42 protein-coding genes and 12 pseudogenes (1 of these 54 running past the window's edge) are annotated in these 57,671 nt (G+C 69.7%); 26 read left to right on the top strand and 28 right to left on the bottom strand.

What is annotated here, in order from left to right:
• Positions 1 to 323, top strand: the final stretch of a protein-coding gene (locus ABZ899_RS24320; protein WP_361349859.1) for a xanthine dehydrogenase family protein subunit M. 661 nt of this gene lie to the left of the window's left edge; only the last 323 of its 984 coding nucleotides appear in the window; its start codon lies beyond the left edge, outside the window; the stop codon is at positions 321 to 323.
• Positions 324 to 332: 9 nt separating this feature from the next.
• Positions 333 to 2,561 carry a xanthine dehydrogenase family protein molybdopterin-binding subunit gene (locus ABZ899_RS24315; RefSeq protein ID WP_361349857.1) on the top strand — a complete coding sequence of 743 codons (2,229 nt, stop codon included), beginning with the start codon at positions 333 to 335 and terminating at the stop codon, positions 2,559 to 2,561.
• A gap of 399 nt (positions 2,562 to 2,960) precedes the next feature.
• Here the strand turns inward: ABZ899_RS24315 and ABZ899_RS24310 are convergent, their stop codons facing one another.
• Positions 2,961 to 3,347 (bottom strand): hypothetical protein, encoded by a 387-nt coding sequence (locus ABZ899_RS24310; protein WP_361349855.1) that lies wholly within the window; start codon positions 3,345 to 3,347, stop codon positions 2,961 to 2,963.
• Between the two features lie 284 nt (positions 3,348 to 3,631).
• Between ABZ899_RS24310 and ABZ899_RS24305 the strand changes: the two genes are divergently transcribed.
• From ABZ899_RS24305 to ABZ899_RS24290, 4 genes and pseudogenes are all read left to right on the top strand, one after another.
• A complete protein-coding gene (locus ABZ899_RS24305; protein WP_361349852.1) occupies positions 3,632 to 3,895 on the top strand; it encodes a hypothetical protein in 264 nt (87 codons plus the stop codon).
• Positions 3,892 to 4,278 carry a hypothetical protein gene (locus ABZ899_RS24300; RefSeq protein ID WP_361349849.1) on the top strand — a complete coding sequence of 129 codons (387 nt, stop codon included), beginning with the start codon at positions 3,892 to 3,894 and terminating at the stop codon, positions 4,276 to 4,278. Before ABZ899_RS24305 ends, ABZ899_RS24300 begins: the two co-directional genes overlap by 4 nt.
• A 180-nt stretch (positions 4,279 to 4,458) precedes the next feature.
• Positions 4,459 to 5,273, top strand: a protein-coding gene (locus tag ABZ899_RS24295; RefSeq protein WP_361350041.1) for an IS5 family transposase whose coding sequence is annotated in 2 segments (ribosomal slippage) — positions 4,459 to 4,801 and positions 4,801 to 5,273 — 816 coding nt in all. Because the reading frame shifts where the segments join, the coding sequence is not laid out codon by codon here.
• 106 nt (positions 5,274 to 5,379) lie between these two features.
• A pseudogene (locus ABZ899_RS24290) lies at positions 5,380 to 8,438 on the top strand (Tn3 family transposase).
• 209 nt (positions 8,439 to 8,647) lie between these two features.
• On the opposite strand, the gene ABZ899_RS24285 reads toward ABZ899_RS24290, so the two are convergent.
• Together ABZ899_RS24285 and ABZ899_RS24280 are read right to left on the bottom strand one after the other, a co-directional pair.
• Entirely contained in the window at positions 8,648 to 9,247 is a 600-nt protein-coding gene (locus ABZ899_RS24285) for a cysteine hydrolase (protein ID WP_361349846.1), read from the bottom strand.
• Positions 9,248 to 9,343: 96 nt separating this feature from the next.
• Positions 9,344 to 10,588, bottom strand: a complete 1,245-nt coding sequence (locus ABZ899_RS24280) for an MFS transporter (RefSeq protein ID WP_361350039.1) — start codon at positions 10,586 to 10,588, stop codon at positions 9,344 to 9,346.
• A 140-nt stretch (positions 10,589 to 10,728) separates the two neighbouring features.
• Here ABZ899_RS24280 and ABZ899_RS24275 point away from each other — a divergent pair, with 140 nt between their 5' ends.
• The gene (locus tag ABZ899_RS24275) at positions 10,729 to 11,664 is read left to right on the top strand and encodes a LysR family transcriptional regulator (RefSeq protein ID WP_361349843.1); all 936 of its coding nucleotides are present in this window, start codon (positions 10,729 to 10,731) and stop codon (positions 11,662 to 11,664) included.
• Positions 11,665 to 11,706: 42 nt separating this feature from the next.
• Here ABZ899_RS24275 and ABZ899_RS24270 read toward each other — a convergent pair.
• The 3 pseudogenes from ABZ899_RS24270 to ABZ899_RS24260 form a co-directional block, all read right to left on the bottom strand.
• A pseudogene (locus tag ABZ899_RS24270) lies at positions 11,707 to 12,680 on the bottom strand (site-specific integrase).
• A 265-nt stretch (positions 12,681 to 12,945) separates the two neighbouring features.
• Positions 12,946 to 13,104, bottom strand: a pseudogene (locus tag ABZ899_RS24265) (transposase); the annotation flags it as partial.
• A 55-nt stretch (positions 13,105 to 13,159) separates the two neighbouring features.
• Positions 13,160 to 13,450: pseudogene (locus ABZ899_RS24260) on the bottom strand (transposase family protein); the annotation flags it as partial.
• 230 nt (positions 13,451 to 13,680) lie between these two features.
• Here ABZ899_RS24260 and ABZ899_RS24255 point away from each other — a divergent pair.
• Positions 13,681 to 13,893, top strand: coding sequence for a hypothetical protein (locus tag ABZ899_RS24255; RefSeq protein ID WP_361349840.1), 213 nt, complete (start codon positions 13,681 to 13,683; stop codon positions 13,891 to 13,893).
• 90 nt (positions 13,894 to 13,983) lie between these two features.
• Here ABZ899_RS24255 and ABZ899_RS24250 read toward each other — a convergent pair whose 3' ends face one another.
• The 4 genes and pseudogenes from ABZ899_RS24250 to ABZ899_RS24235 all read right to left on the bottom strand — a co-directional run bounded on the left by ABZ899_RS24250 (position 13,984) and on the right by ABZ899_RS24235 (position 17,853).
• A complete protein-coding gene (locus ABZ899_RS24250) occupies positions 13,984 to 15,816 on the bottom strand; it encodes an AMP-dependent synthetase/ligase (RefSeq protein ID WP_361349837.1) in 1,833 nt (610 codons plus the stop codon).
• A gap of 372 nt (positions 15,817 to 16,188) precedes the next feature.
• Positions 16,189 to 16,368, bottom strand: a pseudogene (locus ABZ899_RS24245) (transposase); the annotation flags it as partial.
• Positions 16,369 to 16,392: 24 nt separating this feature from the next.
• The gene (locus ABZ899_RS24240; protein ID WP_361349834.1) at positions 16,393 to 17,460 is read right to left on the bottom strand and encodes an IS110 family transposase; all 1,068 of its coding nucleotides are present in this window, start codon (positions 17,458 to 17,460) and stop codon (positions 16,393 to 16,395) included.
• Between the two features lie 222 nt (positions 17,461 to 17,682).
• Positions 17,683 to 17,853 (bottom strand): hypothetical protein, encoded by a 171-nt coding sequence (locus ABZ899_RS24235; RefSeq protein ID WP_361349831.1) that lies wholly within the window; start codon positions 17,851 to 17,853, stop codon positions 17,683 to 17,685.
• A gap of 77 nt (positions 17,854 to 17,930) precedes the next feature.
• Between ABZ899_RS24235 and ABZ899_RS24230 the strand changes: the two genes are divergently transcribed.
• Positions 17,931 to 18,134 (top strand): hypothetical protein, encoded by a 204-nt coding sequence (locus tag ABZ899_RS24230; protein WP_361349828.1) that lies wholly within the window; start codon positions 17,931 to 17,933, stop codon positions 18,132 to 18,134.
• 50 nt (positions 18,135 to 18,184) lie between these two features.
• Here ABZ899_RS24230 and ABZ899_RS24225 read toward each other — a convergent pair whose 3' ends face one another.
• Together ABZ899_RS24225 and ABZ899_RS24220 are read right to left on the bottom strand one after the other, a co-directional pair.
• Entirely contained in the window at positions 18,185 to 18,427 is a 243-nt protein-coding gene (locus tag ABZ899_RS24225) for a hypothetical protein (protein WP_361349826.1), read from the bottom strand.
• A 167-nt stretch (positions 18,428 to 18,594) separates the two neighbouring features.
• Positions 18,595 to 18,840 (bottom strand): WhiB family transcriptional regulator, encoded by a 246-nt coding sequence (locus tag ABZ899_RS24220; protein WP_361349823.1) that lies wholly within the window; start codon positions 18,838 to 18,840, stop codon positions 18,595 to 18,597.
• A gap of 207 nt (positions 18,841 to 19,047) precedes the next feature.
• On the opposite strand from ABZ899_RS24220, the gene ABZ899_RS24215 reads away from it, so the two are divergent.
• Entirely contained in the window at positions 19,048 to 19,974 is a 927-nt protein-coding gene (locus tag ABZ899_RS24215) for a restriction endonuclease (RefSeq protein WP_361349820.1), read from the top strand.
• Between the two features lie 402 nt (positions 19,975 to 20,376).
• Positions 20,377 to 21,324 carry a YcxB family protein gene (locus ABZ899_RS24210; RefSeq protein WP_361349817.1) on the top strand — a complete coding sequence of 316 codons (948 nt, stop codon included), beginning with the start codon at positions 20,377 to 20,379 and terminating at the stop codon, positions 21,322 to 21,324.
• 777 nt (positions 21,325 to 22,101) lie between these two features.
• On the opposite strand, the pseudogene ABZ899_RS24205 reads toward ABZ899_RS24210, so the two are convergent.
• Together ABZ899_RS24205 and ABZ899_RS24200 are read right to left on the bottom strand one after the other, a co-directional pair.
• Positions 22,102 to 22,946, bottom strand: a pseudogene (locus ABZ899_RS24205) (IS5 family transposase).
• Positions 22,947 to 23,118: 172 nt separating this feature from the next.
• On the bottom strand, positions 23,119 to 24,006 hold the full coding sequence (locus ABZ899_RS24200; RefSeq protein ID WP_361349815.1) for a neutral zinc metallopeptidase: 888 nt from the start codon (positions 24,004 to 24,006) through the stop codon (positions 23,119 to 23,121).
• Between the two features lie 677 nt (positions 24,007 to 24,683).
• On the opposite strand from ABZ899_RS24200, the gene ABZ899_RS24195 reads away from it, so the two are divergent.
• Positions 24,684 to 25,790 (top strand): DUF6183 family protein, encoded by a 1,107-nt coding sequence (locus ABZ899_RS24195; protein ID WP_361349812.1) that lies wholly within the window; start codon positions 24,684 to 24,686, stop codon positions 25,788 to 25,790.
• 227 nt (positions 25,791 to 26,017) lie between these two features.
• Here ABZ899_RS24195 and ABZ899_RS24190 read toward each other — a convergent pair whose 3' ends face one another.
• Entirely contained in the window at positions 26,018 to 26,614 is a 597-nt protein-coding gene (locus ABZ899_RS24190; protein ID WP_361349809.1) for a TetR family transcriptional regulator, read from the bottom strand.
• Between the two features lie 94 nt (positions 26,615 to 26,708).
• On the opposite strand from ABZ899_RS24190, the gene ABZ899_RS24185 reads away from it, so the two are divergent.
• On the top strand, positions 26,709 to 27,752 hold the full coding sequence (locus ABZ899_RS24185; RefSeq protein WP_361349806.1) for an NAD(P)-dependent alcohol dehydrogenase: 1,044 nt from the start codon (positions 26,709 to 26,711) through the stop codon (positions 27,750 to 27,752).
• Between the two features lie 435 nt (positions 27,753 to 28,187).
• On the opposite strand, the gene ABZ899_RS24180 is transcribed toward ABZ899_RS24185, so the two are convergent.
• From ABZ899_RS24180 to ABZ899_RS24165, 4 genes are all read right to left on the bottom strand, one after another.
• Positions 28,188 to 31,520, bottom strand: a complete 3,333-nt coding sequence (locus tag ABZ899_RS24180; protein ID WP_361349803.1) for an SAV_2336 N-terminal domain-related protein — start codon at positions 31,518 to 31,520, stop codon at positions 28,188 to 28,190.
• A gap of 202 nt (positions 31,521 to 31,722) precedes the next feature.
• Positions 31,723 to 32,673, bottom strand: a complete 951-nt coding sequence (locus tag ABZ899_RS24175) for a MoxR family ATPase (protein WP_361349800.1) — start codon at positions 32,671 to 32,673, stop codon at positions 31,723 to 31,725.
• Complete coding sequence (locus ABZ899_RS24170) at positions 32,670 to 34,820, bottom strand: trypsin-like peptidase domain-containing protein (protein ID WP_361349797.1); 2,151 nt, start codon at positions 34,818 to 34,820, stop codon at positions 32,670 to 32,672. Before ABZ899_RS24170 ends, ABZ899_RS24175 begins: the two co-directional genes overlap by 4 nt.
• Positions 34,821 to 34,822: 2 nt before the next feature.
• Complete coding sequence (locus ABZ899_RS24165; RefSeq protein WP_361350037.1) at positions 34,823 to 35,155, bottom strand: CU044_2847 family protein; 333 nt, start codon at positions 35,153 to 35,155, stop codon at positions 34,823 to 34,825.
• A 685-nt stretch (positions 35,156 to 35,840) separates the two neighbouring features.
• On the opposite strand from ABZ899_RS24165, the gene ABZ899_RS24160 reads away from it, so the two are divergent.
• On the top strand, positions 35,841 to 36,068 hold the full coding sequence (locus ABZ899_RS24160; protein ID WP_361349794.1) for a hypothetical protein: 228 nt from the start codon (positions 35,841 to 35,843) through the stop codon (positions 36,066 to 36,068).
• A gap of 547 nt (positions 36,069 to 36,615) precedes the next feature.
• Positions 36,616 to 36,879: a hypothetical protein gene (locus ABZ899_RS24155; protein WP_361350050.1), complete on the top strand. Its 264-nt coding sequence runs from the start codon at positions 36,616 to 36,618 to the stop codon at positions 36,877 to 36,879.
• 8 nt (positions 36,880 to 36,887) lie between these two features.
• On the opposite strand, the pseudogene ABZ899_RS24150 reads toward ABZ899_RS24155, so the two are convergent.
• Positions 36,888 to 37,240 (bottom strand): annotated as a pseudogene (locus ABZ899_RS24150) (transposase family protein); the annotation flags it as partial.
• Between ABZ899_RS24150 and ABZ899_RS24145 the strand changes: the two are divergent.
• Positions 37,241 to 37,342: pseudogene (locus ABZ899_RS24145) on the top strand (IS982 family transposase); the annotation flags it as partial.
• A 236-nt stretch (positions 37,343 to 37,578) separates the two neighbouring features.
• Here ABZ899_RS24145 and ABZ899_RS24140 read toward each other — a convergent pair.
• Positions 37,579 to 38,184, bottom strand: a complete 606-nt coding sequence (locus tag ABZ899_RS24140) for a hypothetical protein (protein WP_361349792.1) — start codon at positions 38,182 to 38,184, stop codon at positions 37,579 to 37,581.
• A gap of 565 nt (positions 38,185 to 38,749) precedes the next feature.
• Here ABZ899_RS24140 and ABZ899_RS24135 point away from each other — a divergent pair.
• Positions 38,750 to 39,220 carry a hypothetical protein gene (locus ABZ899_RS24135; protein WP_361349789.1) on the top strand — a complete coding sequence of 157 codons (471 nt, stop codon included), beginning with the start codon at positions 38,750 to 38,752 and terminating at the stop codon, positions 39,218 to 39,220.
• A 511-nt stretch (positions 39,221 to 39,731) separates the two neighbouring features.
• On the opposite strand, the gene ABZ899_RS24130 is transcribed toward ABZ899_RS24135, so the two are convergent.
• From ABZ899_RS24130 to ABZ899_RS24120, 3 genes and pseudogenes are all read right to left on the bottom strand, one after another.
• Entirely contained in the window at positions 39,732 to 39,980 is a 249-nt protein-coding gene (locus ABZ899_RS24130) for a hypothetical protein (protein WP_361349786.1), read from the bottom strand.
• Positions 39,977 to 41,311 (bottom strand): S8 family serine peptidase, encoded by a 1,335-nt coding sequence (locus ABZ899_RS24125; protein WP_361349783.1) that lies wholly within the window; start codon positions 41,309 to 41,311, stop codon positions 39,977 to 39,979. The genes ABZ899_RS24130 and ABZ899_RS24125 overlap by 4 nt, the downstream gene beginning before the upstream one ends.
• A gap of 518 nt (positions 41,312 to 41,829) precedes the next feature.
• Positions 41,830 to 42,195 (bottom strand): annotated as a pseudogene (locus ABZ899_RS24120) (IS701 family transposase); the annotation flags it as partial.
• A gap of 95 nt (positions 42,196 to 42,290) precedes the next feature.
• On the opposite strand from ABZ899_RS24120, the pseudogene ABZ899_RS24115 reads away from it, so the two are divergent.
• Positions 42,291 to 42,467 (top strand): annotated as a pseudogene (locus ABZ899_RS24115) (transposase); the annotation flags it as partial.
• A 38-nt stretch (positions 42,468 to 42,505) separates the two neighbouring features.
• Here ABZ899_RS24115 and ABZ899_RS24110 read toward each other — a convergent pair.
• A pseudogene (locus tag ABZ899_RS24110) lies at positions 42,506 to 42,945 on the bottom strand (transposase); the annotation flags it as partial.
• A 422-nt stretch (positions 42,946 to 43,367) separates the two neighbouring features.
• Between ABZ899_RS24110 and ABZ899_RS24105 the strand changes: the two are divergent.
• The 7 genes from ABZ899_RS24105 to ABZ899_RS24075 are packed head-to-tail and all read left to right on the top strand — an operon-like array spanning position 43,368 to position 52,045.
• Positions 43,368 to 45,881 (top strand): GMC oxidoreductase, encoded by a 2,514-nt coding sequence (locus ABZ899_RS24105; protein ID WP_361349780.1) that lies wholly within the window; start codon positions 43,368 to 43,370, stop codon positions 45,879 to 45,881.
• Positions 45,878 to 47,794: a metallophosphoesterase gene (locus ABZ899_RS24100; RefSeq protein WP_361349777.1), complete on the top strand. Its 1,917-nt coding sequence runs from the start codon at positions 45,878 to 45,880 to the stop codon at positions 47,792 to 47,794. Before ABZ899_RS24105 ends, ABZ899_RS24100 begins: the two co-directional genes overlap by 4 nt.
• A complete protein-coding gene (locus ABZ899_RS24095) occupies positions 47,757 to 48,812 on the top strand; it encodes an alpha/beta fold hydrolase (protein WP_361349774.1) in 1,056 nt (351 codons plus the stop codon). The genes ABZ899_RS24100 and ABZ899_RS24095 overlap by 38 nt, the downstream gene beginning before the upstream one ends.
• The gene (locus tag ABZ899_RS24090; protein WP_361349772.1) at positions 48,809 to 49,738 is read left to right on the top strand and encodes an acetoacetate decarboxylase family protein; all 930 of its coding nucleotides are present in this window, start codon (positions 48,809 to 48,811) and stop codon (positions 49,736 to 49,738) included. Before ABZ899_RS24095 ends, ABZ899_RS24090 begins: the two co-directional genes overlap by 4 nt.
• A complete protein-coding gene (locus ABZ899_RS24085) occupies positions 49,735 to 50,217 on the top strand; it encodes an anthrone oxygenase family protein (RefSeq protein WP_361349769.1) in 483 nt (160 codons plus the stop codon). The genes ABZ899_RS24090 and ABZ899_RS24085 overlap by 4 nt, the downstream gene beginning before the upstream one ends.
• Positions 50,214 to 50,675 carry a hypothetical protein gene (locus ABZ899_RS24080; protein WP_361349766.1) on the top strand — a complete coding sequence of 154 codons (462 nt, stop codon included), beginning with the start codon at positions 50,214 to 50,216 and terminating at the stop codon, positions 50,673 to 50,675. The genes ABZ899_RS24085 and ABZ899_RS24080 overlap by 4 nt, the downstream gene beginning before the upstream one ends.
• 14 nt (positions 50,676 to 50,689) lie before the next feature.
• Positions 50,690 to 52,045 carry a patatin-like phospholipase family protein gene (locus ABZ899_RS24075; RefSeq protein ID WP_361349763.1) on the top strand — a complete coding sequence of 452 codons (1,356 nt, stop codon included), beginning with the start codon at positions 50,690 to 50,692 and terminating at the stop codon, positions 52,043 to 52,045.
• Between the two features lie 57 nt (positions 52,046 to 52,102).
• Here the strand turns inward: ABZ899_RS24075 and ABZ899_RS24070 are convergent, their stop codons facing one another.
• Together ABZ899_RS24070 and ABZ899_RS24065 are read right to left on the bottom strand one after the other, a co-directional pair.
• A complete protein-coding gene (locus ABZ899_RS24070; RefSeq protein WP_361349760.1) occupies positions 52,103 to 55,423 on the bottom strand; it encodes an NACHT domain-containing protein in 3,321 nt (1,106 codons plus the stop codon).
• Between the two features lie 597 nt (positions 55,424 to 56,020).
• Positions 56,021 to 56,338 carry a S1 RNA-binding domain-containing protein gene (locus ABZ899_RS24065; protein ID WP_361349757.1) on the bottom strand — a complete coding sequence of 106 codons (318 nt, stop codon included), beginning with the start codon at positions 56,336 to 56,338 and terminating at the stop codon, positions 56,021 to 56,023.
• A gap of 266 nt (positions 56,339 to 56,604) precedes the next feature.
• On the opposite strand from ABZ899_RS24065, the gene ABZ899_RS24060 reads away from it, so the two are divergent.
• On the top strand, positions 56,605 to 57,030 hold the full coding sequence (locus ABZ899_RS24060) for a hypothetical protein (RefSeq protein WP_361349754.1): 426 nt from the start codon (positions 56,605 to 56,607) through the stop codon (positions 57,028 to 57,030).
• 85 nt (positions 57,031 to 57,115) lie between these two features.
• Here ABZ899_RS24060 and ABZ899_RS24055 read toward each other — a convergent pair.
• Positions 57,116 to 57,559, bottom strand: a pseudogene (locus ABZ899_RS24055) (IS5 family transposase); the annotation flags it as partial.
• Between the last annotated feature and the right edge of the window lie 112 nt (positions 57,560 to 57,671).

Genomic DNA, 57,671 nt, shown 5'->3' with positions numbered 1-57,671 from the left:
CGCCGGGCCGACAGAAGTACCGCAAGGTGCGCGACCGGGCGTCCTACGAGTTCGCACTGGTCTCCGTGGCGGCCGTCGTCTCGGTCGACCAGGGCACGATCCATGAGGCGCGCGTGGCGTTCGGCGGTGTGGCGCACAAGCCGTGGCGGTCCGCCGAGGCGGAGGCAGCGCTGAGGGGTCGTCCGGCCACGATGGCCACCTATCGCGCGGCGGCCGAGGAGGCCATGCGCGACGCGGTCGGGCAGGGGCACAACGACTTCAAGATCGACCTGGCCAAGCGCACGCTGTGCCGCACGCTGGCGCAGGTGGCCGGCGCGAGCTGAGGAGGCCACATGATCGGGCAAGCTGTGAACCGGGTCGACGGCCCGCTGAAGGCCACCGGCCGGGCAGCCTACGCCTACGAGCACTGGGAGGCCGGTCAACCGCTCTACGGTTTCATCGTCGGCGCGACGATCGGCAAAGGCCGCATCACCCGGATCGACACCGACGATGCCGAACGCGCACCGGGCGTGCACTGGGTGATGACTCATCTCAACGCCCCGGAGCAAGGCCCGCGCGACGAGTCCATTTCCTTCGAATACTGGCGCGCCCAGCCGCAGATGACCAGCGCCGAGATTCACTACTACGGCGAACCGGTCGCCCTCGTCGTCGCCACGACCTTGGAACAGGCCCGCGCCGCGGCCGGGCTCGTCGAGGTCGAATACACCACAGGCCGGGGTCGTTTCGACTTCGGTGAGTACGAAGATGACGTATACATCCCGAAAGCGGTCAATGCCGGCCTGCCCACCGACACCGCGGTGGGCGATTTCGATGCCGGGTTCGCCGGTGCGGACGTCCAGATCGACCAGCAGTACTCGACGCCGTACGAGTTCTCACTGCCGATCGAACCCAACGCGTGCCTGGCGGAGCCGCGTGGCGAGGACTTGATCGTCTACCTCAGCGCGCAGATCGTCGACGCGGCGCAGGCCTCGGTCGCCGGCACGCTGCGGATGGACCCGGAGCGGGTTCATGTCGTCGCCCCGTTCGTCGGCGGCGGGTTCGGCTCCAAGCTGGGCATCCATGCCGAGACGATCCTGGCGGCGCTCGCCGCCCGAACGTTGCGGCGGCCGGTCAAGGTCGCGCTGACCCGGCAGCAGGTCTTCCAACTCGTCGGTATGCGCCCCATATCGAGCCAGCGGGTCCGGCTGGGCGCGGGGCGCGACGGACGGCTGACCGCGATCGCCCACGACGTCACCATGCACACCAACCCCGACATCGAGTTCGCCGAGCAGACCGCCGCCACCGTCCGCAGCCTCTACGCCGCGCCCCACCGGTTGACCAGCCACCGGCTGACGGCCCTCGACCTGCCGCGGGGGACGGACGTCCGCGCGCCGGGCGAGGCGCCGGGCATGCTGGCGATCGAGTCGGCGATGGACGAACTGGCCGACGCCCTCCGGATGGACCCGGTCGAGCTGCGGATCCGCAACGAACCCACCGTCGATCCCGAGCGCGACGTGCCGTACAGCGACCGGCATCTGGTCGAGTGCCTGCGCGAGGGCGCGCGCCGGTTCGGCTGGGAGAACCGCCCGGACACCCCGGCGAGCGCTCGCGAGGGACGATGGCTGGTCGGCTACGGCATGTCGTCCGCCATCCGGGGACACTTCCAGGGACCGACGACCGTACGTGTACGCCTCGACGCCGACGGCACCGCCGTCGTCCTGACGGACATGACCGACATCGGCACAGGCACGTACACCATCCTGTCCCAGGTCGCGGCCGAGGGGCTCGGACTCCCGCTCGAAAGGGTACGGGTCGAGCTCGGGCGTTCCGACAATCCCACCAGCTGGGGGTCCGGAGGGTCGTGGGGTGCCACCAACTCGTGCACCGCCGCGCATCGGGCGTGCGCGGCCCTGCGCGAGAAGCTGCTGAACGCGGCCCGCGGCGACGCAGGCTCTCCGCTGCACGGCCTGGACCCGGCCGACGCCGTGTTCTCCGATGGCAACGTGGCCATCGGGGGCGTCTCCGAGGCGCTGAGCGAGATCGTCGCGCGCAGCCATCCCGAAGGCGTGGAGGCGGAGGGCCGGGTCCGCTACATGGGCGACGATCCGAACTACACGGACTACTCGATCAACACCTACGGGGCCCATTTCGCCGAAGTGGGAGTCGACGCGGACACCGCCGAGATCCGGCTGCGGCGCATGCTCGGCGTGTTCTCGGTGGGCCGCGTCTTCAACCCGAAGACGACCCGCTCGCAGCTGATCGGCGGCATGATCTGGGGAGTCGGCGCGGCACTCGAGGAGGAGGCCGTCGTCGACCTGCGATCCGGCGCCTTCGTCAACCGCGATCTGGCGGGGTATCTGGTGCCGGTCCACGCCGACATCCCCGCCGTGGAAGCTGTCGTCCTCGACGGGTACGACGACAAGGCCAACCCCCTGGGCGCGAAGGGCGCCGGCGAGGTCGGCATCTGCGGGGCCGGTGCGGCTGTCGCGAACGCGGTGTTCAACGCCACCGGAGTGCGGGTCCGCGACTTCCCGATCACCATCGAGAAGGTGTTGCCCGGTCTGCCCCTGCTGGAGGCCTGAAACCGGCGCCGCGACGCCACCACCGCGGACAGCGAGCGCACCGACCCGTCGCCGGCCCTCCGCGCTGGTCGCGCACGAAGGTCGTGACCTGGTTGGAGTTCTTGTAGCCGAGATATCTCGAGGCCTCCGCTGCGTTCAGCAGCGTCTCTGCCGGGAGGGAGGGCGGTACGTGCTCGGCGAGCCGTGCCGGCGCTCGGTGGGTGAACCACTCGGTGACCTCCGCGTGGTCCCACAGCCGGGCGCGGCCGCGCTTGCCGACAGGCTCGGGGAACGCCTTGCCGACCGCGTTCTGTGCGCGCCCGGTGTGGAGGCCGGTGATCCGTGCAGGCGTGAGACCCTGCTCAGCCGCAATCTCGGCAGCGTCGGCCAGCTGTTTCTCCGACGCTCCCGGCTTACGGCCTACTCCTGCGGGATCAGGCAGACCCCGGGGCGCGCGGCGGCCTCGGCCATCTCCACGTAGGCCATGGCCGCCGGCGTCCTCTCCCACTCGGCCGGGGCCAGCAGCAGGATCACCTCGTCGCGGTCCTGCGAGGCATCGCACGGCATGCCAGCCGTTTCCGTAGCGGACACCAGGGCGGCGGTCGCCAGTCCATCGACGCGCGCTGTCACCTCCCGGAGCAGAAGTTGCAGGCCCTGCTGGTACAGCTCGTTCGCCTCGCTCAGGAGCAGCACCAGGTCCTCGCCGTGGCTGGCCGGGGCTGCCGCAGCGAGGTCGAGGATGCGCAGGGTCGCCGTCATCATGAGCAGTATCCCCGCGTAAGAGGGGTAGCGGTCAGCTGCAGTCATCGCAGCCGGCTGTGCTGTGCACGAGCTCGCCGTGGCCAGAGCGAGCCCTGGAGTCAGAATCTTGCACTTCAGCGACCGGGAACCCGCGCGCCAGCCACCACAAGCATTCTTCCGGTTCGGCGACGGGTACGACGGAGCCGGCGCAGACCGGGGTTGCCATGTGCCGCCGCGTCAAGGCAGTCAACGGCGTGGGCGACCAGGAGGCGAGCATCTGCGCCGTACGGAACTATCGCTCCAGATACGCGCGGCGGGCCCCTGCGTATACATGTGCGTATACTTAGGTTATGTCTGATGCGATGATTCGAGTGCCGGCCGAGGTTCGTGACCGGCTGGCAGTGCTCGCGGAGTCCCGCGGCACGTCGATCCGGACCCTGGTGCAGGAGTTCGCGGAGTCCACACTGACGGACGAAGAGCGCCGCGATCGGGCCGAACGTACCCGTGCCTATCTTGCGGAGCAATTCGGTGTCGAGGTGTCCGACGAGGAAAGCGTGGCAATGGGTGCCCGTCTGCGCGAGGCATTCGGGCCTGCGAACGGCGCGACCGCGTGATCCTTCACCATCTGGTGCTTGATGCGCCGACCCTGCTGGCGCTCGCTGGGAACCGGCAGGTCTCTGCGCTGGTCCATCGGGCGCACTTCGAGACGGAGACCCGATTGTGGGTGCCGGTGCTGTCGGTCCTGGAGGCCGACCGGGAACACCGGGGGATGGTCGACCACGTTGGGCAGCTGGAGGTCCTGCACACTGTCGATCTCGACTATCCTGCGGCACTCGCGACGGCGGACCTGTTCCACGACGGCGTCCCGGTTGGCATTGGCGCGGCGATCCACGCAGCGCGACACCTGCCCGAGTGGGGAACGGACGCGCTGATCGCAACGGTGGAGCCGAAGGTCTATGCCGGGCACGGCGTTCGTGTACTCGATCTCAACCGGTGATGCCCCTCCGCCTCGGCCAGCACCCCCACGTCCCGGGCGCACCCCCACCGATGGCCTGTCCCGTCTCCCGGTAAGCACCATGGTGAATGCCTGCTTGTGGTAGACGGGGATTGAGGAACATCGGAACGAAAGCCGGCGCTAAGACCGTGTCCTACATGGCAGTTGGTCGTTGCGCTGGACATGGGGAGTGGACGGTGGGGATGGATCGTTCCGGACGGCTTGTGGGAGATCGCGAGGCCGCTGCTGCCGCCGGCCCGGGTGCGTCCGCAAGGGGGCGGGGTCGCGAACATCGATGATGAGGCGGTGTTTGCCGCGATCATCTATGTTCTGGTCAGCGGGTGTGCATGGCGGGCGTTACCGCCGTGCTTTGGGGCGTCGAAGTCGACCGTGCATCGCCGCTTCGTCATCTGGTCTCGCGCCGGAGTATGGGGGCAGCTGCATCAGAAGGTTCTCCAGCTTCTGGACGAGCGAGACCTGGTCGACCTCTCCCGCGCGGTTCTCGATTCAGCCCACGTGAGGGCTAAAAGGGGGGCGAACTTGCAGGTCCGAGCCCCGTGGACCGGGGTAAGCCCGGTTCCAAGATGCACGTCCTGTCCGACGCGAACGGACTGCCCCTACGCGTCGGAGTCTCCGCCGCCAACACCCACGACAGCCTCGCCCTGAAGCCGATGCTGTCCCATTTCCACATGGGACACGAATCCCACGCGACCGATTCCAAGCCCCAACGCCTCCATGCGGACAAGGCGTACGACGTGCCTCATCTGCGGCGATGGCTATGGGGCAAGCACATCGGCGTCCGCATCGCCCGCAAGGGAGTCGAGTCCAGCGAGCGACTCGGCCGTCGAAGGTGGGTCATCGAACGCACCATGTCCTGGCTGACCGGCTACCGCCGGCTCAACCACCGCTACGAGCGGAAACCAGGCAACTACCTGGCCTTTCTCGGACTGGCCGCAGCCCTCTGCTGCTACAAACGGCTCCTCACGCTGACCATGTAGGACACGGTTTAAGCCCCTGGAGGGCTTGGGAGCGCTTTGACCTGGGGTTCGGCGGGGGCGGAGCCTTCGGCAGTCGTGTTGATCACTGACTGTCTGGAGGCCCGGGGTGCCGGTCGAGTTTCTGACGGATGAGCAAGCCGCGAAGTATGCGGCGTACGACGGGGCGCCGTCGTCCCGTACGGAGTTGGAGCGGTTCTTTTTCCTGGACGACGCGGACCGGGCGCTGATCGAACCGAAGCGGCGGGCCCACAACCGGCTCGGGTTCGCGGTGCAGATGACCACGGTGCGGTTCCTCGGGGTGTTCCTGGACGATCCGACCGACGTGCCGGCGGAGGTGGTCGACTACCTCGCCGAGCAGCTCGGTATCGGGGACGCGTCGGCGCTGAAGGCGTACGGCGAGCGGGAGAACACCCGGCTCGACCACGTCCGTGAGCTGCGGCGGGTCCTGGAGTACACGGAGTTCGCCGAGGCGGAGGCGGAGCTGCGGGCGTGGGTGGACGCGCGGGCCTGGACGACCGGGGAGGGGCCGAAGGCGCTGTTCGACGCGGCGGCGGGGTGGCTGCGTGAGCGGCGTGTGCTGCTGCCCGGGGTGACGACGCTGGCCCGGCTGGTGGCCGCGGTGAGGGAGGCGGCGAACCAGCGGCTGTGGGACACCCTCTACGGGGTGCTGAGCACCGGTCAGCGTGCGGTGCTGGACTCCCTGCTGACGGTGCCGCCGGGCGCCCGGGTGTCGGAGCTGGACCGGCTGCGCCGGGGTCCGGTGCGGATCTCCGGGCCACAGATGAAGTGGGCCTTGGAGCGGGCCGAGGAGATCGCGGCCTTCGGGATGGGCGAGGTGGACGTGTCCGCGATACCGCCGCGGCGGCTGGCTGAGCTGTCGCGGTACGGGGTCGACGGCAAGGCGTCGCTGCTGCGGCGGCACGGTGACTCCCGGCGCCTGGCCACGCTGCTGGCCACGGCGGTCTACCTGACGTCCCGGGCGGTCGATGACGCCCGGGACCTGCTGGAGGTGCTCATCGCGACGAAGCTGCTGGCCAGGGCGGAGCGGGAGACGGCGAAGGAGAAGCTGAAGACCCTGCCGCGCGTGGAGCGGGCGTCGGCGAAGCTGGCCGCCGCGTTCCAGATCGTGTTCGACACCACCAGCGAGCAGGTCGACACCGACACCGGGGAGATCAGCCCGCCCGAGGTGGAGACGCTGGAGGCGATGTGGGAGCGGATCGAGCAGGTGGTGCCCCGGCACGAGCTGGCGGCGGCGATTGCCGCGCTGTTCGAGCTGACTCCGCCGCTCGACTCGGACGCGGACGAGGCATGGCGGGCCCAGTTGGTCACCCGGTTCGGCACCGTGCGGCCGTTCCTGAAGCTCCTGGTGACGGTGGTCGACTTTGGTGCCACGCCGGAGGGCCTGCCGGTCCTGAAGGCGTTGAAGTCGCCGCCGGACCTGATGGGACGCAAGAAGGTCGGCCCGGCGGAGATCGACACCGGCCTGCTCGCCGGATCGTGGCGGCGCCTGGTGCTCTCCGCGCCGCACCTGGAGCCGGGCACGGTCGACTGGAAGGCGTACGCGTTCTGCGTGCTGGAGCAACTGCACCGGATGCTGCGGAGCAAGCAGGTGTTCGCCAAGAACTCCTTCAAGTGGGGCGACCCCCGCGCGAAGCTGCTGGACGGAGACGCATGGGAGCAGGCCAAGCCCACCGTGCTCGCCTCGCTCAACCTGCCCGCCGAGGCGGGTGAGCACCTGGCGGCGCGGGCCGCGCTGCTGGACGGCACCTACCGCGAGGTCGCCGCACGAGTGCCGGCGAACTCACAGATCGTGTTCGACGACGACGGCCGCCTGCACTTCGCCGCCCTCGAGCCGGAGCCCGAACCCGCCTCCCTGCGTCAGCTGCGCGAGGCAGTGGAGGCGATGCTGCCCCGGGTCGACCTGCCGGAGGCCCTGCTGGAGGTGTTCTCCTGGACCGGCGCCGACCAGGCATTCACCTCGGTCACCGGCGGCGAGGCCCGGCTGAAGGACCTGCACGTGACGATCGCCGCCCTCCTTGTCGCGCACAGCTGCAACGTCGGCTACACCCGGGTCATCGGGGCTGCGGACGCGTTGAAGTACGGGCGCCTGTCCCATGTCGACCAGACGTATCTGCGGCTGTCGACGTACCGGGCCGCGAACGCCACACTGATCGACTACCAGGCAGCCATCCCGCTCGCGCAGACGTGGGGCGGCGGCCTGGTCGCCTCCGTGGACGGCATGCGGTTCGTCGTCCCCGTGCCGTCGGTGTACGCGCGGCCGAACCCGAAGTACTTCGGGCGCCGGGGCGGGGCGACCTGGCTGAACATGATCAACGACCAGGCGGCGGGGCTGGGCGGGAAGGTGGTGGCAGGCACCCCGCGCGACTCGCTGTACGTGCTGGACGTCCTCTACGACCGCGACGGCGGCAAACGCCCGGAGATGATCGTCACAGATACCGCGAGCTACAGCGACATTGTCTTCGGGCTGCTCACCTTGGCGGGGTTCACGTATGCGCCGCAGCTCGCTGACCTGCCTGACCAGAAGATGTGGCGCATCGACCGCGCCGCTGACTACGGCGCTTTCCAGGATGCGGCCCGCGGCCGGATCGATCTCGCCAGGATCGAACGGCACTGGGAGGACATTCTTCGGATCATCGGCTCCATCCACACCGGCGCCGTGCGCGCGTACGACGTGATCCGGATGCTGTCCCGCGACGGCCGACCCACCCCGCTCGGCGACGCGATCGCCACTACGGGCGGATCGCCAAGACCCTGCACATCCTGCGCCTGGCCGACGAGCCCGGCTACCGGCGGCAGATCAAGAGCCAGGCGAACCTACAGGAGGGCCGCCACTCTCTCGCCCGGAAAATCTTCCATGGTCGATCCGGGCAGCTCTACCAGCGCTACCAGGACGGTATGGAAGACTAGATCGGCGCCCTGGGCCTGGTCCTCAACGCTCTCGTGCTGTTCAACACGCGGTACATGGACGCCGCGGTGAACCAGCTGCGTGCGGATGGCTTCGACGTCCGTGACGAGGACGTGGCCCGCCTCTCGCCGTTCGTCAGGCATCACATCAACATGCTCGGCCGGTACTCCTTCCAGCTTCCCGACCTGCCCGGCGGCCTGCGTCCGCTGCGCGATCCGGACGCGGCCGAAGAGGCGTGAATCTGGTGCGGGTGGCATTCACCGCCGGGGCTATCCCGGCGGTGACGTTTGCACTGGTCACCGGCTCGGAGTGCTGGGAGCCGTAACGCAACTGGGGTCGCGGCGGCTATGAAGTTCCGGGCTGCTGTTGGGTCGGCACTGGGGGCGTGAGCGGCCGCCAACACCGGGTGGGTGCGGCGGCCGTGGGTGGGATCGGCTCCTGGTTCGAGTCAGTCAGCCCGGAGTAGGGCGCGCAGCTCGGAGGTGTCGATGATGTGGGCGCGTGAGGGAAAGACATGGTGGAGCAGGACGTTGTGGACTTCGGTGTCTGGGTCGGCCACGCCGTCGGACAGGACGTAGAGCTGGTAGTCGCGGTCGGCCGCGTCGATGACGGTGGACAGGACGGCGCCGCTGGTGCTGACGCCGGAGACGACCAGAGTGGTGATGTCGCGCTCGCGTAGCTGCTGGTCGAGGTCGGTGGTGGACATGCCGCCGTAGCGGATCTTGCGCACGACGATGTCGCCGTCCTGGGGAGCCAGGCGCTCGTGGATGGCAGCGGCAGGGTCCTCGTGGTGCATGACGCGGTGTTGGGCCAGCGGGGCGAAGGACTTGTTGGAGGCCGGGATCGCGTCCCAGTCGGCATCGGTGAAGCCGACGCGTACGTAGGCGATGGTGCCGCCGTTTGCGCGAACGTCGGCGATGGCCCCTTCCACACGACCGAGCAGGGCGTTTCGATCCTGGCCTTCGGGCACGAAGGCCAGGATCGCGGGCTGGTAGTCCATGACGAGAAGAGCGGTGTGGGTGGGGTCAAGTGCGGGGGCAGTGCTCACGCGAGTGTTCTCCTTGCTGGTGGTGTGCCTGTCGACGCGGACGCGCACCGGTGGACCGGTTGAGGGCTGCGGACTTCAGTGGTGAGTTGCGGTGTCTCATGAGTGGCTGCGGGACAGTTCCGGCTCGTGCTGCGACGTCTGGTCCTGTCGGGGAAGCAGGAGCGGTGTGGTCAGGATGAGCAGTCCTGCGACTGTGAGAGCGGTGCGTGGGCTGGTGACGTCGGCGAGCAGCCCGGCGAGTGCGGTGAGGACGGCGATGGACGCCTGCTGGCCGATCGACCAGGCCGACAGGGTTCGGGCGACGAGATGCTTGGGGGTGTGTTCGAGCCGGTAGGTGGCGAGCACCGGGCTGTACAGGCTCATGTTGATGATGATCGCCAGCTCGACGGCCATCACGGTGACGAGGCCGACGACGCCGGGACGGACAAAGGCCAGGCCGATCAGCCAGATGGCGCGCAGAGTGCCGACGGTCCGGAAGACCCAGTGCCGGCCGAATCGGGCCACGACACGGCGGGCCAGCCGGGAGCCGATGAGGCCGCCGAGGCAGGGAGCGGCGAAGGCAAGGGCGTACTGCCAGGGTGGGAACCCAAGCTCGCGAAGCAGGAGCACGGCCAGCAGCGGCTCGGTGGCCATGATCAGACCGGCGACGAGCACTTGGTTGAGGTAGAGCGGCCGCAGACCGGGGTGGCCCATGATGTGTCGCCAGCCGTCGAGCAGTGCGCCCGCCCGGACCGGGCTCTTGTCGGCCGTTCGCGGCGCTTCTTCCTGGCCGCGGAGCGCGGTGATGCCCAGCGCCGAGAGCAGGTAGCTGAGCGCGTCGGCCACCACGGTAGTGACCGGCCCGAACAGGCCGATCGCCGCCCCGCCGAGCGGTGGTCCGACCGCGATGGAGCTCCAGTTCGTGGACTCGAACCGCGCGTTGGCGACGAGAAGGTCGTCCGGGCGGACGAAGGTTTTGAGGTAGGCGCCGCTGGCCGCGTTGAAGGCGATCTTGGCTGCGGCGACCACGGCCGAGACTACGAGCAGTTGGACGAAACTGAGCCATCCGAAGGCGTAGGCGACCGGGATCGTCGCCGTGGCCGCAAACCGGGTCAGGTCCATCATGATCATGACCGGGCGCTTACGCCGGAACTCCACCCACGGTGCGAGTGGCACCGCGATCAGCGCGCCCACCGCAGGGCCGACCGCGGACAGCGCGGACACCTCGGCGGGTCCGGCATGCAACACCAGCACGGCGATCAGCGGCAACGCCCCGAATCCCAGCCCGGACCCGTACGCGCTCACCGCATATGACGCCCACAGCCAGCCGAACTGCCGACCCAACCGTCTCCTGCCCACCATGCTCAGCGCACTCCCCTTGAGGTCCCACCCGAACAAACTGACGTTGACCGATGAGAGGTAAGCGGGCAGGACAACGGCAGGTCAAACAACTGACCTGCCAGCAATCCACAACTATCAGTTGTTCGCTAAGGTGAGTCGGCGTGGACCTCGAAGCAGTACGTACCTTTGTCGCCGTCGCGGAAGCGGGCCAGTTCCAGAAAGCCGCCACCGATCTGTCGATCACCCAGCAGGCTGTCTCCAAACGCATCGCCACACTGGAGCACGACCTCGGTGTGCGGCTGTTCACCCGTGCCCCCCGCGGCGCCGAGCTCACCATCGACGGGCAGGCGTTCCTGGCCCACGCACGCGAGCTGCTGCGCGTCGCCGAGCGCGCGGGTGCGTCCGTACGCCCGGGCCACCGTCCGCTGCGTGTCGACGTGATCGCCTCGCGCAGCGCGCAGTCGAGCCTGATGCGCGGTTTCCATCGCGCACACCCCGAGATCGACCTCGACGTGATGATGCTGTTCGACATCGAGACGGCCGTCACCGCAATTCGCTCCGGTGAGATCGACGCGTCCTTCCGCGCCGTCGCCGCGCCCGGCAGGCCACTTCCCGGGGACATCGCGTCCGTCCGGGTGCTCGACGAGCCGCTCCAACTCCTCACCGGCCCCGCCCATGCACTGGCAGGCGCCCGGTCGGTGACCGTCGCCCAGCTCACCGGGCACCGGATCTGGATGCCCGGCATCGCCCCCGGTACCGAGTGGGGCGCCTACTACGACGACCTCGTCGCCGAGTTCGACCTCACCATCGAAGTGACCGGCCCCAACTTCGGCTCCGACGCACTCCTCGACACCATCGCCGACACCCCGGCCCTGGCCACCTTCATGGGCGAACACACCCGCCTCATCTGGCCCACCGACCACGGCCTGCGCCGTATCCCGGTGACCGACCCGACGCCCGTCTACCCGCACTCGCTCCTCTGGCACCGAGATAACCCCCACCCAGCGCTGACCACCCTCCGCACCTATCTCGCCGCCACGACGGCCGGCCAAGACGCCGCCGGGACCTGGGCACCGGGCTGGGTGATTCCTCGCTGAACGGCTCCTGCCCGTGCGGCCAGCCCCACCCAGAGCAGGCGGTCAACGGCGGGCGTCGCCGGGGGCGAGCAGGCTGGTCAGCTCGGCGATTGCCTCCGGGGAGGGCTTGAAGTAGCGGCGGACGTTCTCCGGCTTCTTGTGCCGGGACTTCGCCATCAGCATCAACAGCGAGGCACCCTGCTCGCCGAGATGGGTCAGGGCGGAGTGGCGGTACTCGTGCAGGTCCCAGCCCGTACCCGCTCCGCGCAGGGCGTGTGCTCGTCGAGCAGGGCGCGGGCCTGCCCGTACGACAGCCTGGCCAGCCCAGTGTCCGGGCATACGTCGCGGAGGCTGACGACCTTGCCCGGCCCTGGGCGGCGATGGGTGACGAACACCGGCCCGCGGGTTCGTCCCTTGAGTAGCCGGGGCAGCAGCCGGGCGGTGCCGGCATCCCAGTACACGGGCTCCAGCACGTAGTCCTCGCGCGACTGGCCCCGGCGGCGGGCCTTGGTCCGGGCGCCCTTGGCCTTGACCAGGCAACGGCGCCCTGCGAGGTCCAGCTCCTCGATGTTGACGCCCAGGATCTCCTCGGACCGCCCGGCGGTCTCGTAGAGCATCCGCCACAGCGTCTTCTCCCGCAGGTGCACCTCGCGCCGTGCGATCAGCCGGTCGACCGCCATCTTCGAGCGGGCCGGGGTCTCGGAGTCCGGCACCGCCAGCCGCTTCGCCCAGGCCGGGACCATCGGTCCCTCGTAGCCTCGCTCTCGGCACCAGCCGAGCCAGGACAGCACCCCCGCCCGGCGGGAGTTCCAGGTGTTGACCGCCGCGGTGCCCCAGAGCAGTTCCAGGGCCTCACCGATCTCCTCGTCCGCGACCGACGTCAGCGGCCGGGCCTCGCCGAGCCGTTCGGCGGTCTTGCCCACCCCGATCCCGTAGTTTCGAACCGTGTTCGAGTTACCAAGCGAGTCGAGAAACACGTCCGCCGCCGCCCGGACGGTCAACGCCTTCCCGGCCGGCAGCTGTACGACGGTGGGCACCACTTCCCCCTTGCCACAGATAACAGGGCCGCTTCACGTAGCGGCCGGAGAGCGTCACCACAGGTGACGGATCAAGTTACCGCAGATATCGGGGTGTTATCCGTGGGACGACTTCAGACAGGCCCGGCAACCGATGAACCGTCAGCCGCCCACCAGGGCCGACGGAGGCTTAGCGCCGGTTTTCGTTCCGATGTTCCTCAACCCCCTAGACGCCCGGGCAAGCCCAACCAGGTTTCGGCGTGACCCACCGTGGTCCGCCCTCTCGCCAGGACATCGTCCGCTCGATCCCCCAACGACGGCGCCCCAGGCGTTCGCTGGACTCGATGCCTTTGCGGGCGATGCGCACGCCGATGCGTTTGCCGCGTAACCATTTCCGCAGGTGGGGGACGTCATACGCCTTGTCGGCGTGCAGGCGCTGAGGCTTGAAGTGGCGGCCGCGGTGGGGGTCGTGTCTCCTTACGTTGTTCCTGGGTCTGATTCAGGACATGCTCGGGACCGGACTCCCTCAGGACTCGCAGCAGGCCGGGCGCCCGCCGGGCGACGTGGTCGACGACGGCAGTGACGTAGGCGTGGGCGGTGCCGACGGATATGCCGAACCCGGCGGCGATCTGCGTAAGCGGGTCGTGCCGGCGCAGGTAGACCAGGGCGACGAGAGCACGCTGGTGAGGCGGGAGCTTGCAGCGTCGGTCACCCTCACGGGTGACGATGAGCATGGTTACCCACTCGACGAGGGCGTGAGGCAGGTCGAGTGCGGCAGGATAGGGCACCAACGAGGCTCCTGCGCTGACGAGTTGAGACGTCGAACACCTCACTCAACGGCACGCGAGCCTCGTGCGTTGCGGGACACCGACCCGTCACCCGACCAGTGGCCACGCCGAAAGAGCTCAGTGAGCCAGCCCGAGGGCGGCAAGGAGCACTGCGAGCCCGTGCCCACCGACACCCTGGACGCTACGGCTGCAGACCGAGCACCTGGGGTCGAGTCAACAAGTCAGGGAGCACTGTGAACAGCCGGGACCGCACCCCGTACTTCCGCTGGCAGCGCCACTTGCCGCGCCTCTTCACCGCGTCGCTGATCAATCGGGCTGCGGCCCGCTACGGTTTGCCGACCGCTGGTGTGCTGCGGCAGTGGACGTGCCGCAACTCCCCGGCCCGGCTGGACGGCGGCGGCGTGCGGGCCGACGCGGAGATCGTGCTCAACGAAGCGCGGGGTTGAGCCGGCGGCGCTGGCCCGGGCCCTGCCCGCTTTCACCGTGGATGATCCCAAGAGCAGCAGCGGGGCCGTCCGACCGCCGGTGAGGGGGCCTCAGGAGCCGTACAACGCTTCAATGTCGGCCGCGTACGCCTGCACGATCGCGGCGCGGCGCAGCTTCAGCGACGGTGTCATGAGGCCGTTGGCCGTGCTGAACTCGTGCGGGATGATCCGGAACGCGCGGATCGCCTCGGCCTGGGAGACCGCCGCGTTCGCCATCGTCACGGCCCGCTGGATCTCCCCACGCAGTTCCTCGTCGATCGTCGCCTCCCGGGGCCGGGCGTGCTGCTGTGCGCGGAGCCGGCACCAGTGCTGGGACGCCTCGGGATCCAGGGTGATCAGCGCCGCGATGAAGGGACGGTTGTCGCCGACGACGAGGCACTGGGAGATCAGGGGATGTCTCAGCAGCCGCTCCTCCAGCACCCGGGGATTGACGCTCTTGCCGCCACTGGTGATGAGGATGTCCTTCTTGCGCCCGGTGATGACCAGGAAGCCGTCGTCGTCCAGCCGGCCCACGTCGCCCGTCGCGAACCACCCGTCTCGCAGCACCGACCCGGTGGCCGCCGGATCGCCGAGATAGCCGGAGAAGACGACGTCCCCGCGGACCCAGATCTCCCCGTCCCGTGCCACGTGGACGGAGCAGCCGGGCAGGGGTCTGCCGACGGTCCCGTAGCGGGGCCGGCCCGGTGGCTGGCTGGTCACGGCGGCGGTCGTCTCGGTGAGCCCGTACCCGTCGTGGATGGTGACCCCGGCTCCGGCGAAGAACAGGCAGAGTTCCCGGTCGAGACTCGACCCGCCGGAGGTGGCGTACCGGACCCGGCCGCCGAGGACGGCCCGCAGCCGCCCGTACACCAGACGGTCGAAGACGGCGTGCGAGGCCTTCAGCAGCGGTCCGGGCCCCGAGCCCTCGCCCCTGTCCCGGCGCTCCACTTCCTCGGCGTAGCGCACCGCGACGTCCACGGCCCGGTCGAAGAACGCCTCCCGGCTGGCTGCTTCGGCCGAACGCCTGGCCGAATGAAAGATCTTCTCGAAGATGTACGGCACGGCGAAGACGTACGTCGGCCGGAACGACGCCAGGGCGGGCAGCAGCGCGGCGGGGGACAGGTCCGGCTGATGCCCCAGCCGGATGCCGCCGCGCATGCAGACGACCTGCACCATCAGACCGTAGATGTGCGAGAGGGGCAGGAAGGCCAGAACGGCCGGCTGCTCACCGGGCTCGGCGAGGACCTCCCGCCAGCCCGCGTTCAGGGTGTCGCATTCGGCCGCGAGACCGGCGTGGGTGATCAGGCAGCCCTTGGGGTGAGGGCCGGTGGTGCCGGAAGTGTAGGCGATGGTGGCGACCGAGCCCGGCTGCACAGCCCTGCGGTGCTGGTGCACCACGTGGTCGGGGATGCCCCGGCCCGCGTCCGCCAGCCATTGGACGCAGTTCGCGTCCAGTTGCCATATCGCCCGCAGCAGCGGCAGCTGGTCGCAGACCGCCCCCACGGTCATGGCATGGTCCTCGTGTTCCACCACGACGGCCACCACCTGCGCGTCCGACAGGATCCAGCGGACCTGGTCCGCCGAGGAGGTCGGGTAGACGGGCACCACCTGGGCGCCGATGGACCATAACGCGTAGCTGAACAGCGTCCACTCGTAACGCGTCCGGGACATCACGGCGACGCGGTGACCGAACTGGATCCCGCCGGCCAGCAGCCCCTTGGCCAGCGCCAGCACCTCGTCACGGAACTCGGCCGCGGTGACCGCACACCACCTCTGCTCGTCCAGGGGGTCGCGCCGGGCCAACTGCTCGAGCTTCGGGTCGCGTTCCGCCACGTCGTACACCGAGTCCGCAAGGCCTCCCGCCGACAGGGTTTCCACCAGTGCCGGAAGGCTGAAGTCACGCACGCTACCCCCAGGATGAGCCGTCCACCGTGCCGCGCCTCGCGGCGGGCAGGGGCGCAACATACCGGCAGGCATCCCGGGTGCCTAGGTGCTGTCGGCCAATTCTCGTTGCATTGGTGCGCGGTGTCCGGTGCCGGGGTTCTCCCACACCGTTCAGGCCTCCCCACCACTGGTGCTGTGATCCCGGGCAAAGTGGCAGCACCTGCAGGCCGCTTGCCGGGAGGGGGTGTGTCAACTTATCGGCTGATCGCGGTTGCTGAGGTGTCAGTTGTTGCTCGGGGTCAGGCTGCCCTCGAAGGCGATCTAGAAGGCGTTCAGGGGTGCCTTCCAGCGCATGGTCCACCGCTTGCGGCCCTTCCCGGTCGGGTCCAGGCTCATGGCCTCGAAGGTGCCGGCGGTGTCTCGGGGCACCCTCACCTCCACCGGACCGACGTCGGTAAGTACGGTCTTGGCCCGGGTGCCGTTGCGGCTGTTGCCGTTGTTCTTCCCGGCCGGGTCGTGCTTGTCATAGCCGACGTGGTCGGTGATCTCGCCCTCCAGGGCGGACTCCAGCAGCCGCCTGGAAGCTCCTATAGATCGTCAAGTGGTCGGCTGAAGCTGTTGGGGCGTGATGTGTGGGCGAGGCAGGTGTCTGTAGACCTCCCGAGCGACGAACCGTTTCAGACAGCGGATGATGTCCTTCTTCGACATGCCTTGGGCGGTGCGGCGGGCAACGTACTCCTGTGTTCGGCGATCGTGTCGCATGCGGACGATGACGATGGTGTGCAGAGCCCGGTTGGCCTGGCGGTCGCCTCCGCGGTTGAGCCGGTGGCGGTCCGTTCGGCCGGAGGATGCTGGGATGGGTGCAGCCGCGCACAGGTGCGCGAAGGATGCCTCGGATCTCAGCCGCTCGGGGTTGTCACCAGCGGTGATCAGGAGCTGGCCGACGCTCTCAGGACCGACACCCGGCAGGGCAACCAGCTGAGGGGCGGCCCTCGTCACTAGGGGCTTCAGCTCAGCGTCCGCATCGGCGATCTCCTGGCTGAGCGCCCGGTATCGGCGGGCGAGACGCCGCAGAGCGGTCCTGACGGCGCAGGCCGGGTCCGCCAGACCGCCAGCGGGACGAGAGCGGGCCAGGTGGTCGACCAGCTCCACCGTGGGCATTCCCCGGAACTGCTCGCGCACCTCGGCAGGGGCGGTGATGATCAGGGTGCGGATCTGGTTGATGGCCTGGGTGCGGGCCTTGATAGCTGAGCTGCGGGCTACCCGCAGGGCGCGCATGGCCTCGGCGATGCCGTCGCGGGACTTCGGCGTCCCCTTTGCACGGCCCGAGAGTACGGCCATTGCTGCGGCGTAGGCGTCGACGGGATCGGACTTGCCATTGTCTCTTCGGGCCTTGCGGTCGGGCCGGTCCACCTCCATGACGGTGATGCCGTTCGCCATCAGGAACCGAGCCAGCTCGGCTCCGTAGGCGCCGGTTCCCTCCACTCCGACAGCGAGGACCTCGCCGTGCGAGCGCAGCCAGTCCAGTAGCTGCTGGTAGTCGGCCGGGCTGGGGGGGAACGGCTGCGTGGCCAGGTGACGCCCGACCGTGTCGATGACTGCGGCCTGGTGGATGTCTGTGTGGGTGTCGATCCCGCCGATGACGGCTATCTCATCCGCTGCCATGCTGGTGTCTGCTGTCCTTCCGTACGGCACGTGAGGGGCGGCACGCGCGCCGGTCGGGCAGACGGACAAGACAGTGATGGGACCTTTGGCCGGGCTCCTATGAAGTCACGGATGCCCGATCGGCCGCGCGCAGCGGCACCGCTTGGTAGATCGACAATTCCAAGCAAGGACAACCCAAGTGCCGATGGGCTGCCGGGTCAGACCTCCAAGCGGTGCCGCGGGCTACATCATCACTGTCAGCTGCTGCAACAACCCGCCCTCGCCGGTCAGCTGCAGTCCCTCGCTTCGGACTCGGTCAACCAGCATCGCGACGAGCTCCTCGTCAGACACCGCACTCGACGGTGCCTGAACCACCTGCTCGGCCTGCTCGTTGTCCACGGCGGTCTCCGTCATCAGACGCATCTCCTTGATCATCAGATCCGCCGTTGATTAGACACTCCCGCCCGTAGCGGGGGTCGCACGCTGGGGGTATGGCCGCAGTGAACGTGTATCCGCCGGCCGACGAGGGTGGCCGGCGCGTCCGGGTCGGCGGCAAGATCCTCGGCCGGGCGTTCCGCGTCCTGGACATCGCGGCGTTCTTGCAGAAGTCCGGGCTCCAGGACTTCGACGAGATGGACGTGGTCCGGTCCGACCTGATCGACTGGCGCGGCGGCGGACCGGAGATCTGGACGTAGGGGCGCCCCGCTGCAGACTCGCCGAGAGGGACAGCGAGGCGTGGCTTCGGTCAGGGCTCCATGGTGGTGTACTCGATCGTCTTGACGGCCGATGCGGTCACGACCGTTACCTTCCACATCCCCTGGCCCGGGTATGCCTCCTTCCCGCGCTGGGGGTCGATGTGGAGGAAGGCGCCCTGAATGGCGACTCTGGCCTGCTGCACATTGCTCATGAGGTTGCTCGGGGACGTGGCGTCCGGCACGAGCTTGTCGTAGAGGACAACGTCGGCGGTATACCAGTGCAGTTCGTCCATAGCGGTCCCTTCCTTTGGTGCGGCTGGGATGCCGCGGGTCCCGCGAGCGTGGCAGCAGGGTCTGACAACGGCCCCCTTTTCGGGCGGCGACCGCCTCTCCCTCCGTCCACGCCGTCCCGCACCCGGTGCAGTAGCCGCCAGGAGCCCGTCCTGGGCGGCTCGCTGTTTCAGTTTTCGTCGGCGATGGCGGTGGCTCGTTCGCGTGTGAGCTGGTCGCGTTCGTCGACGGTGAGGCCGCCCCAGATGCCGTCTCGGTAGTCGTTGGCGATGGCGTAGTCGGTGCAGGCGTCACTGAGGGGGCAGCGGGTGCACAGGGCCTTGGCTGCGGTCGTCTTCTTCTTGAGCGGGGTGGTGCGGCTGGAGTCGACGAGCAGGTCTGGCTGTTCCCGGCAGGGGGTGTCCGGGTTGACCAATCCGACCTCCTCTTGGAGGTCCGGCGTCGAAAGGCGTGTGCCGGGAGCGGGTTCCCGCGCAGATGCGGGAACCCGCTCCGCCGCATCCTGAGGGCCGACGCCCCTTGGCCGGCCGTCCCCAACTCGGCTCGCCCTCCCCACCGATGAAGTCGGTGATCTTGGGAAGGAGGACACAACGATCTTCGTTCTCGGGAGGGGAAGACCGGCATGACCGTACCCGCACCACGCGACCGGCGCCTGTACGGCGACCGGCGGTTCGACCTCCGTACCACCACGCTGTTCTTCGTCCTGCTGGCGCTCGTCCTGTGTCTCGTGGCATCGGTGGGCCGCATCGCGATGGGCATGGTGGAACGCCGCCCGGAAGGGGCCGGACTGCTCGCCGTACTGATCGTCGCGTCCGTGCTCGCCTCCCGGTCCCGGTGGCGCAGGCTGTCCGCCGCGAGATGCGCGCGCCGCGCGGCCGAGGCGCTGGAGGCCGCGGCCGAGACCGCGTCCGACAACCTCCGCGACATGCGCCATACGACGGCGACGGAGGGCATGCGCGGCACGGCGGCGGCCGAAGGCGTCAGGGGCGCGGCAGCGGCCGTGGCGCTACCGGCCGTCGAGTGTCCGGCAGGCGCGGCGGAACCGGCCTTCGGGTACGGCGCCGATCCTCTCCGCCCGGAGGTGTCGCCGGCGCCCAGCCCGGCGGCGGCAGCGGGGGAGGAGGCCACCGCCGTTCTCGACCTGCCGGTGGACTGCTTCGAACTCGACCCCGACGCCTTCGAGCGGACCGTGGCCGACCTGTGCCTGCGTGATGGCTGCGGGGACGTCAAAGTGGTCGGAGGAGCCGGGGACTTGGGCGCCGACGTCACGGCCGTCACCCCGGACGGGCGGCGCCTGATCGTCCAGTGCAAGCGCTACTGCGAGACCAACAAGGTGGGCTCCCAGGATCTCCAGCGGTTCGGGGGCACCTGCTTCACCGTCCACGAGGCCGACATTGCCGTGGTCGTCACGACGAGCGACTTCACCGCCCCCGCCCTCGAATACGCCGAACAGTGCGGAATCCTGTGCGTGAACGGCGACGAACTGAATGCCTGGCACGACGGTACCGGGCCCCGGCCGTGGGACTTCGAGGTCACGACCGCTCCCTGAGCGACCGGGCGAGCTTGAGGGGGCCGGGGTCTTCGGTCTAGGCATCGAGGGTGTCGAGGACGCGGTGCCGGGTGTCGCCGCCGCGCAGGGAGAAGTCGGCGCGCTTCTGCTGCCGGACGTACCTGCTCGTGGTGATCACGCGGGTGCGCAGGGCCTCGTAGGCGACGACTGCCCTTTCGAGGTCGGCGCGCAGGGCCTCGGCGCGGTCCCAGCACTTGCCCCTGGCGGACCCGGCAGGCCGTCGCCGGGTCCGGGGACGGTCTGCCGCTGGGGGTTCTGGCTGGTGTGCAGCTGTACTCGACGGATGCCGACGGGCGGTATGAGGGGCGCGCCCACACCCTGAGCACGTCCCCTCCCTCCCCGGCGCTACGATCCGGTTGATCATCGAACCGGGGAGGCGACATGGCCGAGGGCCGGGAAGGGACGGGCACCGTCGCGGAGAGACCGGTGGAGTTGGCCTACCAGCTCACCGTCGACGATCTCGCGGCAGCGATCCGTACCCGGGCGAAGGTCACCAGCGCGGGTCGTTTCCGGCGTCGGCTGCTGGTCTACACGCTGGTGGTCACGGCCGTCGGAGTCCTTCTGTCGACGCTCGGCGACGGCCGGCCTGACACTCCGTGGTATCTGTACGTGGCGCTGGTGGCCTCCGTCGCCTTCATGACCGCCGGGCCGCGGCTGCAGGCTCGCCAGTTCCACCGGCTCAGCGAGCGGCAGGGTGACTTCCGCGCCGTCGTCGACGACATGGGGATCTGCCTCACCACCGCCCACAGCTCGGCCAGCCTCGACTGGCACCTCTACCCGCGCTATGCCGAGACCCCGGAGCTGTTCGTGCTGCTCAGCGCCGACAAGTCCGCCGTCGGCGTCGGCGTGCTGCCCAAGCGCGGCCTGAGCAACCCGGAGGATGCGGACCGGCTGCGGGCGATCTTCGGTCGGCACCTCGTACGCGCGGACGCCGCCGCGGCGTCGGACGTCGACGGGACGCCGAGCCGGGGCCGGGACGTCGGGCGCGGAGCGGGCTCCGTCGGGCTGCTGCTCCTGGGGCTGGTGCTGCTCTTCTTCGCCTACGCCGCCGTCCAGAAGACCGTGGATCCAGATGCCTTCCCCCGGCTCCAGCACAACAACGCGCCGGTCTCGGCCATCGCCCTGATCCTGGGGGTGTCGGCCGTCGCCCGCGCATGGTGGGTTGTACGCCGGATGAAGGTGATGCGGATCGTGACCGCCGTGCTCGCCGCAGCCGTGCTGCTGGTCGGCGGCGCCGCCGTCTACCGCGTCGGGCCGATGCTGCACTGCTGGGGCTCGGACCGGATCGCCCGGGGCCCCGACGGCGACTACGCCTGCTACGACTTCTGAGCGGGCCCGGAGCCCACTCCGCGGTGGCTGCGCGGCGCAGCCACCGCAAGTGCCGAAGATCTCGATGGTGGAGGTCGACGAAGCAGTCCGGCGGCGTGCTGGTGGGCTCCACGCACGGTGAAGTCCACGCTCAGGATGGACTAGTCGATGCAGCCTCCGCGTGGGCGTCGGCCTGGGCGGCCCGCAGGATTGTGCGACATCCCGCGAGTTCCCCTGAACCCCGCTGAGTCCTTGCCCCGTGGTCAGGGTTTTCTGTCTCCTTGGGGTCCGAGCTGCCGTGCCCTCGCGCCCGCCGATCTTTCCCCGGACAACGAGGCTGGCAGCTGCGTACCCCATCCAGGGCGCGCCCTGGATGGGGTAGCCCTCTCGCTGTGTGTGTCGTCTCGGCGCTACAGAGGAGGCCACCGGCCGCCGGGCAGATCAACTCCTGGGCGTACACCCCTGTCCTACTCGGGGTGGATGCCGATGGTGAGGAGGTGTTGCTGCTGGGGGGGAGGGTGTTCCAGCGAGTGCGTTGCTGCTCGGTCCATCGCTGGAGGATGGGGGAGGGGTCCCGGCCGCAGAGGTGGTCCAACTCCGGCTGCTGGTAGGTGCGTGATGTGGGGCCAGGGGGGGGCCATCAGGGGCGATCGCGGTGAGTGCCTGGTTTGTGGTGGGGGCCAGGCGGCCTTGTTGCGCTTTGTGGCGTGTTTCTACCAGCCACCTGGCGAGGGGGAAGCCGTTGTGGTGGGGGAGAGGTGGCCGTGAACCTGGGCTGAGAGAGCATCTGATCAACGTTCACACCGTTCTGGCGTCCATGTCCGTTTCGGTTCGCCACGTTGGCGTAGATTCTCCCGTGAGCTCGCGGGACATTTTGTTAGCCATCGCCCAGTGGATCATCGCCCGGGACCTCTGCGGGAGGGCCTCCTAGTCCCGTGCCAGGCGACGGTGCTGCATCAGCCAGCCGAATCCGCTGGATCACCCACCGTTTCGGCAGCGGTTCGAACCCCTTCGTCCGCCGCTGCACGACTTCCACATCGATACCCAGGCCGGCGCCGTGGTTGAGGATGCTGCTCTGGTAGCCGCCGTCGGCCCAGACCTTCGACACGGTGGGGTGGGCCGCGGCCAAGCCGTCGAGCAGGAGCTTGCCGCCGGTGGTGTCGTGCACGGACGCGGCGGTGACCAAGACGGCCAGGACCAGGCCGAGGGTGTCGGTGATGACGTGCCGCTTGCGTCCTTTGATCTTCTTGCCGGCGTCGATGCCCTGACTGGTCTCGGCCACATTTGCCGAGGTCTTCACGCTCTGCGCGTCGATCACGGCCGCTGTGGGCTCCGTGCTGCGGCCGTGGGTTCGGCGGGTCTTGCCCCGGAGCAGGTCGTGGACCTGCTGGGTGGTGCCGTCGGCTTCCCACTTTGCGTAGTAGTCGTAGACGGTCTTGTACCGCGGGAAGTCGTGCGGCAGGTACTCCCATGGGATGCCGGTGCGGTACGTAGAGGATCGCGTTGACGATCTCCCGCAGATCGTGCACTCGGTCCGCTGTGCCGGGTCCGGTTCGCCTGGCTCGCCAGGCGGCGAAGACCGGTTCGATCAAGGCCCAGCGGGCGTCGGAGACATCACTGCGGTACGGACGACGAGCACTCACGCCCCGCCCAACGACCGCCAACACCGGCAGTCACAAAATCCTCCCCAACTACCAACTACATAGATCAGATGCCCTCCAAGTCAGTAACCACCGACCGCGGCACGGCACAATACGCGATCTGCCCACCAGCGGCGGCCCACAGCCGGGCGTCGTGCCGTGGTTGTCAGCGTAGTCAGCTGAACGTGTTGCAGCTGGAGACGCGGCCGGAGCGGTAGCCGGTGGAGAACCATTGCTGGCGCTGGCGCGCGGAGCCGTGTGTCCAGGTGTCGGGTGTGACCCTGCCCTGGTAGCGCTGCTGGATACGGTCGTCTCCGACGGCGGCGGCCGCGTCCAGCCCGCGGTTGATGTCCTCCTTCGTCAAGTCGGTGATCAGTGGCTTACCGCTCTTGGGGTCGGGGGTGGTGGTGGCGTGGTGGGCCCACACTCCGGCGTAGCAGTCCGCCTGCAACTCGAGTTTCACCGAACCGCTGTTCTGGCCCTTTCCGCTGCCGCGGGAGATCGTTCCGCTGAGGTCCTGGACGTGGTGGCCGTATTCGTGCGCGATGACGTAGGCCTCGGCGAACGGGCCGCCCTTGGCGCCGAACTTGCTGCTCAGGTCGTTGAAGAAGTCGAGGTCGAGATAGACCTTGTCATCGGCTGAGCAGTAGAACGGGCCGACGTCGGAAGTCGCGTTCCCGCAGCCGGTATTCACACTGCCGGTGAACAGGAACGTCGGGGCTGGCTGGTAGGGCTTGCCGACGGCTGTCTCCGTCTGCTTCCAGAATGCCTGCACGCTGTCGACCATGGCGACGATCCGGCACTCCTCGTTGCGATTGGCGTCGGCACCGGTCCGGCAGTCCGCCGCGAGGTCCGCGGCTGACTTGCCGGACGGGGACGTGTCACTGCTGCCCGAGCCGAACATGCCGGGGTCGACACCCAAGAGCACGGACGCGACCAGCACCACGAGCCCGACCAGTCCCCCGCCGATGGTCTTCCCGCCGCCTGGGATCCCGCCCAGCGCACCTCCCCGCCCGTCCTCGACCTCGGACGTGTCCAGAGCAGCATCGTCGTCGAATTGCATACGTTGGCCTTCCCTCAAGCAGCACGCTGGACCGCCCCGCGTCGTCCCGCTCGCCTACCCCGTACGAGGACATCCCCATCCCGTCCTCTTCCTGCTACACCTCTGGGAGGAGCCGGCGGGCGACGCCGCGACGCCGGAGGAGGTAGCCGAGGACCGCGCTCGTCGTAGATCAGCAGGTCCATACGCCGTCCTCGGCTGGCGCCTTTCCCCGCGAGGCGGGCCAGCTGGACCTGCGCCCGGCTGCGGATCCACTGGTAGAGCAGCCGTGCGCTCAATATCGGCCCGTGGCATCGGGCTTTTGTCACGTGCATCTCGTGTCGTCGGTGGGGGCCGATGTGTCTGCGGGCTGATGGGATGGCTGTGTCACTCTCCAGGGATGTCGTTTCGACGTGTTCCGGGAGTCATTGACGCCGGTATTTCATGGTCAGTGTCGGTGAGTTCTGACGTCGCTTGGCCCGGGTCTGAGTAGTTGCGGTACGGGAGGTAGCGCTGACGGTCAGCCCCAAGCAAGGCCGCCATCGAGGCCCGCACAGACAACCGACACCCCCCTGCCCGCCCCGTCCAGACCAACGAGCAGTGCGGAGTCTGAGGACTACGGTGAGCTGGGGAAATGCCGTCGCTAGCGGGCTCTCGGACACATAGGCTCCCTTGCCGTGGCTGACCTTATACAGAAGATCGTGACGAAGCTGCCCGGCATGACGAGTGTCAGCGACGTGTGGAAGACGGCTGACCGCAGTCTCGGGCGGGGAGACGCTGCTTTCGTCGCGGACCTCGCGATCGCGCTCGCCGAGGTCTACGCCTCTGACACCGGGCGGATATGGCAGTACAACAGCGTCTTCAACTATCTGCTCCGGCTGCTGGCCACCACCCCCGGTTCCGGCAACGTCGCCCAAGCACTGCGGCTGGTTTCCTCCGCTGAGGCCGCTGACAGGAAGCTGGACCGCTATACCGCCTCCCTGCTGGCCTCCAGCCAGCCGGCCGAGGGGCTCGCAGTGGCGTTCACCGGACGGGCCCCTGAAGAACTTCGGGCGTGCTTGGTCCATGAGTTGGTGCTCAGAGGCGTCGACGTCACGGAGTCACCGGGGATCGCCGGATGGGCGACGTCGCCGCACTGGAGGCGTCATCCGTTGGGATGGCTGCCGTTGACGCTGTCGGAGCTCGAAGGACGGCCGGATCTTCCGAGTTACAGCGTGCGCGGTGGCAGCCACGCGATGCCGTACGGCCCGCCGGCGACCCGTGAGGTGCCGCGTGATGGCCGGGCACCCGTGCCTCCGGCCGAGGAGACGACAACCGAAGTCGTCGCCAAGGCCACCAGTGTTGCTGTGGCGAAATGGGCCGAGGAGTCGAACGGCCGGATCGAGGCACGAGTCTTCGACCTGGCAGCCCCTCTGGAAGCCGGCTCGGTGGGGAAGACGCTGTTGACGCTCGGGCTGAAGTGTCTGGAAGGTGCGGGGACGAAGAAGGCTGCCCTCTCGGTTGCGGCCTGCCCTCCCGAGTACCCGTGGCGTGTTCTCTTCGCCGCCGCGTCCACGGGCGGCGCCTACAACTCCGGCGTTCGTGGTGCTTACGGCCGACTGGCCGCCTGGCAGTCCATGGCCGGCCTCTCCGGTTCGGCGCAGGGCTGCCCCGTGGAAGAGGTCGAGGCGAGGGCACGGGCATGCACTTGGTATGCCTTTGGCGTCGAAACCAAGTGGTTCGAGCGTGTGGCCTGGGACATCGGTCTCGTCGCTGTCTCTGCAGAGCGCCGACGGTTGACGATGCTGGCGGCGACGGACACCGACTGAGCGCGGTCTTGACCGGTGCGTGGGGTCAAGTCCGGCAAGCTGTGCGGTCCCCGAGAGCCCTGGCCTGCAGCGTCTGACAGTTCGCCTACACGGATGAGGAGCCCTGGATCAGGCCCGAAATCCTCGTTTACCCCCCGACCGCGCAAGGAGCGAAGACGAGCGCCTTGCGAGTGAAGGCTCGCCCGCACGCTCGTGGCTGTGCGGGCTGCACCCAAGCGTCGTAGTGTTCAGGCTCCCCGGTCCGGGGCGACGGCGCGGCTTACGCACTCCCGGAGCAGGGCGCGCCGCTGGTCGTGCACGCTCGTGGGCTCCTGGGGGGAAGCTGCGTAGACGTTGCTCACTGGAGACCAGGCCATGGACATGGCGATGACCATGGCCATCACGTCGAACGGGTCTCCCTGCCTGATACGCCCGGCGGCCTGGGCCTCTGCGATCGCGCGGAGTTTGTGGTCGTCGTAGCGGTCGTGGTCCGCCACGAGATACCCGGTCGGACGGCGCTCCAGGCGTGCCCAGGTCGCGAGGCGGATCAGATCGGGACGGCTGAGGTACTCGTCGTAGAGGCGCACGGCCCAGTCGGCCAGGTCCGTGGCGTCGATGGGGACCACATTGGTGATGCGCTCGAGTGAGGCGAAGAAGATCGCGTCGAAGAGCTGTTCCTTGTTGCCGAAGTACCCATAGAGCTGCGCCTTGTTGGTGCGTGCGGCGGCGACGATCCGCTCGATGCGCGCACCGGCGATGCCGTACTCGGCGAACTCCCGGGTGGCGGCGTCGACGATGCGCTGGTAGGTCGCGGCTCCGCGGCTGCTCGATGGCTGGTCAGGCATACCCGGACCCTAACAGACAGACTCGTCTGTTTGCTTTTCGGTCCACATGGCTCTACGGTCAAACAGACCGAACAGTCTGTCTTAGGAGTCATAGATGCGTTCCACGACCGGATGGCTGGCGGACAGTGCGACGCGGACTCTGCGCCGCACTGTGCTGAAGCGCCGGGATCTGCGCCCGGACGACATCGCGGTACGTATCGACTACTGCGGTGTCTGCCACACAGATCTCCACGCGCTCCGGGCGCACGAGAGCGATGCGACGGGGGTGCTCGTACCGGGGCATGAGTTCACAGGCGTGGTAACCGAGGTCGGCAGCGCGGTTGTCGACTTCTGCCCGGGCGACCCCGTGGCCGTCGGCAACATCGTCGACTCGTGCGGCATGTGCCGCATGTGCCAGGCCGGCCAGGAGAACTTTTGCCATGAGTTCCCGACCCTGACCTACGGCGGAACCGACCGGCAGGACGGGGCGACCACCCTGGGCGGGTACTCACGCGAGTACGTCGTGAGCAATCAGTTTGCCTACCGCCTGCCTCCGCACCTCGACGCAGCCGCCGCAGCTCCCCTGCTCTGCGCCGGCGTCACCGTCTGGGAACCACTGCAGGCGCTCGGAGTGGGCCCGGGCAGCACCGTGGCCGTGGCCGGGCTGGGCGGCCTCGGGCACCTCGCGGTCAAGATGGCGACCGCACTCGGCGCCACGACGTCTGTCATCAGCCGGAACCCGGCCAAGGCTGACGAAGCACACAACCTGGGGGCGCGGGGATTTGTGGTGTCCACCGACCCCAAGCAGATGAAGGCGGTCCGCGACCGGTTCGATGTGGTCATCGACACCATCTCCGCCCCCCACGACCTGGCTCCGTACCTGCGTGTGGTCGCCATGGACGGCACGCTCAGCCACCTCGGCCACCTCGGACCGGTCACCGTGGAAACGATGGACCTGCTTATCGGCCGCAAGAAACTCAGCTCCGCCGGCAGCGGCGGCCGCCCGTCCACCGCTGCCATGCTGCACTTCTGCGCTGAACACGGCATAACCGCCGACATCGAGCTGCTGCCGTCTTCACAGGTGAACACGGCTCTCGAACGACTGGAGCGCAACGACGTCCACTACCGCTTCGTGCTCGACCTGTCCGACCTGGACTGACCGACGGCGCGGCGTCTCCAGCAGCCAGTACGGCGACCACCACAAGAGCGCCCGGGCGCAGGTCAGGTGCCGTATAGGTAGGGAGATCCGCCGAGCAGGTCCGGGGGCATCCCCGAGCAGGGAGTGGTCGTTTTCAAGGAACGCCCTCAGCGTCGCCCACTGGAGATCGGTGCGGACCAGCGGTTGCGCCACATCGGCTTATTGGCCGTGGGTGTCCTTCACCGTGTGGTGGAAGTAGCGCATGTACTTGTCGAACTTGAGCGTGACGCCCGCGTCCTCGGTGCAGTCGGCCTCGATGAAGACTCAGGAGGAGCGCGACGCGGTCCGCTCCCTCGGCCTGATCTGACGGATCCGAGCCGATCTCTCACCTGTGATCCCCGGGCAGCGGCAGCCGCCCGGGGATCCGTGCGTCTCACACCCCCGCAGCCGGCCGTCTCAGTGCCTCACGACCAGCTCGGCCAGGTCCAGAAACGCGTTCAGCGTCGGCGTCCGCAACTGGTTCAGCTCCCGGAAGCCCGGAGAGTGCAGGGACTTGTCGAAGGGGACGGTGACCACCTGGTCGGCACCGATGTCGAAGCGCGTGTGCAGATTGTCCGGTACGGGCCGGGCGGAGAGGCCCTCCACCTGGGTCATCACGACGACCGCCTCGTCCGCCAGGCGTCGGCGCCCGCTGCCGCGCAGCCGGTCGAGCACCCGCCACGCGGCGTCGAGGAACCAGCCGGCGCTGCCGCAGCAAAGGATCAGCCGGTCGGTGAGGTCGAGGACCGTGTCGGCCGACCGGTCCAGCCGCAGGGGAGCCCAGTCGGTGAGGACGAAGGAGTAGTAGGGAGCGGTTCGCGCCAGCGCGTGTGCGTACGCCTGGGCGTGAGCGAGGTTCGGAGGCACGTGCCCGGGCGGGTACGCGGCGACCTCCAGGCCTGACGGCAAGGCCGTAGTGCGGGCGCGAACCTCCTCGTACGACGCCTCGGCCGGCAGGTCGGCCAGATCGCGCACGGTAGCCGGATTCCGGCGGGTGAGAAAGGCGCCGAGCGCGCCCTCGTCGGCAGCCCCGTCGAGGGCGAGGACGGGCTCGCCGCGGACGGCGGCTAGCAGCGAGCCGAGCGCCATCGTCGTGGTCGCCCGGCCGCTGTAGTGGTAGGCGCCGACGAGGGTGACACGCCGGGCGTGGCGCAACGGTCTGCGCAGGCGCGCCAGCCGAGCCTCCCGTTCGCGGCGGGCGGCGGCGAACCGGGGTGGCCGGATCGGCGGTTCGGCGGTGGGCCACACGGCGGCCGGCGGGAGGGCGAGCGGCGCGCGCACCGCCTGCTGGAGGGTGGGGTTGGGCTGCCGCGCGGGAACGTGCTCGTGGGCGATGTAGTTCGCCAGGACGTCCGCGACCTCTCCGGCGGTGGGGCGCTCGGCCGGATCTGGGTCGAGGCAGCGCAGCACGACCCGCCGCAGTGGCGCCCAGGTGTCGCCCTGCCACAGGTGCATGCCCTCGGGCTGTCCGGGCAGTTCCCACCCCGCCTTGCTGCTGACCAGCTGGAGCAGTTCGCCCAGCGCACGCACGTTGTCCTCGGGGACCGGTGCGGGCCCCGTACCCGCGTACCGGCCAGCCACCGCGCAGTCGGACAGGTCGGCGAGCAGGACGGTCCGCCGCAGCACGAAGATGTTCTCGGCGCTGAGGTCCACGGGCACGATCTCGTGGAGATGGCACAGGGCCAGCGCGCTCGCCAGGTGCCAGCCGACGAGGAGCGCGGTGAGTTTGTCGAACGGGGCGGTGCCCGTCCGGTGCGCCTGGTTGAAGAGCTCCGCGAGCCGTGGCGGCTTTCCGGAGCCGTCGTGGACCGGGGTCGTCGCCAGCCAGTGCCTGCGGCTGTCGGCGTCGGTCGCTTCGACGAGCATGGCGGGCGCGTAGTGCCCGTCCAGCCGACGCAGCGCCTCGGCCTCCAGCGCGATCAACTCCGACGTGTCGAAGAGGAGATCGGAGCGTGCGATGCGGACCATGGCCGGGGTGCCCTGCCGGTCGATGCTGTTGTACTCCACCGTCCGCCGCAGCCGTCGTCGGGCGAGGAGCCGGTACTGGCCCAGCCAGCGGGGGTCGTCGTCGGTCAGCGGCTGCCAGCCGTCCGGGGAGGCGGCGCTCTGGCCGGGTCTGCGTTCCAGTCCGTGTACACCCGGGTCGAAGGACACCCCGAACCGGGTCAGCAGCCGCCGCTCCACGCTGGTGAAAGGGCGGTGCGACCCGGGGAGCTGTGCGGAGCCGTCCGGGTGGGCGAGCCAGGCCGGGAAATCGGGAGAGTTGCCTGCGAGCTGTTCCAGGCGGCGACCGATGCTGCGGCTGGTGCGCAGCAGTTCGGACTGCGGGACCGCGTCGAGAAGCACCGACCTCGACGCGTCGGAGAAGTCGAAGACCTGGTGTTTGGCGGGGAGTGGGCCGGGCACCGGCGCTGGATGCGGCCGCATGAGGCCGCCGAGGAAGACCTCCGCGAGGTGGGAGGTCCGAGCCCGCCACGGGACCGCCGTCTGGACGAGCCGCATGACCGGCACCGTGAGCGGGGATACGGCCGCCAGATGGGCGGCGAGCCGGTACGCCTCCGGGGTGGCCGCGTCCCGGAAGTGCTGGGCGTCGCCCGGGTCGGGCGGTGCGGTGGCCATGTCGCCGTACCGGCGCGGTCGGGCCAGCAGCGGCAGCTGGACCGTGGCGCCGGGTGAGGCGAGCAGATGGGACCAGTTCCGCAAGGAGGCGGCGGTCGGTTCCAGGACCGGGACCGGTATACCGTCGAAGCGGGCGAGGTCGGGTGGCAGGACCGGGTCGGTGATCTCCCAGGAGGTGTTGGCGCCGCCGATCCGCCGGGTCGTGGCCTGCCAGCGCTCCGCCTGGATGCCGGACCCTTCCCACAGGTCGGGCGGCAGGGTGTGCAGAAGGGCGGCCGGGCCGCGGGAGGCCCACGCGGACAGCAGGGCGTGCAGCGCGCCGCTGCGCCAGGAGGCGCCCATGCCGTCGCTGACGACCAGGACTAGGGTCCGGCCCGACGGGTCGCTGACCGCACTGAGCGGTACGGGGGTGCTGTCGGGGCGGAACGGGCGTGCGTGCAGGCGCGCTTCGCCGGGGCTGCGGGCGTCGAGGCCCAGGACGCGGGTGGTGGCGAAGGCGCCGAGGCGTTCGAGGAGTGTGCGCAGTTCGGCACCGAGGCGGTGCCAGAGCAGCATCGACAGGCCGTCGTCGACGAGCAGCGCGAGATGGAGCCAGCGCTCCTGTACGGGGCGTAGTACCACGTCGGGCAGCAGGGTCTCGGCGAGTTCGGCGGCGGTGCGTTCCTCGTCGATCTCCAGCCGGTGCGGGCTTGCCTGACGACGCCGCAACGGCCGCAGCGCGCGCCCCAGTTCGAGCTCGCCGGTCAGGGCCTTGTCCTCCGGTACCCGCACGGGGAGTGCCTTGCTCGGCCCGGGGTCCTGCCGCAACCGGATCTCGGGGATCGTCGGCGAGGGCTGCCGGGCCGCCGCGTAGAGGGAGGGGGCGGTGAGGTCGGGCAGGTCCGGATCGTCGGGGTCGGGCCCCGTGGCGGGCCGGGTCGGCGCGGTCTTGTCCGGCTCGTCGGCGGCCGGCGGCTGCGGCACCTGCGGCTCGACGCCCGCGGGCCGGCCGAGCGGTGCCTCGACCCCACCGGGCAGCCGCCGGGCCAGCCACAGCACGTCCAGCACCTGATCGGCGTCCAGCTCCTGTCCGGCGGACGCCAGCACCCGCAGAGCCTCGCTGAGCCGCGTACCACCCCCACCGGCACTCACGACGCACCCGCCCCCGCGGCTGCATATGTCCCAGCCCCGCACCCCTTCGGGGCGCTGCCGCGCCGGACCCGCTCAGTGTCCCGACAGACAGCGTCCGCCCCCTCGCGGCGCCCACCCTCGCCACGGGCGCGGGGCCCGCAGTGGGCCCGCCCAGGGGGCGCCCCTGCGGGGCCGCGCACCACCTCCAGCACTCCCATTGCCGTCACAACGCCCCGGTCAGCTGGTGCAACACGGCGTCCAGCAGGCCCTCCGCGTCCAGGTCCACCCCGCCATTGCGCAGGAACACCGCGTTGAGGAGCTGGTCTGTGGCCAGCTCACCCGGGGCGCGGCGGCGCAGGAAGGCCTCGATCAGGTCGTCCGCGTCCCGCAGGGCCTCCTCGCCGAGGTGGGCGGTGACGATGGCGCGCAGGCGGGCCTCGTCCGGGACCGGGAGGGCGAGACGGACGCAGCGGCGCAGGAAGGCCGGCGGGAACTCGCGTTCGCCGTTGCTCGTAATGACGACGACCGGGAACTCGGCGCACTGGACGCGGCCCTGGTGGACCGTCACCGTGCCCCGGTGGTCGGCGGTCTGGACCTCCACGTCGGCCATGTCCTCGGGAAGCCGGGTCAGTTCGGGGATGTCGAAGTAGCCCTCCTCGAAGACGGTGAGCAGGTCGTTGGGCAGGTCGACGTCGCCCTTGTCCATCTCGTCGATGAGCAGGGCCCGTGGGGTCGCCGACGGGACGAGCGCCGTCCCCAGCGGGCCGAGCCTGATGAACGTGCCGATCGACGGCTCGCGTTCGCCTCGGTCGCGACTCAGCGTCGTCTCGCGCAGGCGGCCGATCGCGTCGTACTGATAGAGCGCCTCCCGTACCGTCGACCGGCTGTTGATGGACCAGCGCAGCAGCTCGCCCAGCCGCAGCTCGTGCGCGATCGCCCGGGCGAGCGACGACTTGCCGGTGCCGGCCGGGCCGGTCACCAGCAGTGGGCGGCGCAGATGCAGCGCGGCGTTGACGACGTCGGCGTGTTCCGGCTGGATCAGATAAGGCAGTTCGGGACGGACGGTGGGTGTCGGGCTGAACCGGCGCCACGGGGGCGCTGAGGGCAGGGTGACGGCGCGCGGGACGCCGTCGCCGCGGAAGAGGCGCCAGTCGGCCTCGGAAGCGGAGGTCATGCGCTCTCCTGTGGTTCGCTCAGGTGCAGTCGGGGCACGGTACGGTCGGCGTCGGCCCAGGCGAGGACCGGGCGGCCGGGGAACTCCGGGGCGCGGGTGCCCCGGGCGTTGGCCCGGTAGACCCGTACCGCGTCGGGCAGTTCGCGGATGGCGACGTCCGCCATGTGCTTGGTGACATGCGAGGGCGTGTCCCGGCCGCGGTCCCACACGACCACCGGTATGCCCACGGCGAGACAGATCTGAACGATGGCGTCGCGCGGCCCCGGCGGCACGTCGACGCAGACCCGGACCGTGTCGAGTCGTCCCATCAGCTCGTAGTAGATCTGGTGCGGGTCCTGCGCCGGGTCCGAGACGACGAGCGTCTCGCCGGAGTCGAGCTGTCTCCACCGCTCTCGCCAGTCGGGAAGAAAACGCTCGTGCCGGCGCAGGAGTTCCGGACAGTGCACGATCAGAGGGAACTCGACACCGAGCACCCCCGGCACGACCTCGCCGGGCACCTGAGCCGCCCACTCGTCGACCGGCAGGTTCAGATCGGCGCGGTCCACCAGCACCTCCACTAGCGGCCGCCCGCCGTCCTCGGTGGACGGCGTGAGGGTCTCCAGGACGCGCAGCAGTTCGCGGGCCGCCTGGGACGCCGTGTGGGAGGCGGTGCTGTCCGCCGACACTTGCCGGGGCCCGGTGCCCTCGTCGCACCAGATGCGCAGCCGGTGCCGCCCCCGCCCGGCTCGCGCCACCTGGACCAGCACCCGCTTGCGCGGGGCGCGGCCGCGGAGCATCCGGGCCCAGTCCTGGGCGTCCGAGCGCCGCTCCCGCAGTGCCGCCTCCGGGATGCCGAGCCGCACCCGCACACCGTCCGACCACAGCCGGAGCTCCGCCTGCCGGGGCGCCGGGCACAGCACGGCGACGTACTCGACGACCCGCAGCAGCGCCGGGACCCGGGGCTCGCCGTCGTCGGAGTGGCCGTCCCCGGACAGCTCCTCCAGCTTGTCCAGCAGGACGTCCAGGGTGCTCCCGTCGGTCGGGACGGTGACCCGTTTGGCGGCCTCGCGCACCGCCTCGGGGATCCGCTCCAGCACCGGCCGGTCGACCTTGCGCAGCAGCTGGTGCAGCCGGTGGCGTTCGCGTGGGGAGAGCAGCAGCGGGGTCCGGGAGAGCCGGCCGGCGACCAACACGCGGTTGGTGGCGTCAGGGTTCCTGGGCCGCAGGATCTCGGTGAAGGCCGCGAGGGCGCGAGGATGGCGGAGCAGAAAGGCAGCGAATTCCTCGATGGGCGGCGGGCTGACAGGGCTGCCCTGCCCGACGTCGCACGCGAGCGCCAGTTGGCGGGCGGTGTCGCCGAGCGAGTACGGAGACGGCAGAGCGTTGCGGACCGCGTCCACGAGCATGCCGAAGGCGGGTTCGTCCGGGTCGGTGTCCTCGCTGTCCTCGGTGAGGAGTACGCCGAGGGGTCGCAGCTCGGCCTCGATCCGCTGCCAGGGGATGCCCCAGCTGCGCCGGATCATGTGCTGGGGGCTGTGCGGCAGCGCGGCCCCGCCGGCATCGCAGGGCGGCATGAAGTGCGCGGCGACGAGTCCTACGACGGCCCCGTCCTCCTCGGACCACAGCGGACCGCCGCTGTAGCCTGGACCGACCGCCATGCCCGTGCCCTTGCCGTCGAGATAGCCGATCGGGCCGTCGAGGGCGGCGACCTGCAGATCGGCGAAGGTAGCGCTGTGCCCGCTGCCGTGCCAGGCGCGCACCTTCTGACCGGGCGCCATGGCCGTACGGCGGCCAGGCGCGGGCACTCCGCCGGGCGGCGCGTCGATCCGCAGCACCGCCAGATCACCGAGCCACTCCCCGTCGCCGTCCCGCACGGCTCCACCGTCGCGGGCGCGCGGCTCGATCCAGTGGGCGACACGCGCGGGGTACCGCTCGGTCTTGCGGGTCCCCCTCACCTCGACGAACAGCTCGTCGAGGCCGGGCGGTCGGGGCTCGAACATCGCCCTGCCCAAGGCGTCGTTGACGACATGCGCGCACGTCAGAACCGTGTCGTCGCCGAGTACGACCGCCGCGCCCGCCGTCTTGCCGTCGGCAGTGCGGCGCACGGTCGCCACCCAGGGTCTGGCCTCGTCGCCGGGCACCGCCTCGACCTGCTTGAACCACCCCACGGTCACTCCGCGCCGGGTGACGGCTTCCAACTGGCGGTGACGGTGAGGTGCGCCTGCCCGTTGCCGCCGACGATCCCGAGCTTGAGATCCTGCCCGACCTGCACGCCGAAGGTCACGCTGAGTTCGCTCGGCGGTTCCGGTACGGCCGTGGCGGCGTCGTGCACCTCCTGCAGCAGCGGCCCGAGTGGCTTGAGCGCCCCGCGCAGGGTGGCGGCCGCGAGGTTGGCGACGCTCGCACGGCCTCCCGCGGCGACGGGGACGGCCCTTCCCATTCCCTCAGGGAGGTCGTCGTCGCGCGCGGGGGGTTGCTCCGGGGCCGGGGTGGGAGCGAGCAGGAACCTTACGGGCGTACCGTCTTCGAACGCTGACTCCAAGAAGGTGGACACCGCGACATTGTGACTGAATTCTCATGGTCGGAGGGAGAGTTCAGCACGTAAGACGCACCGACCCGACACGAAGATGTACCATGCCGGTCGATCCTGCCGAGGCCAACTCCCCTGTTCAGAGGTGCAGTCGGCTCCGGCGTCAGCCGCCGTCGGGGCCGGGCAGCCGCTTCTCGACCCAGTGGCTGGCGTAGACGTTGTCGTCGTACGCCGGGATGTCCGTGTAACCGCACGCCCGGTACACTCCTGCGCCTCGGTGAGCGCGGCGTGCGTGTCGAGGCGTACGACGGTCAGGCCCCTGGCCGTGGCCTCGCATTCGAGGGCACCGAGCAGGCGGCGGACCGGGCCGAGGTGGCGGGCGTCGGGGGTGGACCCATATGGCCGATCTCAACCGAGATCCTCTGCCGTGCTGCCGCTGCCTGCGGCCAGAGCTGGGGACGTTCGTCCGGACGCATCTGGGGAGAAACCCTACGCTGACAGCAGTGTTGTCAGCCTGGACCAGGGATACGGCACCGCTGATACCGTTGATCACGGTTCCCGTGGGGCATCCCAACGTTCCCGCCATCGACCTGCACCCGCGCGGCCCTGGCGGCTGCGTCCCCGGACTCAGCGCGGACGGTGTCCGCCAACGGGAGAAGTGGAGCTCGTCGCCCGCCAGTTCATCAGCGGCAGCGGCACGCTCGCCCGGAATGACGCCGGTCATCAGCAGCGCGTTGGCGCGGTCGTCCCGCAGCCCGAAGACGGTGAACACCTCGACCGTGCCGGCCAACTCGACTTGCGCAGGGGGGTCGGCCGGATCGAGGCCGAGGCCGAGGACCATACCCTCCACGGCGTAGGCCAGTTCCGACGCCTGTCCTTCACCTGATCACGACCGGTGTGGGGGACCGGGCGCAGGTGTTCAGCATGCGCTTGATGAGCAGCGCACCGCCCTTCCCGATGTGACGACCGCCGCACTCCGCATGACACGCCCGACCATCGACGTGCTGCGCTTATGATCTTCGTCGTACGACCCTGTGCGCCCCCCGTGCGCGATCGGCCCGCTCGCACAGCGGTTGAGCCCATCCACGCGAGGTGCTGCGGGGCGAGCCGGGGATCGGCAAGAAGCGCCCTGCTGATAACAGCGGTGCCGGAGGCTGCGGGGATGACCGTGTTGCCTGCCACGGCCATCGAGATGGAAGTCGAACTAGCCTTCGCAGGCCACAGTGACCTGGTGTGTCCCGTAGAGCCCCTCATCGACCAGCTGCCGTCGGCAGGGGCGAGCGGCCTGCGCACCGTCCTGCCACAGGAAGGAAGGGCGCACGCCGGACACGGTGACCCTGATGGTAGGCCTCGGGTGAGCCGCCGTCGGGCTGACCAGGGATGCGCTGACGGACGCGATCCGTGCCCGGTGGTCTGAGGTCGAGATCGACTCGATGCACCGCAGTGAAGTGCGCAGCCTCATATGGCAGTTCGAGACGGAGAACGGCCCAGGTGGGGCGTATCTGCACGAGGACGGTTCCTGCCTGTACATGGACGTCTGGGAGGAAGACGCGATCTGGTTGGCGCTCGCGTTCCGCAGGCTGACACCCATGCACCCTGACCTGGTGCTCTGCGATGAGGGTTATACCTTCGACGTTCGTCTGCGGGCTGGGACGACCGAGGCCGAATTGACGGACCTGGTGAATGCTGCGGGTTGATCTCGGCCCGTGGCGGCGAGCTGGAGGACCAGGACGGCTTGGACGAGACTCGTGATCCGGGTCGTCGAACAGCGGAGTTTGCGGAGGAGGCGCCAGGACTTCAGGGTGGCGATCGCCTGCTCGATCAGTGCGCGGATCTTTGCGTGGAACCGGTTGACTGGCCGGCGGAGAGGCTGTCCCATCGGCCGTGGTAATGGAGACGGACCGTGCCGCCTGCCCCCTGGTAGCCCTTGTCAGCCCAGCAGGTTATGCCAGCCTCAGCGAGTGCCTCGATGATCCCGTGCTCGCGCGCGGCCCGGACGTCGTGGACGGCGCCGGTTAGGGCTGGTGAAACCCACATCAGACGCCCCTTCGGATCGCTCTCAAAGGCCAGCTTGACCTGGAACAACACAGCGGGCGGACCTTCGAGGGCGTCGCGATCCGGGTCGCCCAGCGCATTCTCGCGCTGGCTGCCGGTGCCTTCGCGCTGGCACCAGACGCTGTCCAGCTCACGGCCATCCGGCTGGGTGTGGCGGGCCGGGCCGGAGGGAGGGGACGAAGCCGGCGCGTTCCAGGGCGTGCCGGCGGGCGGGCCCGCGTCCGGGACCGGGAGGCCGTGGGCCGCCCGGGTACGTCGGAGGAGCGACCGGCTCATGGCCCCCCGTTTGTATTCGCCCTCGTCCCCAACGGCGACCACACGGGCCGCGCCCGGAATTGCCGTCAGCAGTTCCTGATGCTCCAGACGGGCGTCCAGTAGTAGCGGGAGTTGGAGCTGTACGGTGCCGGGGTGGCGTCGTAGGCGGATCCGTCCGCACCGTAGAAGATCGCCCTCGTACCGGGGGTCTGATCGTTGATCCACGACCCCCAGCCTCCCCACGGCATGCCACGCCTTCCGCATTCGTACCAGCGCAGGGCGTCGCCGTTGAATCCCTCCCGGCTGTAGGCGCAGAACCAGCCGCTGTGGACCTGCCCTTGCAGGCATGGGTCGAACGCGGCCCGGGAGCTGTCGCCGGACGCGAAGTCCCTCGGGTGTTTCTCTCCGGGCAGGGCGACCAGCAGTGTGGCATCGCCGCCGAGGTCGATTTCGTTGAGTGCGACCTGCTTCCCGCCGGTCCGCTTCACATATCGGTCGACCTTCGTCTGGAGCGATGCTGTCTGGGCCTTCGTCAAGTGCGCCTTCGCGGCCTGGTCCGCGAAGGGCCCTGCGGCTCTTGCGGCCGAGACGCTCGTGGTGTCGGAGCCCGGCGCGGCGGCGGCAGCGGTCGTCCCGGTTCCGAACAGCAGGGCGGCGGTCGCAGTGACAACCGCGAGTATGGGTATGCGCATGGCGTGTTCCCCCGATTCCAATGCCCCCTCGCATGCCAGGGAGCAATCTGACTTCAGGGTTGTTCGGGACACACGAGACGGACAAGTCCGGAATCAGCCACTTCGGTTGAAGCCTGAAACTTGCGTGATGTCGCGTCATCCGATGACCGCCCGCCGCGGGTGTTCGTGGCGTGTCATCGATGTACTCGTAGGTCTTTCCGTCCCGAGGCAGGCCGGCCGTGGCGGTGACGCTCGCCGGGTGCGGCGAACGTTGCTCGGCTATGTGCGCCGCGCTCATGACCAGGTCTTGGCGGAGGTCGTGGGTGAGGCCGCGGGGGCCCAACCGGCTCGACTGACGTTGTCGCCGTGATGTCGTCAAGGTGAGCCCGGCTTCGGCGAGGCATCCGTTGATGAGGTCGCTGCGGCACTGGATCTGGCGGAGACCGTGTCGGAGCGTGCGGATGAGGTGGTCAGGGTCGGTGAAGGCGGTGTTTGTCTGGCTGCTGCGTCGCAGTAGGGACCAGATGCCCTCGACGGGGTTGAGGTCCGGTGCGCAGGCCTGCATGAAGTAGCAGGTGATCCAGTCGTGGGTGTCGACGAACTCCCGCAGTCGGCGCTCTTTGCGGACGTTGAGGTTGTCCCAATCGATGACCTGTTCGCGCAGGCCCCGGATGAAGCATGGGAGAAGATCTCCTGCGGCGACGGCGCGAAGGGGCCCCGCGTCTATCACTGGGCAGCGGTGCGGCTGCCGGCCGTCGCCGAGTTCGACAATCAGGGCGAGGTCCCTCACCGGATGCGGTGGGCACTGGCCCGGCGCAGCATCAGCAAGCCCGACGAGATCGTCTACTACCTCGCCTACGCGTCCCTTCAGGTCACTGTCCAGGCGCTGGTGCGGGTCACCGGGGCACGCTGGGCGATCGAGGAGTGCTTCCAGGCGGCGAAGAACGACTGCGGCCTGGACCAGTACGAGGTCCGCCGCTACGTGGGCTGGTATCGGCACATCACTCTGGCCATGCTCGCGCACGCCTTCCTGGCCGCCACGGCACACCAGCCCTGAGAAAAGGGGGTGGAACGGGTGAGACGCCCGGGGCCATCGGGCTCACGGTGGCGGTTCGGCGGCTCCTGGCAGCTTGTCGTGCCCGGCCTCCGCACCTGAGCGGACACCGCGGACGACACCGTGCGTTGAGCTGGTCGAACTGGCGCCGCCGACGCCAAGCAGTCGCCCACCGCTGCCATTATCCGCGGCGTTGCCGCACGATCGAGGGGCGGTCTCCGTGAGCTGGCCACCGCACGATCGACCAGGTCAGACAGTGAAATCCTGCTGGAGTATTAGTGGCTAGTGAGACCAGGACCGAGATCACGCCGCCCGAGTCGGCAGTTTTACGGCGGGCTCCGTTCCCCGCCCAGTGGCCTGCGACGCCATTGTCGGAGGACGCCTGAGGGAAACACGGCACTCACGCCGCTCCCGTGTGTGCCGGCGCCCAAACGCGCTCCTCAAGGGCTCCCAAACTCCTGGGGACTCAAGCACGCAGTGCCCTGGTTGGGGCAGGGGACGGCCTTCACTGAGCTCACTGGATCGGGGAGTCGGGCGGGGGAAGCCGGATGATGCGCTCCCGGTCGACGGAGTCGACGCCATCGACCGCCTCCAGGGCCGAGATCCGGTCCTCCGCGACGGTACCGGAGAGCGTGCCGAGGACCGACTGCTCGCCCGTGACCGTCAGCCCGGCCCGCCGCAGGGCCTCGACCACCTCCGCGAACCGGTCGGGGTCGACCGCAAGGATGACCCCGACCGGCGCGGATGGGGACGACTCGCTCACGGGGCCTGGAGCAGGCCCGCCCCGACGTCCCGGACGGGCTGCATCAGCGGGAACGCGCCGGACTTCAGGCCGGCCATGAGATCGGCCGCGGAGGCGTTGGGGTTCGCCTGGGCGAGCAGGGCGATGACACCCGCCACGTGCGGCGTGGCCATGCTGGTGCCACTCATTGACTGGTACCCGCCGCCGGGGGCGGCCGAGTGCACCTGCCAGCCGGGCGCGGCGATGTTGATCTCGCCACCCTGTCCGTTGATGCTGGCGTTGGAGAAGAACGTCGGCGCGATCGCCTTCTCGAGCGCGGCCACCGCGAGGATGGAGGGACAGTTGGCGGGCCGACCGACCGGCTGGATGACCTGGGGGCGTTGGCTTTCGTTGCCCGCGGCGGCGACGATCACCGTTCCGCGCTCCAGCGCGCGCCGGGCCAGGATCTCGTAGGTCTGAGGGAACAGTTCACCCGGTCGGACCCCAGCGCCCAGCGACATGGAGATCACCCGCGCGCCGTGAGCAACGGCCCAGGCCATACCCGCCAGTATCTGGCCGTCGGATCCGATACCCGCGTTGCTGAGCACCTTTCCCGCGAGGATCTGGGCCTCGGGAGCCACGCCGTAGCGGGGGCCCTGCCGGGGGCCGGCCGGACCGGCGGCGGTGCCGATGCAGTGCGTGCCGTGGCCATGGCCGTCCTTTACGGTCTCGCCGGGCACGAAGGATTCCGTCGCCTCGATGCGGCCGGCGAAGTCCGGATGGTCGGTGTCCACGCCGGTGTCCAGGACGGCGATCTTCACACCGCGTCCGGTCAGGTGGGACAGGTTGGCCCGGATCGCCTGCAGGCCCCAGGTCCACTTCTCCTCGATCCAGGACGGGCCCTGGCCTGCGGCTATCTCGGCCCTGGTGTGGCGGACGACCACGTCCTCGTCGCTGCGGTAGGCCGGGAAGTACTCGGTCGGCGCCTGCTGCGGGGCGGTGATCGGCAGCGCGTAGACCATGCGCTCCGGTTCCGCCGCGATGATCGAGGGTTCCGCCTCGGCCGTGGTCGCCAGCGCGTGGCGCTGCTCGGGCCGGACCTCGACGACGGCCGCGTTGAGGTCCTCGAAGAGAACCGAGACGTCGGGTCGATCGAGGAGTTCGGCAACGTTCCCGGCCTCGGTGCCTCGAACGCGCTCGACGGACGCGATGTCGGCGGAAGAACGCAGTGCGTTGATTCCGCTCTCCTGGTTGCTCGGGTCGAGCAGGACCACGTACCGGCCGGTGTACTCGGCGCCCTGGCCTCTGACGGAGCCGTTGGGCCGGTTGGGCTGCTCGCCGAAGGCACGCCCGTCCATGGGACCGATCGCCATTGCATTTCCCACTTTCTGCTGGTTTACCCCGCTTCGTGGACGCGCGCCGATGCGTGGAGTGTCGGGTGCGAGGGGTGGCGGGGTGCGGTTCAATCGTGGATCAACGCGTGATGCCGTCGCCGGCAAGGCTGCCCCTCGCCAGGCCGTCGGCGCCCCTCGCTTAGACCGTGGCATTGGGCACGGAGGCCCGCAACTTAGCGCCGCCCCCACGGCGCGAGGCGGCGCCCCGCCTGTCGGCCCAATGCCTCACCCTTCATCTGACCAGCTGGTCAGACAGCGATGCTGGAGTATTAGTACTCCAGCGGGGATCGTGTCCTGAGCTGCGTTTTCGGTAGTGGCAGCGGCGGGCGACGGCCTGGCGGTGCCTTCTCCGGACCGACCACTTCAGTGCGTGGGTGACGGGGTCGCGGTCGGCTCGTGGGCGGGGCGGGAGAGGGTCCAGAAGCCGCCGGATCTCTGCCACGGTGAGCGGGACGAGGGCTGATCCGTTTCTGCAGCCCCTTTGCGGCCTCGCCGGCCTGGGCGGTGAGTGCGGACAGGACGGCGTGGGCGAGCATCGCCAGGGTGATGTGCCATACCAGCCGGGATAGCGGCGGACCCCGTACTCGTCCAGGCCGCATTCGTTCTTCGCGGCTTGGAAGCATTCCTTCGATCGCCCAGCGGGAGCCGGCCAGCCGGGCCAGCTCGGCGATCTCGACGCCGACGGGGGCGTAGGCCAGGTAGTAGGCCACCTCTTAGGGGTCGGACAGGCTACGGCGGGCCATCACCCAGCGGTGATGGGTCGGCGGGTCGGGGTCGAAGATGAGGTTGGCGGGAAGCTTGGCCCCGGCGCAGTCGTAGATCCGCGGGCCCTTCGCTCCGTCACCGCAGGACAGTCTCTGCCAGGCATCGACAGGTGCTTCGTCGATGGGCTGGTCGATGCGCCAGATGCCTGCCAGGGACTTGATCTACTGCGACTTCGGCACCGCCACCACATAGCCGGGAGCTCTACTTACCCAAGGCCTGGACGTCCGGTCGTGACCGCTGCCGGGCGGCGAAGATCCCCGACAAGCGCGGCTTCGCGACCAAGGGAGAGTTGGCCCGGAACATGGTCCGCCGCTGCATGGTCGCCAGCCTGCCCGCCAAGTGGGTCACCGCGGACGAGGCCTATGGGCAGGACTGGCACTTCCGCCGCCTGCTTGAGCAACTTGACGTCCGGTCCACCAGGGCCCGGCCCGAACTGGTGGCGTAGGCGGCGAACACCCCGATCTGACAGTTGTCGATCTTTCCCGAGGTGCCGTTGTACGGCCGACCGACCCCAGCCGAGGTGGTGCCCTTCTTGATGAACCCGGTGTCGTCGATGATCAGCTCTCCGTCCGGTCCGAGGCGCTCGGCGACATAGGCACGGACGTCTCACGCAGGGCGTCCGCGTCCCAGACGATGCTGTTCAACAGCCGCTGGAAGCCGTCGGGGGTGCGATGGCCTGCCCATTCAGCGAGCTGCCAGCCGTTCTTCCTTGCCGTTCGGCCCAGCAGACCGCGGTCGTCGTCCCGCATCCGCCACCGCAGATCCGCCCGAGCGAACCGGCCCGCCACCCGGGCGAACACCGAGTCCAACTCGTCAGCCCAGCAATCGACTTCAGTCATCCCCTCCATGCCAGGACAACGACAACCACCAGTTCAAGACACGAAACGCTGCTGGAGTACTAAGAGCGCTGATTCACACATTCGGCATGCCGAAATCCCGGGCGCAAACGGGGTGTTGGGGTTCAGGACGAAACAGCGGAGAGGTCGCGGGCGGCGTGCAGGGCGGCGGTCGTGAATTCGGTGGGGTTCGGCCGGCACGCGGTCGGGATCCTGTACGAGACGGAGGTGATGGGGACGTACGAGACGGTCGCGTTCCGCCGGGTGCCGCTGGCGGAGCTGGACCAGACGTGACCAACACCCGAAGTGGGAAACCGGTACAGGAAGTTGAAACCAATACGGTAAGAATCCCCCGTTTGCTGGCATCTGCTCCCGGTGTGAGTATGTTATGGGGAACCTGAGCACGTTGTGGGGGGCCGGTGCAGGGAGCACCCATGGCCGACGCATCCCAGGACAGTAAGGACACAGCCGTCGTCGACACCGTGGTCGTCGGCTCGGGCTTCGGCGGGGCGGTCACCGCGTACCGCCTCGCCGAAGCCGGCCAATCGGTGGTGGTGCTGGAGAGGGGGAAGCCGTACCCGCCGGGCGGCTTCCCCCGCAGCCCCGCCGACATGGCCCGCAACTTCTGGGACCCGAGCAACGGCCTGCACGGACTGTTCGACATCTGGTCCTTCCGCGGTCTGGAAGGCGTCGTCTCCAGCGGCCTGGGCGGCGGATCCCTCATCTATGCCAACGTCCTGCTGCGCAAGGACGAACGGTGGTTCGTGAAGGAGTCGCCGCTACCCGGAGGCGGTTACGAGAACTGGCCGGTCGGCCGCCCCGACCTCGACCCGCACTACGACCGGGTGGAGCGCATGCTCGGCGCCACGACCTACCCGTACCAGAACACCCCGAAGACAGTCGCCCTGCACCAGGCGGCCCGCCGGCTCGACCTGCCGGTGTTCCGGCCGCCCCTCGCCGTCTCCTTCGCGCCCCGGCCCGGTGCGCCGCCCGTGCCGGGCGCGCAGATCACCGACCCGGACTACGGCAATCTGCACGGTCTGCCCCGCAGCACCTGTCGGCTGTGCGGCGAGTGCGACATCGGCTGCAACTACGGCGCCAAGAACACCCTCGACCACACCTACCTGTCGGCCGCCCGGCACCACGGCGCCGACATCCGCACCCGCTGCGAGGTACGAGGTTTCACGCCCCGTCCCGGCGGCGGCTACGACGTCTCGTACGTCGTGCACGACCCTGCCCGGGAAGGCCACCGTACGGCCACCGACCGGCTGTCCCTGCACCGCATCGGCTGCCATCGCCTGGTGCTGGCGGCCGGCACTTTCGGCTCGACCTATCTGCTGCTGCGCAACCGGGCGGCACTGCCCGGCCTCAGCAGCGCGCTGGGCACCCGGTTCTGCGGCAACGGCGACCTGCTCGGGCTGGTGCTGCGCGCCACGGCGGGCGCCGACGGAGACCGTCCCTTGAGGCTGGACGCCAGCAGGGGACCTGTCATCACGAGCGCCGTGCGCGGCGGCGACGCACTCGACGAGGACGGCTCGTCGGGGCGCGGCTTCTACATCGAGGACGCCGGCTACCCGGACTTCGTGGCGTGGCTCGCCGAGTCCTCCCGACTGCCGGGCGGCGCCCGCCGCCTTCTCGGGTTCGGACTGCACCGGCTGCTGGCCCGGCTCGGGGTGGATCCGGCGAGCCGCGTCAGCGGGCAACTGGCGCTGCTGCTCGGGCCCGCCCTGTTCTCCGCGACCTCCCTGCCCCTGCTGGGCATGGGGCGGGACGTGCCGGACGGCCGGATGCGGCTGCGCCGCGGCCAGCTCGACGTCGACTGGACGACGCTCACCTCACGCGCGTACTTCGAGCGGGTCCGCTCGACCATGCGGGACATCGCGGGGGCGCTGGGCGGCGACTTCCTCGATAACCCGCTGTGGTGGTGGGGCAACCGCGTGATCACCGTGCACCCGCTCGGCGGCGCCCCCATGGGCCGTCATCCCGGGGAGGGCGTGTGCGACGACATCGGCGAGGTCTTCGGGTTCCCGGGCCTGCATGTGCTGGACGGATCGCTGCTGCCGGGCGCGGTGGGCGCGAACCCCTCCCTGACGATCGCCGCCGTCGCGGACCGGGCCTGCGACCGGATCCTGGAAGGGGAAACGGCGCCGCACGCGGCCGGCCGGGCCCCGGCGCGAGGTACGGCACACGAGGGGCCGACGGCCGGCGGGACCGCGCCGCGCACACCGGCCGAAGCCGCCCCGGCGGGCTCCACCGGTACTGCGTTCGGCTTCACCGGAGCGCCGGCGGACTCCGCCCCCACCCCGCCCGTCGGGCCACCGACCAGCCTCAGCTTCACCGAGGAGATGAAGGGCCATGTCGCCCTCGACGTCGACGACCCCGAGGAGGGCCGCGCGCTCGGACGCTCGCTCGGGCAGCGGCTGAGCTTCCGGCTCACCATCACCGCTGCCGACGTGGACCGCTTCGTCGCCGAGCCAGCGCACGCGGCGGACGCCGCCGGCCACGTCGACTGCGACATCCTCGGCGGACGGCTGGAGGTGAAGCAAGGCTGGTTCAACCTCTTCACCCAGGACGGCGACGCGGGCCGACGGCGCATGCTGTACCGGCTCCACCTGCGCACGCAGGAGGGCGCCCCGCTCACCCTCACAGGGCATAAGGACGTCCACGACAACCCCGGCGCCGACGTCTGGCCCGACACCTCCACCCTCTACGTCCGCCTGCTTGCCGGGCATACCCACCCCGACGACGACGCCACCGCGCCCGTCATCGGCGCCGGGATCGTCATCATCCGGATCGGTGACTTCCTCCAGCAGCTGACCACCTTCCGCACCACCGGCCCACACCCGGCGCGGGCGATGGAGCTCTTCGGCAAGCTGTTCCTGGGCGAACTGTGGGCCGTCTACGGCGGACGCCTGGCGCGCGCCGTACCCGCGAAGGACAGGCCGTGAACCTCAAGCACCTGCGCGCCCACGCCAAGGAGCTCGGCTTTACCCCGTGCGAGCCGGTGCGCTGGCTGGACCCGGCCTCCCTCGTACGGACCGGCGTCAAGGTTGCGCTGGCCGATGTGTTCGCCGCGTACGCGGACAAGCGGGAGATCCAGGGCACTCTCAGGGCCGAGCCCCTGCGGGCCCCGCTCGAGGACCCGGACGCGCGCGAGATGTGGATCGACCACGTCGCCGACCTCGGTGACGGATTCGACGCGACCGCGTCGGTGGCCTGGTCCCTCGCCGCCCCCGGCCTCACCGTCCGCCGTGAACGGCTGCCGCGCGGCTCGCTGCTCGTGCTCGGTGGCGACGAGACCTACCCGGTGGCCTCGATGCAGCTCTACCGCGACAGCATGACCGGCCCCTATGCCTCGGCCCTGCCGGCCACCGAGGGCGCTCCGCCGCTGATGCTGGCGTTGCCGGGCAACCACGACTGGTACGACGGCCTCACCGCGTTCCTGCGCACCTTCGGCCTGCGCCAGCCCGTCGGCGGCTGGCAAACCCGGCAGACCCGCAGCTACTTCGCCGTACGACTGCCGTGCAAGTGGTGGCTCGTCGGCCTCGACAGCCAGCTCGGCGCGTACCTGGACGACCCCCAGCTGCGCTACTTCCAGAACCATCTGTCGGCCCGTCTGCGACCGGGAGACGGAGTGATCGTCTGCTGCGCCGAACCCACCTGGGTCAAGTGTGCCGACGACGCCGGCGCCTTCGACACGCTGCACTGGTTCGACCGCGCCGTGGTCCGCACCCGCACCGACCCACGCACCGGCGAGCCGGTGCCCACCGGCGCGTCGGTCCGGCTGTGGCTGACCGGCGACAAACACCACTACGCCCGCTACGCCGAGCGCCTGCCCACGGATCCGCCCGAGCGCGAAGACCTCCCCCCGGATCCCCGGCGCCGGCAGATGGTGACGTGCGGTCTCGGCGGCGCTTACCTGGCGTCGACCCACACCCTGCCCCGCAGCCTGTCGCTGCCGCCAGCAGCGACCCGGATGCAGGAGAAGGACGACCCCGCAGTGACCTTCACGCGCGCCGACGAGAGCACGTACCCAGAGGTCCGGGAGTCCCGTCGGCTCGCCCGCCGGATCGCGGCGCCGTGGTCCCCGTACTGGCTGCCACGGCGCAACCCCGGTTTCTGCCGGCTCACCGCGGCCGTGCACACCGCCGCCTTCGTCGTTTTCGCCTTCCTGTTCGCGGTGGCGCGGAACCAGCTCCAGCCCATCGACGCCGTGCGGCAGGCGAGCGCCGCGGACCTGGGCCTGTTCACCGCGGTGACCGGCGGTGTCCTGGTGGTGCTGTGGGGTCTCCTGCGCCGGACCTGGCGTCCGCGCCCGGCCAAACCCCGGGCAGCCGACGCCGTACTTCTTCAGGCCGTGGTGGCGCTGGGGGCTCTCGCCGTCTCCGTCGCGCTGCCGTTCCCCGCGCGCTGGCCCGGCTGGGGGGTGCTGCTGGTCTGTCTCGCGGTCGCCGCGGTGCTGGGCGCGGTGGCTGGCGCGCAGGCCTTCGCCCTGTGGGTGCTGTCGGCACGCGGCGGCGCCGTCGCCGACTGGCAGATGTCCGGCCAGGCCGTCGAGGACCGCAAGGGCTTCCTGCGTCTGCACATCGCGCCGGACGGCAACCTCACCCTGCACGCCCTGGTGCTCGACGGGATCTGCCGTCGGTGGAACCTGGAGGACGCACCGGGCGGCCGGAAACGCGCGGTGCCCGCCGAGCCCCTCACCGTACGGCTGATCGAGGACCCCGTCGTGATCGCCCGGGAGGCGAAACGCCATGACCCCCCGCCCTGGACCGAACCCGCGCGGCCACGGCAGCAGCGGCCCCCGGACCGGGACCGGCTCCGTGCGGCGCACGCCCAGGCGCTCCACGACCCGCCGTGACCACATCACCGAGGTGCGGCCCCTCACCGCCCGCGACGGTCGGCCGCTGACCGTCGTCCATGTGCAGGGCCGGCATCCGCCGACCCGTGGGCCGGTGCTGGTCGTGCACGGCGCGGGCGTACGGGCCGAACTCTTCCGGCCGCCGCTGCCCAGGACCTTCGTCGACGCCCTCATCGACGTCGGCTGGGACGTGTGGCTGCTCAACTGGCGGGCCTCCATCGACCTGGACCCGATGCCCTGGACCCTCGACCAGGCGGCCGCCCACGACCATCCGGCAGCCGTCGAGCACGTCCTCGCCGCCACCGGCGCGGACCGGCTCAAGGCGGTCGTGCACTGCCAGGGCTCGACGTCGTTCGTGATGGCCGCCGCGGCCGGGCTGCTGCCCCAGGTGGACACCGTGGTCAGCAACGCCGTCTCACTGCATCCCGTGGTGCCCGCCGTGTCCCGGTTCAAGATCAGCAAGGTGGCACCGGTCGTCGGCCGCGTCCTGCCGCACCTCTCACCGGCCTGGGGCGACCGGCCCGAGGGCTTCGCCGCCCGCTGCGTCGCCGACTTCGTCCGCGCCACCCACCGGGAGTGTCGCAACGGCGTCTGCCGCATGGTCAGCTTCACTTACGGCTCCGGACGGCCGGCCCTGTGGTCCCACGCGAACCTCGACGAAGCCACCCACGACTGGATCCGCGGCGAGTTCGCCGACGTCCCCATGACTTTCTTCGAGCAGATGGACGCCTGTGTGCGGGCCGGCCATCTCGTGGCCACCGGCGCGGTTGAGGGCCTGCCGCCGTCCTTCACCGACCGGGCACCGCAGACTGACGCCCGCTTCGCGCTGTTCGCCGGCGAGGACAACCGCTGCTTCCTCGCTGAGAGCCAGCGCCGCACCTTCGACTTCCTGCACCGTCACCGCCCCGGCCGCGACAGCCTGCACCTCCTGCCCGGCTACGGCCACCTCGACGTCTTCCTGGGCCGACGCGCGGCGGCCGACACCTACCCGCTGATCCTGGAGGAGCTGGCGCGATGAATCCCGCTCTGGGCTTGGCCCGGCTGGTCCTGTCCGCGACACCGTCAACGGTCCCCCGCCGGCAGCGACGACTTGCCGGACGGCACGCTCTCGTCGACGGCATCCCGTTCGTGCTGCCGGTGGATTCCAGCGACACGCCCGCGCTGATGGCCGCGTTCCCTGTCGACCGCGGGGCGGCTGCCCGGCTGCTGCCCGGCGGCGAGCTGCACCCGCTGGCGATCCCCGGTGGCCGCGGTCTGCTCGTCGTCACCGTCGTCGACTACGCCCGCACCGACATCGGCCGCTACATCGAGTTCTCCGTGGCCATCGCCTGCACCCATGGCTCCCGGCCCGCGCCACCCCTCCTGCCCGGGCTGCTGCGCGGCAGCTTCGGCACCGGCCAGTACGTCGTGGACCTTCCGGTGAGCAGCGAGATCTCGGTCAAGGGCGGCAAGGGCATCTGGGGCATGCCGAAACACCGGGCCAGCCTCGACTTCCAGGTGAGCGACCGGGCCGTCTCGAGCCAGTACGAGGACGACGACCGGCTGGGCATGCTCATCGAGGTCGAGCGCCCGCCCGAGACGCGGCTGCCGCTGCGGGTGGCCGCGGTCAACTACTGCGCTTTCCGGGGGATGCTGATGAAGTCGTCCATCTACTTCGAAGGCGCCGCCGACATCGCCCTGGGCAGGCAGGCCCGCGCCCGTCTCGTCCTCGGCGACGCCCCCGGAGCCGCCGCGCTGCACGGCCTCGGGATCGCCGAACAGCCGCTGTTCACCTGCTTCCTGCCGTCGACCCAGGGCATCCTCGACGACCACTTCGAATGCTGGTTCCTCACGGCTGAGGAGGCTGGGCGCACCTTCGGCGAACCACTCCAGAGTGTCGTCGGCCTGGGCCTGTCGGAGGAGTGGCCCGCACCACCGCAGATCGACGTGGGAGCCCGGCCGTGAACACCTTGCTGCTGGTGAACGCGCTGTACTTCCTCTTCGGCGCCACGATGTACATGGGCACCATGTGGGTACTGCGTCTCTTCCTGTATCCCACCTGGCGTGCGCTGACCCCGGACAACGTCGACGTGCACTTCGGCGTGCCCACGAGGCTGGCGACCCGGTTCTTCACGGTCGTCGTACCGCTGATGTTGATCTCCGGCATCGTGCTGGTGTGGAGCGAGTGGGGCAGCTGGTACGTCGTGCTGGCGACCGTCTGCATGGTCGGTATCGCGCTGATCACGTGGTTTGGGCAGGGGATCATCGTCCCGGTCAACAAGCGGATCCAGGGCGGCCGGTTCGATGGCCAGGCCGGGCTCACCCGGTTGCTGGTGCGCTGGATGCGGCTCAACGACATCCGGTTCGTCTTCGCCACGGTGACCTGGGCTGCGATCGTCTGGTACATCGCGGCCAAGGGGGATCTGTGGGGTGCCCTCTCATGACCCTGCTCCCGGCCCGGGTGACCGGTGACCCGCTCCGGCTGGTCCTCCTGGCCATCGCCGCGGTGACGATGGTGACCGGGGTGTGCCAGATGGTGGCCCCCGGCCCCGTGCTGGAGCTGCTCTCCCCTGACTCGGCCCGCTCCGCGTCCCTGAGCCGGCATCTCTTCGCGACCGTGGGAATGTTCATGATCGTCATTGGTGGGCTGCTCGCCCAGCAACTGCTGTCCCCGGGGGCGCCGTCCTTCCCGCTACTGTGGGTGGGGCTACAGAAGTTCGGCGCGTTCGCCCTGGTGACGGCAGGGGTGGCGCGGGACCTGTTCACCGGCCTGGCACTACTCGTGGCGCTGTTCGACCTGGCCACGGCGGGGCTGTGCTGGCTGCTGTGGCGCCGGCCGCCCCGCCCGGCCGAGTCCCTCGTCGCCGCGGACGCCGATACGGCAGGGCCCGGGATCCGGTGAGGCGGTGATCGGCGATGAAACGGTCGTTGGTCCTGGCGGGCGGCGGGATGCGGGTGGCCTGGCAGACCGGCGTGGTCAGAGCACTCGACGAGTACGGCACGGAGTTCGACCACGTCGACGGCACCTCCGGCGGGATCCTCACCACCGGCATGCTGCTGTCTGGCCAGGACCCGGCGGAAATGGGCCGGCGCTGGTCCGACCTGCGCGTCCGGGACTTCAACTCGCCGCTGCCGCTGTCGGACTACCTGCGCGGACCCTGGGCGCTGCCCGCCCTCGGCGACACGGACGGGGTGATCCACCGCGTCTTCCACGCGCTCGGCATCGACCCGGACGCCATCCGTTCCTCTCCGCTGCCCGGCACCTTCAACCTGGTCGACTTCGTCACCAAGACCTGCGTCGCCCTGCCGCACACCGAGATCGACGCGGAACTGCTGGCCGCGGGCATGTCGCTGCCGCTGTTCATGCCACCGCTGCATCGCGACGAACACATCTGGACCGACGCCGTATGGGTCCAGGACGCCAATGTGGGGGAGGCTCTGCGCCGCGGCGCCGACGAGGTCTGGCTGACCTGGTGCATCGGAAACACGCCGTACTGGGGCGACGGACCGCTGGAACAGTACGTCCACATGATCGAGATGTCCGCGAACGGGGCGCTGTTCGCCGAACTGGCCACCGCGTCCCGACCGTTCACACTGCACGTGGTCAAACCGGAGTACCCGCTGCCACTGGACCCCGAGTTCTTCGCAGGACACATCACCGCCGACACCCTGATGGAGATGGGCTACCGCGATGCCTGGCACTACCTCGACGGCGCCGCCCCCGAGGGCGTGCCGAAGGACTCCCGCTGTACGGCGATGCGGGTTCCCCCGCGCGGCGTACGGTACCGGGAGCGCCTGCACGGCGAATTCGACAGCGCCGACCTCATGCTGGAGGCCGCCGTCGACCTGCCGCTGCCCGACGACGACGCCCCGTCACCCGGAGCCCGGCTGGTCGGACACATCGACCACGACCCGTGGGGCGGCCGGGTGCTGCTGGCCGACGGTCGCGTGGAGGCGGACGGCAACGCGCTCACCTACACGGCCCGGGTGCGCCTGGCGGGTCGGTGGCACGAGGTCCGGGCCCTCCGCGCACCGGCCGACGCGACGGTAGCGGACCTGTGGACCCGGACCGGGCCCGTGCCCTTCCGGATCGCCGACGGCAAGGACGTCGCACTCGAACTGGGCCTGCGCGACGCGGCACACGCACTGGCCTCCGTGACCCCCTTCGGCACGCACGGCATCCACGACCACGCCGACACCGTCACCGAACTGGCCGGCACCCCACTGCGCAGAACGGTGGCGGGCGCGCAGGGCAGGCCCCGAGGCCGCTGACGTCTCCGTACGGCCCCTCCAGGAAGGGAAGTCCCGGTACGTCGCGAGAAGGCCCGGTTATTTTCCGCGATGGCTGTTCAGCGCCCGCTTCCCCATCTGCTCCCAGAACAGCCTCAGGTCGGCCAGGTCCGTGCCCCGTTGCCAGCGCGCCTCGGGTCTCACGAGGGATCGCCATCGCGACCGCGACAGCAGTGTCAACTGACCGCGGCAGAAGGCCTCGGAAAGCTCCGGACGGTAGCCGTCCAGCCCCGAGGGAGGATACGGACATAGCTCGAAGGCACAGTCGTCGCGGCAGTTGGAGCCGGCGTGGGCGGCGGCCGTGCGCACCAGGGAGCGGCCCGGGTCGAGAGGGCGGCGGTCCTTGGTCAGGCACGGCGGCAGTTCCGGCCGGGCCGTGCGGTGCAGGCGCCGCAGCCGGTCCTTGGGCCAGTCGCCGCGGCCGGCGAGGTTGAGCAGCAGCATGACGTCGGCGAGGAGCTGCTGGGCGCGCGGATGCAGGGTGCTCCAGCCGGTGGAGGGCGGAATCCACAGCTGGTGCTTGCGTACCTCCCCGTCCCCGGCCGTCCGGGAACCGACGTGCGCGGACACACCGGACTCGTCGATCCACAGGAACCGATCGGGTCGACGGGCCATCAGGGCCCAGACACAGAGCTCGGCGGCGGCCTCGACGAAGGGATGCTGCGGCGCGCCGTCAGGCAGCGCGAGCCACTGACGTACCTGTTCCGCCGGGTCGAAGCCGTGATCCTCGGGGCCCGGGGCAGCACTCGCGCCGTCAGGCAGCTCCCACAGCGTCAGCGCGTGCAGCAGCGTCACGCGGGTGAACCAGAACCGGGAGCGTCTGAGCATGTCCCAGGCTTGTTCGCTGAGGTACTCGCGGGCCTGGGGCCGGGCGTGCGGATGGCGGGCACGGCGGTTGGCCGCGTACTTGAAGCCCTGGGCGAGGGCGATCTCCAGGGTGAGGTCCAGGCCGGAGCCGTCGTCGTTCTCGTCGCAGGCCCTGACCCGCCGCACCCAGCTCTCCAGGATCTCGTACGGGGTGTCGTGGTGGCGGCGGGTGGTGACGGAACCCACGAGCAGGGGGATCAGCCAGGCGCACAGCACATCGTCCCGCCACTTGTGTTCCTCCTCCTCACGTTCCTCCTCCTCTCGCCTGCGCAGCCGCGCGATGTCGTCCTGCGTGCCGTCGGATCCATCAGGTCCGGGGTTCCCATGCCACTCGGCCTTGTCGTCCCACAGGTCCACCAGCCACTCCGGTCTGCGCCCCAACGGCTGTTCGCGGATGGTCTGAGGACCGCGCAGCCGTGGCTCGAGCACGTCGAAGGCGCTGTCGCCGCCCGCGCCGATCTCCTGCGCGATGGCGACCCGTACGTCATGCGACGGCTCCAGGCGCCCGATCTCGAAGAGTTCCGCATACGCGGGCTGGAAGGAGTGGCGGCGGGCGACGCTACGCACGGCCTCACCGAAGCGGGAGACCAGAAGCGCCTTGGCCACGCGCAGCGTGTCCGGATCGCGCGCCCGCAGGTCCGACCACGACGTCGTCAGTTCCATGGCGATACGGTGCTGCTGCGGGTCCGCGGCGACGCAGTCGATCTCCAGGGCGGCGGCGTACAGCTCGAGCGCCTTGGTGTGCAGGGTGCGGCCGAAAACGTGCCGCGGATCGACCGCCCCCTCGGCGCGCCCGGCGTCCTGGGCGCCGGTGGCGCCCAGGTGGCCGGCGCCGGCCGACTGTGCCCGGCCTGCCGCGCGCAGCAGGAGGTCCCGCGCCGAGGCCACCGGGCACCAGGTGCGGTCGCCCGCGGGGGACGCCGCGTGCGCGCAGGAGCCCTCCGGCGTACGCGAGTAGAGCACCAGGGCGATCAGCAGTTCGCGACCCGGGCTCGCCAGCGCCGCCGGGAAGTACGAGCCCTCCGTGGGCTCTTCGGGCACGTGCGGATGGATCACCGCGTTCATGAACCGGGCACCCAGATGAGCCTGGATCACGCTGTGCTGGAACCGCACGCGGTCCCCGTCGAGTTCGACCAGGCCCATACGGGTGCCCCAGTGTGCGGCCAGGCGGATGTCCATCCGGCTTGCCTGGGCCCGCTTGGCCAACTCCCGGACGATCTCCGGGAACCGGGAACCCTCCGGATCGTGTTCGTCAACCACATCGGTGATATCGATCTCGGCAGCGTCGTCGGCCAGCGCCCCGCACGCCAGCGCCGACAGGTAGTCCAGCACCACCCTGCGTTCGTCCCGGCCGAGCGGCAGCTGCGGGGACAGCCGTCCGGCGACGAGGGCGCTCAGCCACGCGTCGAGCAGGTGCAGGCGCAACCCCGCCCGGTCGCCGCCGCGTGTCTCCACGCCCTCCTCGAGCCGACCGGTGAGGGCGCGTTCCAGCAGGCCCTCCTCGTGCAGGTCGCTCGCGACCTGCAGATAGGTCGGGGCCTCGGCGATCCCCGCCTTCTCCACGATCCAGTCGAGCCGTTGCCGGTCCTCCCAGGCGGTACCGGAGGAGATATAAGCGAGGGCCGCCTCCTCGCTGAGCGGTTCCAGATCGGTCAGTGAGGCATCCAGGCCACGCAGCGCGTCATGCGGGCGCGAGGTGATGATGAGCGGCAGGCGCTCCTCATTGGCACGGCGGATCGCCAGCCGGATGACGGTGTCGCGCTCCTCCTTCTGGCCGTCCCCCGTCAGGGCGTCCTCGAGGCCGTCCGCCAGGACCACGATGCGGCCCTGCCGGCACAGCCACTGCCACACCTTCTCCGCCTCGCCCTCGGATCGGATGTGCTCCTGCACCTCTCGCTTGAAGCGGTCGTAGGCCAGCTGCCGAAAGTCCAGATCGCTCCCCGCGCCGCGCAGCCGCAGCGGGACGGGCACCGCCTTGCGCTGCGCCAGCCGCTCCGTGAGCAGCACGAGCAGCGCGGTCTTGCCCGCACCGATGCCGCCAACCACCAAATGGGTGCGACGGAATCGACTGACCCTCAGATCCTCCATGAGCACGTCGCACAACTGGTCCCGGCCAACCACCCGCCCGAAGATGCCGCCCGCCGTCTCCACCAGATCCAGTGGTGCTTCCCGGGCCACCCTGAGGTAGGCCCCGCTCACCTGCCGGAAGCGGAAGAACAGGTACGTGAGGGTGGCCAGGGCCAGGGTGAGCAGGGGCGTGAGGACGCCGGACAGGATGGCGCAGGCCTGTTCGTTGTTCCGGCACCGGCTCTCCACTTCACCGAGGGCCCAGTGCGCCCCGCCCAGTGCGGCCACGGCCACGCCGACCAGGAACAGCTCGGCGAGCGCGCCCAGCACGGTCAGGGCGAGGACCGGGTAGTACCAGCGACTCTTCCGAACCCGCCAGGTGCGGGCCGGCTCCGAGCCCTGTCGGATCAGTTGGGAGGAGGACACCCGGCGGAGGTTCACGCCAGGTGAGGTTCCATGCGGAACTCGCGGACATTCCCCCAAGACCAGGGGTTTCGTCCTCCGCCGACCGACTTTCACCCGCCCAGACCAGCGAACCGGGGGGCGAACCGGGGGACACCCGACGGCCAGCCGCTTACAGCAACCCCGCACGGCCAGGTACATTCCACCCGCTCCACCTCCTCCGCCGATAGCAGCGCCTGAGCTTGGCGTTTAACCTCGCGGGTCACAACGTCCTGCTGACCTGCGGCTCTTCACGGGACAGCGGAGACGGCCGTTCTCCACGCTTCGAGATGTCGAGTCGTGGCGCAGGTCCACGCCAAGCCCACGACCAGCCCCCACGGGAAGCGTCCGCGTTCGTCTGGGCCTATGTCTCCTTCGGCGAGCCGCTCTTCGCGCCACGGCACGTTGAAGCCGAACAGCCCCGGACGTTCGGCAAGCGTGGCGGCAGCGTCGGGCGAACACCTGGTTCCAGCTCTCCCGTCCCGATGCTCTGACCCATTACACGGCCCTACGCGGTCTCCTCTGTCAGCATGGCGATGCCCTCATCGAGAAGATCGAATCGGGCACCAGCACGCCTATCCGCTAGCTTCTGTCCGCTCTGCCAGCGGCGCTCAGCCGCACTCGACGCTGAAGGTCGACCTCGTCGACCTTCACCGTGATCAACTCGCCTATAGCGACAAGCTGATCCGGGGTCTCGATCGGCTCGTCAGCCAGCTCAGAGACATGAAGGGACCCCACAACGTCGGGGGCAAGCTGCACGAACACGCCCAAGGGAACGATCTTGGTGATCGGCCCAGTGAGGATTCGGCCGACCTGATCGGCAAACCGAATGAGTGGATCTTCTTGCAGGGCCTTCAAGGAGAGGGTGACCTGACCGGAGCGCGTCTCGGCGGTGATCACCTCAGCGGTGACCGTTGGTGGGCTTCGACTGCCTCGGATGGGTGGTTGATCCAGCCCCATGTCAGGTCCGGCACCCGGATGAAGCCGGTGCACAGGCCCTCGGGTTCGCCATCGACGTGAACGAAAACCCCGAAGTTGACCCGCCTTGGATCGGTGCACCTTTCGCGCCACGCGTCTCTCGTTCTTGGCCTAATTCAGGCTTGAAAGGTTCCGATAATTGAGGACATGCTCCGTGCAACTTCTCACCGAGAGGAACTTCGACACAAATGAAGGCAAAGCGAATTTCGTACACCATGGGCGTTATCGGAAGTGCTGCCGCGCTTGTACTCGGTGCAAACTCAACGGCTTTCGCCGCCTCGGGTTCTGCATCGGGTACAGGGGTGTCCGCCAGCGCTTCCTGGTCGTGGAGCGGCTGCTGTACCATCAACAACATCAGCCAAAGCGTGAGCGACACCAAAGGAGACAGCCACGCCGTCTACGCCTTCATCCGTGTCTACACCGGCCTGAATCCCGACGGGGACGACGTGGCGAATTTGCGCAACGACCAGGGGTATAACAGTACTATTACGCGCAATGGGCGCTCCTGGGCGGCCTCAAGCAACATCAGCGGTGTTCGGGTGATCGCCTGCGTCGATGATGCTGGCTCGGACACCTGCTACAAGGGCGCGTACATCGATAACCCGAATACGTGAGGGGTCGCGGGTAGGGACAGCAAAATCCCGGATCGCATCCGCAGAGAGCTCTACCCTCGATCTTTCGTGACGGTCTGCTGGTAGCTTCGAGCACCTCGATCATCTGCGGGGCGTCGCCCCACTGCCTCGGTGTCACCAGCAGTTCGAGGGGGCGACAGCCACCTTCAAGGTGGACCTTGCAGGGCAGGCCGCCCCGGGACCATACGAGCCCTTCGTCGGGGCGGTGGTGCCGGGGCGTTGTCCTTTTTCGGGATGGGCGGCCTAGCCTTGCGGGCGCCGGCCGCGTGCTGATGGGCCCGGCAGGAGGTCGAGTCCACGCCGACCATGCTCCAGCCGATCCGCCCTTCTCGATCGCCGTCGTCCTGGACGGCGCGCAGGATCCTATCCAAGTGCCGTCCGCCGACCAGCGGACGTGCCGTTCATAGACGGTCTTCCAGGCCCCGTACCGGTCGGGCAGGTCACGCCAGGGAATATCCGTGCGGACCCGGAACATGATCCCGCCCACGACCATCCAGTCTGAAAGTCGCATGATCCGTCGGCCAGGCTCTAGTGATCTGAGTCAGAGATTCGTCGGCAGTAGGCGGCGACTTTGTCGAGGATCTCGTCGGCGGTCTTCGTCCAGACGAACGGTCTGGGGTGCT

It is taken from the genome of Streptomyces sp. NPDC046859 (genome assembly GCF_040645135.1).
Classification (GTDB): domain Bacteria; phylum Actinomycetota; class Actinomycetes; order Streptomycetales; family Streptomycetaceae; genus Streptomyces.
This window is presented reverse-complemented; position numbering and strand designations above follow the sequence as displayed.

What these genes read in the sequence shown, in the direction of transcription:
- ABZ899_RS24315 (WP_361349857.1), top strand. Translation starts at nt 333, where the DNA reads ATGATCGGGCAAGCTGTGAACCGGGTCGACGGCCCGCTGAAGGCCACC.
- ABZ899_RS24310 (WP_361349855.1), bottom strand. Translation starts at nt 3,347, where the DNA reads ATGACTGCAGCTGACCGCTACCCCTCTTACGCGGGGATACTGCTCATG.
- ABZ899_RS24305 (WP_361349852.1), top strand. Translation starts at nt 3,632, where the DNA reads ATGTCTGATGCGATGATTCGAGTGCCGGCCGAGGTTCGTGACCGGCTG.
- ABZ899_RS24280 (WP_361350039.1), bottom strand. Translation starts at nt 10,588, where the DNA reads ATGGTGGGCAGGAGACGGTTGGGTCGGCAGTTCGGCTGGCTGTGGGCG.
- ABZ899_RS24240 (WP_361349834.1), bottom strand. Translation starts at nt 17,460, where the DNA reads ATGGCAGCGGATGAGATAGCCGTCATCGGCGGGATCGACACCCACACA.
- ABZ899_RS24235 (WP_361349831.1), bottom strand. Translation starts at nt 17,853, where the DNA reads ATGACGGAGACCGCCGTGGACAACGAGCAGGCCGAGCAGGTGGTTCAG.
- ABZ899_RS24230 (WP_361349828.1), top strand. Translation starts at nt 17,931, where the DNA reads ATGGCCGCAGTGAACGTGTATCCGCCGGCCGACGAGGGTGGCCGGCGC.
- ABZ899_RS24225 (WP_361349826.1), bottom strand. Translation starts at nt 18,427, where the DNA reads ATGGACGAACTGCACTGGTATACCGCCGACGTTGTCCTCTACGACAAG.
- ABZ899_RS24215 (WP_361349820.1), top strand. Translation starts at nt 19,048, where the DNA reads ATGACCGTACCCGCACCACGCGACCGGCGCCTGTACGGCGACCGGCGG.
- ABZ899_RS24210 (WP_361349817.1), top strand. Translation starts at nt 20,377, where the DNA reads ATGGCCGAGGGCCGGGAAGGGACGGGCACCGTCGCGGAGAGACCGGTG.
- ABZ899_RS24200 (WP_361349815.1), bottom strand. Translation starts at nt 24,006, where the DNA reads ATGCAATTCGACGACGATGCTGCTCTGGACACGTCCGAGGTCGAGGAC.
- ABZ899_RS24190 (WP_361349809.1), bottom strand. Translation starts at nt 26,614, where the DNA reads ATGCCTGACCAGCCATCGAGCAGCCGCGGAGCCGCGACCTACCAGCGC.
- ABZ899_RS24185 (WP_361349806.1), top strand. Translation starts at nt 26,709, where the DNA reads ATGCGTTCCACGACCGGATGGCTGGCGGACAGTGCGACGCGGACTCTG.
- ABZ899_RS24175 (WP_361349800.1), bottom strand. Translation starts at nt 32,673, where the DNA reads ATGACCTCCGCTTCCGAGGCCGACTGGCGCCTCTTCCGCGGCGACGGC.
- ABZ899_RS24155 (WP_361350050.1), top strand. Translation starts at nt 36,616, where the DNA reads ATGCACCGCAGTGAAGTGCGCAGCCTCATATGGCAGTTCGAGACGGAG.
- ABZ899_RS24140 (WP_361349792.1), bottom strand. Translation starts at nt 38,184, where the DNA reads ATGCGCATACCCATACTCGCGGTTGTCACTGCGACCGCCGCCCTGCTG.
- ABZ899_RS24125 (WP_361349783.1), bottom strand. Translation starts at nt 41,311, where the DNA reads ATGGCGATCGGTCCCATGGACGGGCGTGCCTTCGGCGAGCAGCCCAAC.
- ABZ899_RS24105 (WP_361349780.1), top strand. Translation starts at nt 43,368, where the DNA reads ATGGCCGACGCATCCCAGGACAGTAAGGACACAGCCGTCGTCGACACC.
- ABZ899_RS24090 (WP_361349772.1), top strand. Translation starts at nt 48,809, where the DNA reads ATGAATCCCGCTCTGGGCTTGGCCCGGCTGGTCCTGTCCGCGACACCG.
- ABZ899_RS24080 (WP_361349766.1), top strand. Translation starts at nt 50,214, where the DNA reads ATGACCCTGCTCCCGGCCCGGGTGACCGGTGACCCGCTCCGGCTGGTC.
- ABZ899_RS24075 (WP_361349763.1), top strand. Translation starts at nt 50,690, where the DNA reads ATGAAACGGTCGTTGGTCCTGGCGGGCGGCGGGATGCGGGTGGCCTGG.
- ABZ899_RS24060 (WP_361349754.1), top strand. Translation starts at nt 56,605, where the DNA reads ATGAAGGCAAAGCGAATTTCGTACACCATGGGCGTTATCGGAAGTGCT.